We start from the raw sequence: 57,671 nt of genomic DNA on the forward strand, positions 1-57,671 counted from the left end.
CCATTTGAGGCGAACCTTGCATGCCGCGTCTTATCTGAAAACCATCTTGCAAGCCTCCAGCCACCATGCCGCCTTGCAAGCCTCCAGCTTGCTGGGTGAAACCGTCTCCCACCATGGTTCCAAAGATATCCTGTCTTACCTGATTGGCATCAGTACCGGCAAATCCCGGTTGAAAGACGGCTTGTGGACCCATAGCGCCGACACCGTATTGTCCTTGTCTTCCTACTTGTTGAGCTGCTTGATACATTCTCATTCCTCCTTGAATTGTGTTAAGCAACAACTATAGATTTCGTTTTATTTTATTTTTTATACCCTTTTTTTTATTTTTTTCGAATCAGCATTTAGGCGATTTGCGCTTCTCAAAAACATTTACTCTTAATATGGAAGAAACGATTCTGCACTAATATCATTTTGCGGTCAGAATCATATATTTCGTGAAACAATGCGCGACATAATGCTTGTGAAAGAACTTATCTTTAGCTGTATATGTTTATCATCATGACGTCCGGGAGAAATGATTCCAAAAACCGTGCTAAATTTTTTGCATAAGTTTTTTGAACAAGGGTCATGCTATCTTTTGGATGCTTATTACAAAACAGTCATGGAGGAATTAAAAATGCCACACCGAATTCAACAAGCAGCACAACAAGTTCAGGTCCAGCTTCAACAAATTCAACAGATTGCCCGCCAGCTTCAGTTCCAGGAACAGCGTAACGCACAACAACTTCAACAATTGCAGGCACAAACAGGTATGCAAATGCAAGCTTATCCTCAAGATGGTATAGCCAGCCAACTTCAGTATTTGACTATTGCAGAACAAAATGCTACTCAATTATGCCAGCAAATTGAACTGATGGCCCGTCAGCTTCAGCAACAACAATATGGGCAAATGCTGTAAAACAGGACAATCACAAAATAGGACAGAAGTTAAGCCATGAACATTTGTTCCTGGCTTCTTTAGCGTGCTCCAATATTTACAAGGTATGAGTAATTTTTTTTGATGAGAAATTAAGAACAGAGAAGGAGGTGAAGTATATGGCGAGAAGAAGTGGCGGAAATCGAAGCCTTTTGGTTCAAGGGGCTCAACAAGCCATCGATCAATTGAAATACGAAATTGCTACTGAATTCGGGGTCCAACTTGGGGCCGATCAACTCTCACGCGTTAACGGCTCTGTTGGTGGAGAAATCACAAAACGGCTTGTAGCAACAGCTCAGTCACAATTAGCAAGCCAATCCGGAACAACAACAAGATAATTTAGCGATAGATCACCGAACTGGTTTGAAAATTAAATAGCCACGAAATGGCTTTGGCTACCTAAATGATAAGGTAGCCTTCAGCTTGTGCCGCGTGTCCCAACCCGGCTTAATCTTCTATTAATGCCTCGCATAAAAGAACGATGTCTTTATAAATATGCTGTTGGATATTTGGATCACTGCACTTTTTATATTCGTCCAATAAATTTCCAATTTCTTTAATATAAAGTAAATGATCATATTCTGTAACCATAGATAAAAAACTCCTGATCATGAAAAAAGTCCTATTTTAATGATAATAACATGGTTCCGATACGCCCACAATGATTTTCCCTAATCACTATAGATGTTTGCTTCAAAAACTAAATATAACAAAATCAAAAAAAGATCAAATTGAGTTTTAAACCATGTTGAAAAGATAAAATCATGTTTGAAGTTGAAAAAGACTTTAATAGGAAAATAGTCGTATGTTATTAACAAGCCCAATGTTTTAATACCCAGAGCTGCAAAAAAGTAAACCTCCTTTTATGAAATAGCCGAACTCGTCAAGAAAAGAGAGCAAACTGCTCTCTTTTTCAATTAAAAAAACCAGTATTCAAGCAACTGATTTCAAATTATTTCGTAAATTCTAAATATTGATTGAAAATAAATAAAAAAGATGTTTTAATAAATTGTAAGCGGTAACATGTCGGATATGTGATATGTGAAAGGAATGGAGGCGAGGTTGTGAATGTAGAAAAAATACCAACGAAGAAAGTCTCTGAATTAGTTGTCGAAGGAATTGAAAAGCTGATTGACTCAGGTGAGTTTCAAGCGGGCGAAAAACTTCCTTCTGTCCGCGAACTTTGTGATCTGTTCGGTGTGGGACGATCGGCAGTCCGTGATGCGATTACTACTCTTAAAGGAAAAGGAACTGTTTTTGTAAAGCAGGGGGAAGGCACTTATATTTGTGAATTTGACACGTCGAAATTATTCAACCATCGGATGGCAATCCCAAGTAACTATGATATTGGCAAACTGTTTGAAGTAAGAAAATTATTGGAACCGGGCATCGCTGGAATGGCTGCTTCAAATCGTTCCACCGAAAATTTGCGCGAGATGGAAGATGCGATATTCAATCAAACAGCCATTGAATGGGAAGCTGATTACCAATTTCATCTGGCGATTGCCAAATCCTCCGGAAATGAAATATTGATTGAGCTGCTGCACATGATTGCTGCAACGACAAAAAAAGCAATGATAGATTTTCATCATTATATTCAAACAAATCCATCAACTGTAATTAAAATTAAGAAACAGCATAAACAAATTTATGAAGCAATTAAAGTGCAAGATCCTGACGCAGCCAACCGGGTTATGATCCGGCATTTGGACTTTGTCGAAAACGAACTTTTGAAAAGCAAAATTCACCGGCACTCAACAGGATTGTAAATCAGGATAAGATTAGCAGGCGAAAAGATGTCATTTTTAGCGAATGGCAGAAAACGTTGTTTGTTACTACGAAACAAGGAGGTGGCAGATTTGCTTACGGCAGAATTATTAACAGATTTGAAAGCGATTTTACCTGAAGAACGAATAATGATGGATTCGAATCCAGGTCATTATTTTGGAAATGGCGGACAATGTCATGTGTTCCCGGTTTCAGAGGAAGAAATCTCAGCTGTTTTAAAGTATGCGAATGATCATCGAAAAAAAGTGGCGATTGAGGGCGGAGGCACGAAGAGAGGGTTTGGCGGCTTAACGAAAGCTTGTGATATTCTCCTGTCTTTAGCAAATTATAAAGGGATTGTCGAGCATACTGCCGGCGACATGACCTTAACCGTTAAAGCAGGTACTACATTTAAGGAAATACAGGATTATTTAAAGCCCTATAAGCAAAGAATTGCGCTGGATCCAGCATTGCCAGAACTTGCAACAATCGGCGGTATTATTGCTGCGAACGAAAGCGGTCCCAAGCGGCTTGGCTACGGATCTGCACGGGACGCAGTTATCGGACTCCGCATTGTTTATCCCGACGGGTCGGTTATCCGCACAGGGGGGAAAGTTGTGAAAAATGTCGCCGGTTATGATATGAACAAATTGTTTATCGGTGCAATGGGGACGCTTGGCGTTGTTTCAGAAGTGACCGTAAAGCTCCGTCCCATTGCAAAATTCGAAAGTCTGATTCTCATTTCCTTTCCAAATGGAAGTGATGAAGAGATTCGGCAATTTGTGATTCGCCTGCTCGACTCAACGATGGAGCCCGTCTCACTTGAACTACTGAACCCCTCATTATCAGCCAGGCTAATCGGACGCAAGCATAACACGGTGGCAATCAGTCTTGAGGATGTTGAAAGCTCTGTCTATTATCAAGAACATTATATTAAAAGCATTAAGCCGGCAGATACTGATCTTCAAGTTCTTCAACAATCAGCAGCACGGGCGTTTTGGGATCAGTTTTATGCGATCGCCCCGAATGGAACACGCACCCCTGATGGTAACAGCACAGAAGCTGCTGTGAAAATCGGTGTGGTCAACCTTGATGTTCTTAACGTCATCAAAGAAAGCGTGCTTTTGCAAGAGTCTTACAATCTGAAAATCGAAGCGCACGGCGGATTCGGGCATGGATTGTGCCATATAAACTTAAGCGGGGGAAGCGAAGATGTCGTTGCGGCTATTGATCAATTAAGAGACTATGTTTCAAACTTGAGCGGCTATGTGGTTGTGAAACATTTGCCTTTTGCTCTTCGCCAGCAAGTTGATGTTTGGGGTGGTAAGCCTTCATATTTCTTCCTGTTGGAAGGAATAAAGGAAAAGATTGATCCGAACAGAGTTCTCAATCCGAATCGGTTCGTGGGAGGGATATAAAAATGAGTTTAAGAGAGTTTGATTTAACTCAGGACCCGGCTTGTACATCAAAAAGCTTAAGCAATTACCTTTGGAATGATCATCCTGATGAAAATAAATGGGCGGATTGTGTTCACTGTGGAATGTGTTTAGAGTCGTGCCCAACCTATGAACTGACCGGCCAGGAGCAACACTCGCCGCGCGGACGAGTCCACTTGATTAAATCAGTGGCCGAAGGAAAGCTCGAGGTAAATGAACAATTTATGGACCCTGTTTTTGCCTGTCTGGATTGTCGCGCATGTACAACGGCCTGTCCTGCAGATGTTGATGTTGGCGGCCTGATCGAAGAGGCACGCGGACAAATTCGCCAGGCGATGCCGCTTTCGGGCTGGAAAGGAATGGTCAGCAAGTTTTTTCTCCAAGGTTTATTTCCCCACCATAACCGCTTGAACTCTCTCGGAAGCCTGTTGAAATTTTACCAAAAAAGCGGCATTCAAAAGGCTGTCCGCAAAACGAAGCTGATTAATGTGATGCCCCGGCATTTTGCTGAAATGGAAGCGATCATGCCGGAAATCAAAGAGCCGGTCCGTAAAAAATACAAAGATGAACGCATCATTAAAGCGAAGGGTGAAACAAAGAATGAAGTGGCTTTTTTGACGGGCTGCGTCATGGATGTGATGTTCAGCGATATTAATCAAGCAACGATTAATGTTTTAACGCGCAATGGAAACGACGTCATAATCCCAAACGAGCAAACATGCTGCGGGGCGCTCCATGTCCACGCCGGCGACAGGGAAACAGGGAGGAAGCTGGCAAAACAAAACATCGAAGCTTTCAAAGATTCCGATAAAGTAATTGTGAATGCGGCCGGCTGTGGCTGCATGCTGAAGGAGTATCCCGAGCTGTTCAGGGAAGACCCGGAATGGCATGAGAAAGCAAAAGAGTTTTCCGCCAAGGTTGAGGATATTGCAAAATATCATCATGATGCCGGGTATGAGAAACCAAAAGCAGCCATCAACACAAGGATCACCTACCATGATGCATGCCACCTCGCACATGGCCAGGGAGTGCGCACTGAACCGCGCAACATCCTGCTCGATATTCCTGGTGTCGAAATGGTCCATATGCCGAATGCTGACCGCTGCTGCGGGAGTGCCGGCATTTACAATATTACCAATCCGGAAATGGCGGGTGCCGTCCTCGACAGCAAAATGGAGAATGTTCCTGATGACGTTGAGATGATTTCAATGGGGAACCCGGGTTGCATGCTGCAAATGGCAATTGGCGTCCAAAAGTACGGCAGGAATCAAAAAATTGTCCATACTGTCCAGCTGCTCGATTGGGCGTATCAAAAAGAAGCGGAGCTGGAGGGGGAAAAGTAATGGCTGTTAAAGGGTTAAAAACAAACGATCCTCATATTCAAGGTTTGGCAAGCATTGTCGGTGACAGCTGCTCGATCCTTTACCATAAAGAGGACCTGCTTGCCTACGATTGCGATGGCTTTACGATTCATAAGCATTTGCCGAAAGCGGTAGTTTTCCCAAAGAATACAGAGGAAGTGGCAAAGCTCGTTAAATACTGCTCAAAGCACCAATTGCCTTTTCTCGCACGGGGGGCCGGCACGGGTTTAAGTGGCGGGGCAATCCCGATCAATGGCGAGGTCATCATTAGCCTGGCAAGAATGAAACGGCTGTTAAGCGTGGACCTCGAGAACCGGCGTGCGGTAGTTGAACCCGGTTTTGTGAACTTAAAGCTGACGAATTCGATTTCTGATAAAGGTTATTATTATGCGCCGGATCCATCAAGCCAATACTGCTGTACCATTGGCGGAAATGTTGCTGAAAATGCCGGAGGGGCCCACTGTTTAAAATACGGGGTTACGACCAATCATATTCTCGGATTGGAGGTCGTTCTGCCAAACGGGGAAATCATTGAATTAGGACAGAATGGAATTCCTGATGCACCTGGATACGATTTGCTCGGGCTGTTAACGGGATCTGAAGGGACGCTCGGGATCGTCACAAAAATAACCGTGCGGATTTTGAAAAATCCGGAAGCAAAACAAACGGTGCTTGCTTATTTTGATCGTGTATCAGATGGAAGCCAGGCTGTTTCCGATATTATCTCGGCAGGTATCGTTCCGGCTGCCCTTGAAATGATGGATAAAACAGCAATCGAGGCTGTCGAAGCAGCTGCCTTTCCTGTCGGGCACCCGAAAGACATTGCCGCGCTATTGTTGATTGAGGTTGATGGAATTTCTGCCGGGATCGATGAGCAAATCAACCAAATTCTTCAGGTCTGCAAAAACAGAAACGTCCGTGAAGTGAGAGCCGCCCGCGACGAACTCGAAAGAGCGCGCTGGTGGGCAAACCGCAAAACCGGATTTGGTGCAATGGGCGCGATATCGCCAGATTATCTGGTCCAGGACGGAGTGATTCCGCGCAGCAAGCTGCCGGAAGTATTAAGCAGGATCAATCAGATCAGTGAAGAATCAGGTCTGCGTATCGCCAATATTTTTCATGCCGGAGACGGCAATTTGCATCCGCTTGTTCTTTTTGATGCGCGTAAGCCGGGTGAAACAGAAAAGGCGCTTGAGGCTGGCAGTGCATGTCTGCAAGCGTGCGCCGCTGTTGGCGGGACGATCACGGGTGAACACGGCGTTGGCATTGAAAAAAGAGAGGAGATGCGCTTTGTTTTTAGCGATGCTGAAATAAAAGCACAGACAGATATTCGCGAAGTATTCAATCCTGAAAATCTCTTAAATGCCGGAAAGTTGTTTCCATCCCCGGCGCGCTGTGTGGAAATAAAGACAGAAATGAAAGCAGCGGCGAGCTCATAATTCGAATTTAAGAAATTTTAAGAAAAATATTGAAATACAGAAAGGTTCCATGATATTCTTTTTTTAAAGAATGTTTGAAACAGCGTTTCGTAATAACAAACAAAAAGATGGCAGCTTGTTTAATCTTTATCTTAATAAAGTTATCGTTTGTTTGAAAGCGCTGTCTAAAGACATGTTAAGGAGGAAGCAATTGAATGACGGACTATGTAAAAACAGGCAATCTACAGGTAGCTCGCGTTTTCTATGAGTTTATTAATTCAGAGGCCCTGCCGGAAAGCGGCGTCGACCAGCACCAATTTTGGTCCGATCTGGATGATCTGGTTCGCGATTTGACTCCAAAAAACAGAGAATTATTGGCCCGCCGCGATGAGATCCAGGCTAAAATTAATCGCTGGCATCGCGAAAATAGCTTTGATTTTGATCAATATAAAGCCTTTTTGGAGGAAATCGGTTACCTGGAACCTGAAGCGGACGATTTTCAGATTACGACTTCAAAGGTAGATGATGAAGTTGCTGTTCAAGCCGGACCGCAATTGGTTGTCCCGGTCAATAACGGCCGTTATGCCATTAACGCTGCCAATGCCCGCTGGGGAAGCCTGTACGATGCCCTTTATGGCACGGATGCGATTAGCGAAGAAGATGGCGCCACGCTTGGCGGAGCATACAATCCGGTCCGCGGTGAGAAGGTCATTGCATTTGCCAGAAACTTTCTTGACCAGGCCGCACCGCTAAGAGCGGCATCACATCGGGATGTCACCCGCTATGCGATTGTTGAAGGAAAACTATCGGCGTCTCTCAAAGACGGCCAAACAACGGGGCTTAAAGATGAAGAAAAGCTTGCCGGCTATCAGGGAGATCAGGAAAACCCATCAGCCGTTTTGCTGAAAAATAACGGGCTCCACTTTGAAATTCAAATCGACCGCAGTCATCCAATCGGCAAAACAGACCAAGCGGGCGTAAAAGACATTCTTGTCGAAGCGGCGCTGACGACAATTATGGATTGCGAGGACTCGGTGACGGCTGTGGATGCTGAAGATAAGGTGCTCGTATACCGCAATTGGCTTGGCTTGATGAGGGGAGATTTATCAGCCACCTTCACAAAAGGAAATAAAGAGATGACCCGTACTTTGAATCCTGACCGCAATTATGTTTCCCCCACCGGAGAAGAATTTACTTTATCCGGTCGTTCGTTGATGTTTGTCCGCAACGTTGGGCACTTGATGACCAATGATGCGATTCTTGATCAGGATGGAACCGAGATCCAGGAAGGGATTCTTGATACAGTCATTACGAGCCTGCTTGCCAAGCATTCCTTGTTAGGGAACGGACCATATCAAAACTCTTCAAAAGGATCGGTTTATATTGTTAAACCGAAAATGCACGGTTCAGAGGAAGTGGCTTTTGCCAATGAACTGTTTGACCGGGTTGAAGATATGCTCGGCCTGGAACGGAATACGCTTAAAATTGGTGTGATGGACGAGGAACGCCGCACTACATTGAACTTGAAAGCTTGTATTCGTGAGGTAAAAGACAGGATTGTCTTCATCAACACCGGTTTCCTCGATCGGACCGGCGATGAAATCCACACTTCGATGGAAGCAGGCCCAATGATCCGCAAGAATGATATGAAATCTTCCAAGTGGCTGGAAGGTTATGAAAAATCAAATGTCATCACTGGATTGTCAAGCGGCTTCCAGGGACGCGCCCAGGTTGGCAAAGGAATGTGGGCAATGCCGGACATGATGGACGAAATGCTGAAGCAGAAATCCGGACATTTAAAAGCTGGTGCGAATACAGCCTGGGTTCCTTCACCAACTGCAGCGACCTTGCATGCCCTTCACTATCATCAAGTGGATGTAGGAGAAGTGCAAAAGGAGCTTATGAAAGAAAACAGCGACCTGCGGGATGATATTTTGCAAATACCGGTCGAAAAAAATCCTCAGTGGAGCAAAGAAGAAATTCAGCAGGAACTGGATAACAACGCCCAGGGAATTCTCGGTTATGTTGTCCGCTGGGTGGAGCAGGGAATTGGCTGCTCCAAAGTACCGGATATTAACAATGTCGCGCTGATGGAAGACAGGGCCACACTGCGTATATCCAGCCAGCACGTCGCCAACTGGCTTCACCACGGAATTTGTACGAAAGAACAAGTGATGGAAACTTTGCAGCGGATGGCGAAGGTAGTCGATAAGCAAAACAGCGGCGATCCGGAATACCGGCCAATGGCTCCGGACTATGACAGCTCTGTAGCATTTCAGGCAGCCTGTGATTTGGTTTTTAAAGGGTATGAACAGCCAAACGGCTACACCGAACCGATCCTGCACCGCCGCCGTATCGAAGCGAAGGCCAAGTTTGCAGTAAAACAATAGATTTATAAGATATCAGGGCATTCTATTCGCTTAGGATGCCCTATCTTGTAATAACGAAAAGATACAATTGGAAAGGGGCACAATCATGAAGTTTACTAGATTTGCAGTCAATTCTTCCGTTTACACAGGAGTGATCCGGGAAGACGTGATCAGCGAAATTAACGGTGATATATTTGGAGAATGGGAATACACAGGTACAACCTTTTCAAAAAACGACGTTCGGCTTCTCGCCCCATTAATTCCGAATCAAATTATTGGAATCGGTGCGAATTACGTGGAAAAAGTTGATGAGCTTCCAAATGAACTGCCGGAAATACCGGTGTTTTTCTTTAAACCAACCTCATCGGTTATCGGTCCAGATGAGGAAATCGTCATACCAGCAGGGATTGATGAAGTGAAATTCGAATCCGAATTAGCCGTTGTGATCGGGAAAGAAGCAAAGAATATACCCGAATCCGATGTATTGGATTATGTTTTTGGGTACACAGTTGGCAACGATGTAACAGCACCGCAATTTTTTCATCGTGACGGCCATTGGACAATCGGTAAATCGTTTGACACGTTTACTCCGTTGGGCCCGGTGATTGAAACTGAACTTGATCCTTTTTCGGTCAGGGTAGAAGCAAAGTTGAACAATGTTGAAAAACAAAACAGTGCAACAGAGCTAATGATTGTACCGATTCGGAAAATGATTTCCTATCTGACAAATGTCATGACATTAAAACCGGGAGATGTTATTTTAACAGGCAGTCCGGTTGGAGCCGAGTTCGTCAAAGCAGGCGATGTCATCCGCTGTGAGATAAAAGAAATTGGAGCACTGCAAAACACATTTGCCGCTGCAAAAGAAAGAGCAGGAACTTGCCAATAGGCTGCGAAAGCCTTCATGGGTTTGTGCTATAATATTTGCAAGAAAGCGCCGCACTAGAGGTGAGTGATGATGGAACGAGAGAATGTGGTTAAATCCGTGAGCCGGGCGCTGGATATCATTACCCTTATCAGTTCGAAAAAAGGCGGGCTCGGTGTTACGGAGATAGCCAATCAAATCGACATTAATAAAAGCTCTGTCTACCGGATCCTGTCGACGCTTGTCCAATACGGATATGTGGAGCAGGATCAGGAAACGGGCCGCTATAAGCTAGGCTACAAATTTTTGGAAGTGAGTTCAAAACTGCTTGAGTCAATTGACCTTAGAGCCGAAGCAAAACCGTATTTACAGGAATTAGAAAATGAAACAAATGAGGTCATTCATCTCGTTGTCTATGATCAAGGTGAAGTTGTTTATATTGAAAAATTAGAAGGAAATGAAACGCTGCGAATGCATTCGAAGGTTGGCAAAAGAGCCCCAATGCATTGTACCTCAGTAGGAAAAGCGATCCTCGCCCATTTGCCTTCAAATATTGTTCTGGATATTATAGGCCGCAAAGGGATGCCTGCGCATACAAACAAAACGATTACAGATAAGGAAGTGTTTCTCAAGGAACTGGCGCAAGTAAAGCAAAACGGCTATGCTCTTGATCTGGAAGAAAATGAGTATGGCATTACCTGTATCGCGGTGCCAATCTTTGACCATTTAGGGCGGGTCATTGCCGCTGTCAGCATCTCCGGGCCAACGATGCGAATGGCCGACGAACGGCTTGAACAGCTAAAGGTGAGAATGCTGAAAACAGGCCGGCGAATTTCGGCACGGCTTGGATTTGTAAGCAAAATTAGCTGACAGGTTTGCCAAATTCATTGGATCTACAATATAAAAGCTTCCTTCGTGTTCGTAAGGAAGCTGTTTTTACATCTTAAGGAAATCCGCCGGGAAAAGCTACGAGCTACTCTATTTATCAACTTGATAATCTGCTTTGTATTTTTCCTCGGTCGATGAGTTTTGCTTTGTTTTATGATGATCCTTTTCTTCGTGCTGTTCCTGCTTTAGGTCTTCCATTGGGATCGGGTCGACGTTTTTTTCGCTTTCAAAGCGGTCAAACAAACTTTCGTTTTCAGTTGGATATTGTTCTGGATGGTCCATATTTTTCTTTAAATTAGCCAGCTCATTTTTATCCTTCGCCATCTTGTTTCCCTCCGATCTTCGTTTGTCTTCCTTTACCCGCAAAGTTCTATTAAAAACGCAGAATAAAGAAAAGCCTGTCCGAAAACAGGCTGTAAAAAGTCATTTGTTGCTTGCTTTCTCCTGGGTCTTTCCAGGCTCGCGTTGCGGTTCAATATCCTGGTTGTTTTCCTGCTTTTTGTTTTGTTCAACTGAATTATTGTCCTTGTTTTGATCTTTGCCTGTCATCCATATCAGCTCCTATGTTATATGATATATAAAATTTACCCTTTTCATCCAGTGGAAAACGGGTAAAAACAGGAAATCGGGAACAGTTGACCTAAAGCGATGCCGGTCTGTTCCTGATCATATTTTGCAGTTGAATGTATTCTTTATTTGAGCCTATATCAAAGCGCTTGCCTGCAATGACTTTTCCAAGGCATTTTTCGTGTTGGAGAAGAGATTTGATGGCGTCAGTCAGTTGGATTTCACCGCCTGCACCAGGTGTCAGATTCTCAAGATGGCTAAATATCGCAGGAGTTAAAATGTATCTTCCGAGCACGGCCAGATTGGAAGGGGGATTTTGTTTCGGCTTTTCCACAATATCGTCAAGCTTGTATATTCCCGCCTCTATTTCCGCTCCTTTAACGACTCCATAGCTTGAGAGCAAATGTGCTTCCACTTTATTTAAGCCAATGACGCTCGAATGAAACCGGGCATAATCGTCGATAAGCTGCTTCAGCCCGGGAATTCCCTCTTCAAGTATGATATCATCCGGCAGGAGAACGGCAAACGGCTCATCGCCAATAAACTTTTTCCCGATCCTGATTGCATCCCCCAACCCTTTCGCATAAGGTTGTCTCGTGTAGTAAATCTCGCCATCAGGAATTTTATATTGATCAAGGAGATGCTGTTTATTTTCCCTTTCTAAAAAAGCTTCCAGTTCAAGAGAATGATCAAAATAATCGACAATTAAATTCTTTCTTTTCGAGACGACAATTAAAATTTGGTCAATTCCCGAGCGAAAAGCTTCTTCAACAACATAGTGGATTGCGGGCTTGACACCGACGGGAAACATTTCCTTTGGAATCACTTTTGTAATTGGGAGGTTCCGGGTTCCGTATCCTGCTGCAGGTATGATCGCTTTTCTTATCAAGGCCATTTCCCCTTTTAAAAACCGTTTTTAATATAGTATTCATTAATACTCTGTTCGAAAACTTTTTTTGAAATATAAATGTTGATCCATGGAACTTTGGGCTGGATAAGAGGCACACAGCCTTCTTGTCCAGTAATACAATATATCAATGTATTGGCGGGTGGAGGGGATATGAATGAATATATGTGTGCTTGGGGCCGGCTACGTTGGGCTTACAACAACAGCTGTTCTTGCCGAATTAGGCCATAATTTAATATGTGTGGATAAGAGTTTAGAGAAGATCAAGCAGCTTCAAAAGCAGGAGCTTCCCATTTTTGAACCGGGATTGGGAGAATTGCTGATAAAAAATGAAAGAAAAATAAAATTCACGACAGAGAGCGACAAAGCGATTTCCGAATGCGATATAATTTTTATTACTGTTGGAACACCTTCTGCAGAAGGAGGGGCACCGGATTTAAGCTATATTGAGGCGGTTATCGACGATCTCGCAAAAAATATTACATCCTATAAAACAATCATTACTAAAAGCACTGTCCCACCTGGGACCAATGAATATATCATCGAAATGCTGGTCGACAAAGGGGTGAAACGCGACCTTTTTGCCGTCGTTTCGAATCCTGAATTTTTAAGAGAGGGTTCTGCCGTTTATGATATGTTCCATGCTGACAGAACAGTGGCCGGGTTGCAGAAAACCGATACGAAATCGCTGCAAATATTAAAAGCAATCTACAATGGACTTGATGCACCCTTTATCGCAACTACACTTACCGGGGCAGAAATGATCAAATATGCGAACAACGCTTTTTTAGCGATGAAAGTCTCCTTTATAAATGAAATGGCAAGAATTTGTGAAGCTTACGGAGCTGATGTCCGCGATGTAGCGAAAGGGATTGGCATGGACCGCAGAATCGGTGCGGAATTTCTGCAAGCCGGAATCGGCTTCGGCGGATCATGCTTTCCCAAGGATTTGCAGGCGCTGCAATATGCGGCTGTTTCCAAAGAAATTACCGCAAGTATTTTAGAGGCAGTACAAACGGTGAATGATACGCAATTAGAATTGTATATAAAAAAAATGAAAACAGCTTTAAAGGGGCTCACAGGAAAAAAGGCAGCGGTGCTCGGAATATCATTTAAGCCAAATACGGATGACACAAGATATTCGAAGGCAGTCGCCTTCATTGCCAAGCTAATCGAGAATGGTTGCCATGTTCACGCCTATGATCCACAAGCGCTTTTGCCGGCTGAATTATCCGGCAAAGCTGTACAGGTAAAAAGCGTAGCCGATTGTGTAGATAGGGCAGATTGCCTTGTTGTTGCGACGGAATGGCCTGAATTTATGAAGCTTGACTGGAGCCGGGTAAAAGAGCAGATGAAAGGAACGTTGATTGTTGATGGCCGAAACTGCCTTGACTCCAATTCACTTGAAAAGCTTGGATTTCATTGTATGGGAGTTGGCACGGGATGAAGGTTCTTATTACTGGAGCAGCTGGTTTTATTGGATCCCATTTATGCGAATTGCTTCTAAATAAGCAAGAAGTTGAAAAAGTGACCGGTATTGACTGTTTTATCGGTCCGACTCCGGCTGCTTTAAAAGAGGACAATATAAATCTGTTAAATCAACACCGTAAATTTAAACTTGTTAAGGCTAATCTGTTGACGATGCGTTTGGACGATCTGGTTGCGGAAGCGGATGTCGTCTATCACCTTGCAGCGATTCCCGGAGTGCGTTCAAGCTGGGGAGAAAAATTCAGCCAGTATACCGACCATAATATTCTGGCAACACAGCGGTTACTGGAGGCGTGTAAAGGCAAACAGATCGAAAAATTTGTCTATGCGTCGACTTCATCAATCTATGGCGACACGGATGGAAGGGTCGGCGAAGACCAGATGCCGCATCCGCTGTCCCCGTATGGAATAACGAAACTCGGCGGCGAGCATTTGTGCAGGGTTTATCAAAAATTTTATCAGATCCCGACTGTGATTCTCCGTTATTTTACAGTCTATGGACCGCGGCAAAGGCCGGATATGGCTTTTAGCCGGTTTATCCATCAGCTGATGAGGGGCGAGCCGTTGACCGTGTACGGTGACGGCATGCAAACACGGGATTTTACTTATATAAACGACTGTGCAATGGCAACAGCGTCTGTTATCGATAAAGAGAGTATGATTGGTGAGACCATTAATATTGGCGGAAAAGAACGTTCATCAGTTTTAGAAATTATTTCGACTTTAGAAGAAATATCCGGGAAGAAAGCAAAGCTCGTCTTTTTAAACCAGCCCGCCGGGGAACCGAGGCATACTTGGGCAGACATTTCCAAGGCGGAGAAATTGCTGCAATATAATCCGCTAACCGCTTTAAAAGAGGGACTTGAACAGGAATATCGATATTTTTTAACGAGATACAGAGATGGTTCGCTATGAAGATAGGCTATGTTTGTACAGAAAAACTCCCATCTCCGGCAGTGAAGGGCGGGGCCATCCAAATGATGATTGACGGGGTGATCCCGCATTTGCAGGAAAAACATCAGGTGACGATTTTTTCAGTTGCCGATGAGGAGCTGCTGCCTGACTATGAAAAAAATGGACAAATCGAGTATATCCGCTTTCCGCGAAAAAACTATCGCGAAAGTGTTGCCAATGAGCTGAAAAACCATCAATTTGATCTTATCCATGTCTTCAACCGGCCTCGAAATGTAAAGCTATATCAATTAGCATCGCCAAAAAGCAAAATCGTTTTAAGCCTTCATAATGATATGTTTTCCGAGAAAAAGCTATCCTGTGCCGAAGGAAAGGATGCAATCAAGTATGCTGCGAGACTCACAGCTGTAAGCCACTATATTAAGGAGAAAATTTTAGCCCGCTTTCCGGAAGCTGAAGGAAAAATCGATGTTGTTTATTCCGGAGTCGACCTTTCAAGTTACCCGCCTGTTTGGACAGAGGAGGGGGCGGCAATAAGGGCACGAATGAGGGAAACATACAATATCGGTGGGAAAAAAGTCATTTTATTTGCAGGCAGGCTGAGCAAAAACAAAGGGCCCCATCTATTAATCCATGCATTGGAAAAGCTTGTTATTGAAAACGATGATGTTGTTCTTGTCATTGCAGGTGGAAAATGGTTCAGCGATAACCGGGTAAACTCTTATGTAAAAATGCTGCACGAACTCGCTGAGCCATTAGAGGAGCATATTATTTTCACTAAATTTATCCCCCCCGAAAAAATACCCGGGATTTTCTTAATGGCTGATGTTTTTGTTTGCAGCTCGCAATGGAATGAGCCGCTGGCGAGGGTCCATTACGAAGCGATGGCAGCTGGCATACCGGTTATCACCACGAATCGCGGCGGCAATTCCGAAATCATTATCAATGGTTTTAACGGAATTGTTATTGATGATTATCAAAACCCTGACCGATTTGCCGAGGCGATTGACTATCTGCTTACCAATCGAACTGAAGCAAATCATTATGTAAAAGCAGGCCGAAAGCTCGTTGAATTGAATTTCACTTATGAGCATGTCTTTGAACGGCTTGAAAAGGTGTATATGGATGCGCTGCTTATATAAGGACAGCCCAGGAGCATCATCATTCTCCTGGGCTGTCCCTATTTACGATATAAAAATGTTTACGTCTTGCTTTATATGAACAATTGATCAGGCTTCTGTTTCATCATCATTGGATTCTTCTTCGGCATCCTCACTTGATTCATCGCCGGATTCTTCATTTTCATCAACGTTTTCTGCTTCTGCTTGCTGCTCATTGCCTGAATCTTCGCTGCTGGATTCCTCATTATCGCTTTCTTCGTCCGAATTGTCGCTGGACTCTTCATCTCCGCCTTCTTCATTTGAATCGTCGCTGGATTCTTCATTTGAATTACTGCTGGATTCTTCATCCTCAGTTTCTTCGTCTTCTGCTTCCCAGCTTAACTCATTACTTGTAGCCTCAATGCTGCCTTCTTCCTGGGCTTCTTCACCCTCTGTTTCCTCACTTGATTCGTAACTTTCCTCTTCAAGCTCCACTTCATAGTCGTTGTTGATTTCTTCATTATATCCCATTTGTATGCCTCCTAAATGTGAATGACTTTCTGTCAGAATATGCTGATACTGTTGCCTTTGTTCGTCGCCGCATGGCACATTTGCTGTTATCTCCTCAGTTCAGGCGGAATCCAGGCAGCAGTTTTTGCTTCGTTAATGATGAATCTTATTTTTATCTTTGGCCGGACTTCCTCGATCTCTTCGATAGGTTCCTCATCTGTAATTAGTTCGGTAAAGTCGATGATTGAACTTTCATCAGGCAGGTCAACATCGTCAGGTTCAGGCTCTGTATGATATTCAAGCTCCGGCTCCGCTTTGAAGTCCAGGCTTTTTACGCGGGCAGCTGGTTGCTGTGCCGGATTGGACGGATATTCAATAATTTGCTGCCCTTCCCATGTTTCAAGGCCCACTGAACTGTTCAGGTTGCTTTTTGCAATGTCAGCAGGATTTTCAAGAATATTCTGGTATTGAGAAAAACTCCATCCCATTGGTCCGGGGGGCGAGAAAGAAAATTTGGATAGTTCAAGCTTTGGAAAGCTGGAGTTTCTTCGTTTATCAGCCATTTTTCAATCCCCCACTCATGCTTTTTATTTGGCTGAAGGCTTCCGCAAAGTTATGAAGGAATGAACTTTTAGACGCTTCAACGGTTGTAATGTTTTGAAGTGCCCACATATATTTCTCGTCTGACCAGGATCGCTTTTGGCCGAGATAGTATTTATGAATGATCGAACAAAAAAGATGCGGGAAGGATAAATCTGTCCATAACACCCGGTATTGATCTTCTGTTAATGGATTGGCCGCGTCATACGCACTTAGCATATGAATAGCTAAATCATCGTCCCAGATCGACATTTTTTTCATAACTTTATTAAGGAGCACCCGTATATCCCTTGTTGGAAGGTCCTGTGTAATAGAATGCAGCTCCTTCATAAAGGCTTCACCGCCGACTTGAATTAAACGGGCAAAAGTAAAGTCTTGCTGGCAGAAGCCCCCTTCCATTAAGGCTTTTTCGGTGCTGTTAACAAATGGGGCTTCATCCAACTCCCGCAATGCATTCCAACCGCGTTCAAGCATTTGGTCAACGTGTTCAAGGAACAAGATTGAGAAGGGGTCTGCCGGCAATGATTGGGCAATCTTTTTATGACCTTCGAGCTCCTGGAGCTTCCATCTGTACAGTTTTTGCCACTTATTGACCCTGGCCCGTTTTTTGCTTTCTTCCACAGGGATATAACCCTTCGACGCCTGATAAAACAAAGCAGCGAACCTCATTGCCTGGGCAAGATGCTCTTTACTGTAGTACGTCATTTCGCTTCCTTCGGCTTTATCGTAAACAACAAAGGCATGGTTTCCAATTCCAAGGCATGAAGCGCCATTTGTCGTTTTTTGAATTGGAACGATCGGCAAGCCATTTTCATAAAGATGATTGTGGGCATCCGCTATATAGAGCATTCTTCTTGGATTCATCTCGGCTTGCTTTAAGATTTTCACTCCCTCGGCAGTGCTGATTTCCCAGGTCATCCGGCCGCTCTTATTCGAGAGAAGGACAATTTCTTCAGCATCAAAAGGGTAGTGGTCCAGTACACCTTTGAGATAACTGTCGTTTGAATGGCTCGATTCTTCCATATAACTCACCCTTTTTATCAGAATTTGATGGCTTGCCGGTAAACTTGCATGAGGTTATTTGCGACCGTTTGCCATCCGAAACCCGCTTCTACTTTTGCACGCCCGTTTTTGCCAAGCTGAAGGCGCTTTTTTGAATCGGCTAATAATTGATTTAGTCGTATAGCATACGCTTCCGGATTTTCGAAGTCATCAATGATGTATCCGTTTTTCCCTTCATCAATTACTTCGGGGTTTCCGCCTCTGTTGCTTGTTAAGATCGGCAGCCCCGCAGCCATTGCTTCATAATGGACGCGTGCAAGCGGTTCCTGCCACTGCGAAGGACAGACGAACACATCGGACATGGCGTACAGTCCCGGCATGTCCCGCGGTTTCACAAATTGGATAAAGGTCACGTTGTCTGGATATAGGGCACCCAATGTATAAAGATGCTTGACATAATTGTTTATGTCATCATCTCCAAACCATTTTGAACCGACAAAAACAAGCGTGGCATCGCGATGATTCTCCATTATTTGCGGGAGGGCTTGCAGCAAAATATGCGGCCCTTTTACTTTGCTGAGACGGCCAACAAATAGGATCACTTTTTTTTCGGCTAACCCTAACTCACCTCTGACCAGTTTGCGGGTTTTAGCGCCTTCAGACGTCCATCCCGGCTGGTATTCCCTGAGATCTACGCCCGAATAGACCGTCTTCGTTTTTACACGTGCTTCCTTAAATCTTGATGTAATTGTTTTGCCGATGTAATCGCTAACGGTGATAATTTTAGCTGCAGCTGAAATACACTGTTTACCTTCTTGATCGGATAATTTATCCGCTGCAAACATTTCGTTGTGAACGCTTAAAACGAATTGTGTCTTCGGTGCAGCTTCGGCCAGCTGATTCAGCCAGGCAGGCCGGTTGCATAAGTGGACAACATCATATTGTGCCTCGCTGATGTGGCGGGTGAGTTCTTCCAAATAACGATCTTGGTCGAAGCGAATATACTGAACGTTTGAACGTTTCTCCGTCTCGGGAAGCTCGGGGTCTTTAATTGAGATCACAGTAACATTCTCGGTTTTACCAATATAGGATGCGACCGAGTCCAGATAAATTTGAATTGCTCCACCCCTGATAGCTGGAACAGGAAGTTTTTCTGTAGCAACGAGAGCAATTTTCATTTGTTACCTCCATTCTCGCTGATATGGACGATAGGATTTCTGTTTCTACTATGATACGGGGTTTGTCAGTGCAAGGTGAGTTAATCCTTTTTAAGAAAATAAAAAAGGGCAAAAACCACAAAACAAACGTAAATTTCTAAAAAATAGTTGTACGGCCGGGGCAAGAATAGGGATTTGCCATACTTTATGTAATAAGAAGGGAAGAGGATGGTGAACACTTTTGGAGAATGAACATGATTTTGAAGGGAACAATGAACAAACTGGTGAAGCCATTTTAACTGTCGAAGAACAAGAAAAACTCACCAAACTTGCTGAATCAATGATGCAATTCTGGGATATCCCCATTACTTCGATAGAATTGATTCAAGGCGGGCAAATGGCACTGGTCTGGAAAATCCATACTCCCGGTGGTGCTGTTTGTTTAAAAAGAATCCACAGACCTGAAAAAAAAGCTCTCTTTTCAATAAATGCGCAAAATTATCTTGCTAAAAAAGGATTTCGGGTACCGGGAATTATTCCGGCAAAGGATGGCGGGCTCTTTACAAAATACGGACCGTTTTTGTTTGTTGTCTATGATTGGATTGAAGGAAGGCCGTTTGAGCTGACGGTCAAGGAAGATCTGAAATTTATTATGAAAGGGCTGGCTGAATTTCATACAGCATCCGTAGGATATAAGCCTCCCGCAGGAGTACCTGTTTTTACAAAACTTGGACGCTGGCCCAATCATTATGTAAAAAGATGCCAGCATATGGAAACTTGGAAGCTTCATGCCAAAAATTTTCCGGACGATCCTTTTTCACAGCTTTACTTAGAAGCAATCGACGAGTTTATTGCCGAAGGAAACGAAACATATAAGAAACTAATGGCATCGGATTACCCGTCCTGGACAGCAAATGTAAAAAAGGCGCCTAATCTTTGCCATCAAGACTATGGAACCGGCAACACGCTGCTCGGCAATGACGGGCAGATTTGGGTGATTGACCTTGACACCGTGTCGTTTGACTTGCCGATTCGCGACCTTAGAAAAATGATTATCCCGCTTCTGGATACAACGGGTGCATGGGATCAAGAAACATTTGATATTATGATCGATGCGTATGAGACAGTATCCCCGTTAACCGGGGAACAAAAAAGAATTATGTTTATTGATATGCTGTTCCCTTATGAACTGTATGATATTGTCCGCGAGAGATATGTCAGAAAGACCGTGATGCTTCCGGAAGAGCTGAGCGGCGCGATGGAATATGAGCGCATTAAAGCCAAAGCTTTACAATCACTTATCGGCGGATAGCATCCAATTAATTATTTTCAGGTCTGCAAATGCTGAACCTTCTGAAAAATGGAAGGTTCTTTCGTTTTTTTAGGAAACTTTCCAACTATATTTGTGAAAAAACCTTGTTTACAATGTATTTCATTTTACATTTTTGCAAATGATATTTAAAGCAATTGGTGTTAAACAATCCAAATAACTCCCAATTATTTGGGGAGTTTTTTTGTTTAAACAATCTCTGTGGCCTGGACGTGCGTGCAGAGTGCTTTTACTTAATTTAGGTTAGGTGGTCAATGATGTTTCCAGGAGAATTATTGATTATCGGCGGACATGAAGAAAAATTTAATGGAGTAGAGATTTTAAGAAAATTTGCAGAGCTCGCCGGAAAACGCAGAGGGGCAATCGGCATTTTACCGACAGCGTCGGAAATCCCGGAAGAGGTAAGTGCCGACTATATAAAAGCATTTAACAATTTGGGCATTCATGATATTAAGGTTCTTGATGTTGATTCACGCCAAAAGGCTGATAGCGATGAAATGGCCGCAATCGTGTCCGGGCTTTCTGCACTGTTTATAACGGGAGGAAACCAAAACCGGTTAACACAATTTATTGCAGGCACAAAGCTTTTCGATGCGCTTAAAGAAGCCCGGCAGCGCGGAATGGTGCTGGCAGGCACAAGTGCAGGAGCATCGATTATGGGCAGCGATATGATTGCCTCGGCTAAAACAAAAGAAAATGATAAAGGATTAAAAATAGAAATGGGCAAGGGCTTTGGCTTTCTTGAAAACTTCATCATCGACCAACATTTTTCGCAGCGGGCAAGATTCGGCCGGCTTCTTGGAGCAATTGCAGAAAACCCGGATTTGGTCGGTATCGGGATTGATGAAAATACGGCCATTTTAATAAAGGGCAGTGTGTTTAAAGTGTTTGGTGAACATCAGGTGTTTGTGATTGACGGGAAGGAAGGCCATTTAATTGATGTCGTAAAATCCGACAACGGCGGAGAAGAGCTGACAATAACAGATTTTAAGCTCCATACGTTAACAGATGGTTTCAGCTTCGATCTTTCATCCCGAAAATTAATCAACAGAAAAGAGGATAGTCAAGAATGAAAATTAACCGAGTGAGATACCTTAAAGGGCCAAATTACTTCAGCACCCGGCCTACTATGTGGATCGAACTGGACCTTGAAGAACTGGAATCACAGCCTTCACATCTGATTCCCGGTTTTAATGCTTCTCTTCTTGCCATTATGCCAACTTTAAGAAACCATACTTGCTCACTAGGTTATAAAGGCGGGTTTGTTGAACGCCTGGAAGAAGGAACATGGATGGGACATGTTCTCGAACATATGGCAATAGAACTGCAGTCAATGGCGGGTATCGCCGTAAAACGGGGTAAAACGATTACGAGTGATAAAAAAGGGATTTATTTCGTCACCTATGATTATAAAGAGCCCAAGTCAGGAGAATTCGCGTTTAGAGCTGCTGTCGAGATTATCGAACATATTCTGGCGGGATATGGGGAGATCAGCATAGAACCTTATGTTTCCGAAATTTCGCGGCTTTATTATCAAAATAAACTCGGACCAAGTACGGAAGCGATCTTTCTTGCTGCTGAAGAGGCCGGAATTCCGGTTGAACGAGTCGGTACTGAAAGTTTGCTGCGCTTGGGAACCGGTTCAAAGCAGAAATTTGTCCAGGCAACGATTACAAGCCAAACGTCGTTATTGGCTGTCGAAAATGCATGTGATAAACAAATGACAAAGTTGATTCTTTCCAGCTGCGGGATACCAGTTCCGGAGGGCGAGGTTGTTTCAACTTTTACGGAAATTTTTCAAGCTGCAGACCGGCTTGGATTTCCGCTTGTCATTAAGCCGTTAAAAGGAAGACAGGGACAAGGCGTGATCACCAATATCAAAAATAAGGATGAACTTTTTAATGTTGTAAACTGCCTGGATAAGCATGAGAAGGAGTTCATTATCGAACGTTACTATGATGGAAATGATTACAGGTTGCTGGTTATAAACGATAAATTAGTGGCAGCGAGCCTGCGCACCCCTCCGTTCGTTATTGGAAACGGAAAGGATTCAATCAGAACGTTAATTGAGCTCGAAAATCGCAACCCAAACCGCGGTGATGACCATGAGAAGCCTATGTCAAAAATACCGCTGAACTATACCGTAACCTGCTATTTGGAAAAATTTGATTTAACCCTTAACTCTGTCCCTGAAAAAGGGCAGGTGGTTCAGGTTGTCGGCAATGCCAATCTTTCGACGGGCGGACAAGCAATCGATGTAACGGACGAAGTCGATCCGGCGATAAAAGAATTGGCGCTGACATCTGCGAAAGCGTTGGGACTGGATATCGCCGGTATTGACCTGATTTGCAAAAATATCGCTAAACCGTTTAAACCAGGCGAACTCGCTGTCGTTGAAGTCAATGCGGCACCGGGCATCAGAATGCACCATTTTCCAAGCAAGGGCAAGAAACGCGATGTCGGCAAAGAAATCGTCCGCTATTTGTTTAAAACAAGGGAAGAGGCCGCGATTCCAGTCATTGCGATTACCGGAACAAATGGAAAAACGACTGCGGCAAGACTCGTAAAGCACTTTCTGGAGAGCAGCACTGTAACAGTTGGCATGTCCAATTCAGATGGTGTTTTTATTGGCAGCCAATGTGTGGAGGAAGGGGATTGCAGCGGCCCGATCAGCGCAAGAAAGATATTGCACCATCCGCAAGTCGATGCGGCTGTCCTTGAAACAGCACGAGGCGGAATCCTCCGGGAAGGGCTTGCTTTTCGGCATTGTGATGTCGGGATCGTCACGAACGTCAGTGAAGACCATCTCGGCCATGATGGCATCGAAACCTTTGACCAGCTTGTAAAATTAAAAAGGCTGATTCCGGAAGTGGTCATCAAGGGCGGGGCTTGCATTTTAAATGCAGATGACCCCCATGTAGCTTCAATGGCAAAATACACGTCAGGCACAGTCATTTATACATCTGTAACGGCATTAAATAAACATGTTCAAGCCAGAATGAGGAACGGACGCCCCGTTTGGTATGTTGATAGCGGAGGAATGATTATATATGCTGCTGAAGGGAGAAAAACAAAATTTCTTCCTGTCTCAGATATTCCGATTACGATCAATGGAACAGCGAAGCATAATATCGCCAATCTCCTTCAGGCACTGGCAGCCGCGTTTTCACAAGGAATTCCCATGGAGGAGCTAAAAGAAAAATCTTTAACGTTTCTCCCTGATTTTGATCAATCGAAAGGCCGTTTTAATAAAATCAGCAAGCGGGACAGATTGATCATTGTTGACTATGCGCATAATGTGGCAGGTTTACGTGCGATATACGATACTATTCATTCCTTTAAAAGAAACAGGCTGATAACAGTCCTCTCGGCACCAGGTGACCGGATTGATGCTGAGATCGTTGGCCTTGCAAAAGCCGCTGCCCGGCATTCCGACATTTTAGTGATCAAGGAGGATGGCGATTTACGGGGCAGAACTCCATATGAGGCAGCCAATATCATTCAAGCAACAGCGCTTCGTGAAGGAATGTCTTTGGACCAAACCTCTATTATCAGAGATGAGCTTGAAGCATTTTATGGAGCTTGGGACATATCAAAACGCGGCGACATCCTGCTCTTTTTGTATGAAGATTTCTCAAGCATCAAAAAGTTTTTTCAAAACTTTCCTGAAAAAGCAAAAACTAAAGTTAAGAAGCAATAAGCAGATTGTACGCTGAGACTTAGAAAAAAATCTAAGTCTTTTTCTTCTGGCCAATTCATCGTTTTCCAAATGAAGTCCGCTTCGTTTTCAATAAATTGTATGCCATTGATTTTGCGGGTGCATATAGTATTGAAAAAGGAGGGAACGACGAAAATTGATTAGAATTCGCTCACTGGCGTATCCCGGTCCAGATGGTTACGGTCTTAAAGATTTACAACGAGATATTTATGATGAAATGAAGAACAGCGAGGATCTCTATGTATATGATACAATCGATCAACTTCTCTTTGAAATAAAGGCCAGGGAACAGATTGTCCGTGCTTCGTATAGCCTGAACAGAAGCGGCGTTGTGTTTTCCTCTTTTAAAAAATCCCGATTCAATCCGGATTTTTGGTTATGGACGAGTAGAGGCTACCGGTTGCGGCCGGGTGTTTTGCCTTCCGACGCCATTAACGATATTTTTAACAATGGCCGCATTTATGGATTTGAATGTTCAACCGCGATCGTGATTATTTTTTACAAAGCCTTGATCGAATCGATTAATTTAAGGGCTTTTAATTATTTGTTTGCCAACTTGCTTGTGTGGGACTGGAATTATGACTGGGACCTTGGAATTACTACCCGTCCCGGCAAAAATTTTATCCCCGGAGATATCGTGTACTTTTATAATCCAGATTACCGGGAGCCGATCTGGATGGGGGAGAATGCAGTTTATTTAGGAAAAGGCAGGTATTACGGGCATGGAATTGGAGTTGCGACGGAAGCTGGGATGATTAATGCCTTAAACACGCGCCGCAGGGACGGAGCAGAGCGGTCCGCTTATTTGCTGGAGCAGCACAGCCGTTTAAACTTTAAATATTTACAGCAATTTGCCGTTTGACAGCGAACATGAAAAATGGAAGAGCATGATAAATTGGAAAGGATTTCCGATTTATCATGCTCTTCTTCTGTTTAGACATGATAATTTCCAAAAAAGTTTTATTAGATGGTGAAACACCGGGCCCTGGATTATGACAATCATCCTTAACTCCAGGTATGCAAGCATTAGACGCATTTTTAATCAGAACGTTCCGTGATACGAATTACATAGGGCTCTTAGTAAAAAAGTATTGAAGTACAAATTTCGGCATAGTTTTCAGCAGACAGGGAATAAAAAAGAAGAACAACTCTGCACATATAGACAAAATTCAACATAATTAGGGCAAGCAAGGGAGTTAAAATTATGAGATTGTCACAGCTGCTTCAGCATCTTTATGGCCGGGCCTGCGTCTCCGACATGAATTTTCGCGACGCCGAGGTATTCGGTATTGAAATGGATTCCAGACAAGTAAGACCAGGGGATGTTTTTATAGCGATAGCAGGATACGCTTCCGATGGCCATAGCTTTATCGATGAAGCGGTAAACAGGGGAGCCGTAGCGGTCATCGGGGAGAAGGATTTGAAAACAGCGGTACCTTATTTTCAAGTGATTGACAGCCGAAAGGCTTTAGGAAAGTTATCCAGTTTTTTCTACGGTATGCCTTCCCATAAACACAAAGTTATCGGCATTACCGGTACGAATGGAAAAACAACCGTAGCTTATATGCTGAGGCATATTCTTGAGACGGCAGGCCGGACTTGTTCCATGCTTGGAACCGTTTCATATATCATCAATAATGAACAGTATAAGCCGACCAATACAACTCCTGATTCACTTCAGCTTCAAAGGCTTTTGTCGTTAAGCAATGATGAGTTTGTCGTTCTTGAAATATCGTCACACGCCCTTTCCCAACACAGGGTAGAAGGGTTGGAGATAGACTATGGTGTGTTTACAAATTTAGGACATGATCATCTCGACTACCATCAAAATATGAATGATTACTTTTTGAGTAAATGTTCGATGTTTAGTCACTTAAAGGAAGACGGCAAAGCTGTTATTAACCGTCTCAATGAATGGGGAGACAAGCTTGCGGGCCTGTTAAAAACGGATGATATCCCGGTTATCACGCTCGGCAACAGCCATCGCGATTATTTGCGGATTGAAAATATCCGCCTTAATGGACAAACGCGGTTTACCCTGGATTATCAAGGAGAAAAATACGGAGTCTCACTGCAGTTTCCAGGGCTCCACAACGTCCATAATGCAGCGATCGCTTTTTTGGCGGCCTCTGATATCGGCATTGATCCCGAGACCATTTTTGCAGCGTTGGAATCGTTTAAAGGAGTACCAGGAAGATTTGAAGTGGTTGAACATCCGGAAGGGGCGAAGTTCATCATTGATTATGCCCATACGGATGATGCCATTGAGTATTGCCTGCAGGCAGCAAGGCAGCATGGTGCAACAAAAATTACCCACATTTATGGGTTCAGGGGAGCAAGGGACCGGACAAAAAGGGAAAGCATGATTGCCGCCTCCGTTAAGCTGAGCGACCGCTTTATTATGACCTTTGACGACTTAAACGGAGTAGAAGAAGACAAAATGGAACAGGAGCTGATCCATTTAAACATGCTGTACGGAAACGGCAAGGGTGAAGTCCTTCCAGACAGGACGCTTGCGATCCAAAAGGCCTGGAGCACCGCAGAGAAAGGCGAATGGGTATTCATAACCGGCAAAGGACCGGAAGAATACGAACGTCCCTTTACCCTGCCGGTTAAATCGGATAAGGACGCCTGCGAATATTTGCTTGACAGCTTTAAAGAAAAAGCCGGAATTTGTTGATTTGCATAGAAGTGGGACCGCACATTTGAATGCGGTCCTTTTCTATATGCCTTTAGTCACGAGGGTATAATTACTTTTCACCCCACAATTCAACATTCACAAATAGAAAATTGGCAAAATTTTGAGTTTTATAACCTTTTTCTTTTATATGGAAAAAATTAAACTGAGTACGATATAAAGACTATGTTTGCATAAATATCAGGTTTTTTCATCAGGAGGAAAATAAATGAAAGTCTTTTTCAGAATTTTGCTTGTAATAAGTTTATTCGTCATCACCGCTTGTACGCCATCAGCTAATACCGAGGAGAATAAAAGCGGTAAGGAGCTGAAAATCGGAATTATGCTTTCCGATGTTGGCCTTGGTGACCAATCATTCAGTGATGCCGGGTTTATGGGATTGGAAAAAGCGAGAGATGAGCTCGGTATTGTTTTTGACTATAGAGAAATTTCCGAGACCGGCGATTATGAAACGGGTTTGAGAGAGCTGGCCGATGAAGGCAATGAAATTGTCATTGGACTGGGCTTTATGGTTCAGGAAGCATTGGAAACGGTAGCAAAGGAATATCCGGATACCGACTTTTTGATCGTCGATTCTGCATCAGAGGTGGATAATGTTTATTCTGTTATCTTTAAGGAACAAGAGGGCAGCTATTTAATCGGCTATCTTGCCGGAATGAAAACAAATTCAAATGTTGTCGGCTTTATCGGAGGGGTGGATGTCCCGCTGATCCGGAAATTCGCCGCCGGTTTTGCCCAGGGTGCAAAAGACGCTAATCCTGATGTGCAAATCGTCAATGAGTATGCCGGAGACTTCGGTAAACCCGGGCTTGGTGCAACAATCGCACAAGGAATGATTGCAAAAGGGGCGGATTTCATTTATCCGGCGGCCGGCCTAACCGGCATGGGTGCTCTGAAAGAGGCAGAAAGCAATGGGATTTATTCATTTGGTGTCGACTCTGACCAATACTTTCTCGCGGAAAAATCGGTTGTCACTTCGATGGTGAAAAAAATTGACAATGCGATTTTCTCCGTTATTAAAACGTATAAAGAAACCGGAAAAATCCCTGAAAAACACATTGAGCTTGGCTTAAAAGAGGATGGTGTCGGTCTCGCTGATATCCGCGTCCTGGAGTTAACGGAGGATGAGCAAAACAGGCTCGCTGAAAAGATCGAGGAAATCCAATCCGGAGCGATAAAAGTCAACACTGACTACTAGAGAGAAAGGAAGGGTACCCGCTATGAATCTTAGAACGAAACTTTTGTCAAATTCGTTAATTCCGCTGGCAATTGCGGTCATCATGATCGGATTTATTATCTATCAAATGACACAAATCCAATCATCCAATCAAAACGACGTTCAAAACCTGGTAGATGCTCAAAAACTTAATGCTTCGATTTTATCTGCCGAGCAAGCTTTGGCCACCTATTCCGGTTCTCCAACAGCAGGAAATGCTCATAATGTGAAGGCTGCTTTTGCAGCTGTGAAAGAGATAAAGGAGCAGCTTGGGAAAAATATTAGTGACAAAACAGAATTAAAACAGCTGGCAAAGGTGGATGAAAAGTTCTCGAAATTGGAAGATGCATCTGTTTTGGCACTCGAAAAAGGGGATGTTACGGAAGCGAAAAGGCAGTCCTTTCGCACAAAGGGAGTTGCCAACGATGTTTATTTATTTAATAAACAGATCAATGAGGGCTATGATGCCAACCAGAAGTTAATTAAGGATCAAATTTCGTTTATTATTACGAGTTCACTGATTGGCAGCATATTTTTGCTGGTTTTAACCGGGTTATTGACGTTCGTGTTTACGAAGAAAATAGCGTCGCCATTGAAAAGTCTCGCCGATAGCGCAAGAAGGATTGCGGGTGGCGATTTAACAGTTGAAATTGAAAACAGCAGGTCCAATGATGAAATCGGTCAACTGAACACAGCCTTTAAGCAAATGGCTGATAATTTGAAAAATCTCATCAACCATCTTTCCGACAGTTCAAGTCAGGTGGCAGCATCCTCCCAGCAGCTTTCGGCAACCGCAGAGGAATCGTTCCAGCTTACATCGAATCTTGCTGCCAGAATGAAAGAAGTGGCGGCAGGGGCAGAGCACCAGATGAGCATGTCGCAGGAAAGTGCTGTTTCTGTAGAAGAAACAAGTATCGGAATTACGAAAATTGCAGAAAACGCATCGCTGCTTTCAGAGCTTACAAATGAAACTGTAGCGAAAGCAGAAGAAGGATCGGCCTTTGTTGAAAAAACGGTACAACAAATGGATGAAATTCATATATCTGTGGATACGACTGATTCAAAGGTACAAAATTTAAGCATGCGTTCCCTTGAAATTGGTGAAATTGTCGGAATGATTTCGGCGATTGCCGAACAGACGAACCTCCTTGCTCTGAATGCTGCGATTGAAGCGGCGCGTGCAGGCGAGTCAGGAAAAGGCTTTGCTGTCGTGGCAGGAGAAGTTAAAAAGCTTGCCGAACAAACCAATTCCTCGGCAAAGCAAATCAGTGATATCGTTGTTGAAGTACAGAAGGAAACGGAAAGTTCTGTAGCAGCCATGAACGAGGTAAGAAGTCAGGTTCAAGAAGGAATTCAGATTACCGGCGAGACAAAAGCGAAATTTACAGAAATATTGGCGGCGATGGCGGAGATGATTTATCAAATTGAGGATATCTCGGCGACAAGTGAAGAGATTTCTGCCGGATCGGAAGAAGTGGCAGCTTCCGTCCAGGAGATGGCAGCAGTTGCCAAGCAATCTTCAGCCGGTACAGTTGAAGCAGCGGCATCCGCCGAGAAGCAGTTGGAGGCAATTAACGACATTAACCAGGCTGTGGGCAAGCTTACCGAAATGGCAGGCAGTATGGAGTCGATATTGGCCAAGTTTAAAATGAAATAAGCAGGATTCAGCCTGTTCCAGATGCATGGAACAGGCTTGTTTGTTTTCATGGTTACCTGCCTATTTTTACAATGACAGCTGCCTTGAAACCTGCGTTCTGTCTGCTGTTAAGGAGTATATCCCCAAAATTTATCGGAAGCCTATAAACACTTATACCATAAGTTGAATAAGATATAATGAAATTCGAAAAAGGAGGTTATTGATATGTCAGGTGACTATGGATATGGCGGCGGTTTTGCGCTGCTGGTTGTTTTGTTTATCCTGTTAATTATCATTGGAGCATCGTGGGGTTACGGAGGATTTTAATAAATTTCCTATTATAAAGGAGGTTTTATGATGTACGGCTACGGCTATGGTTATGGCTGCGGCTACGGTTATCCCGGAGGATATTACGGCGGTTTTGCATTAATCGTCGTGCTGTTTATCCTGCTGATCATTGTAGGGGCGGCTTGTTTTAAATTTTAATCGCTGTTAGGGTGATTGCGCGCCAGCAATCATCCTTTTTTATGAAGGAATTGAAAAACAAAAAGAAACGAAAGTCAAATTTTGATAAGCGCGCTTGATCATGAGTACAAACAGCTTCTTGCCTTAAAAAAGAATCGTTTTGATGGCAGCTGAATTCGAGCTTTATTCCCCCAAAAATTTACATTTTTCGCAAAAAACTTCACCTTATGAAGTTTAAGAGAAGAACAAGCGGGTATCTATTGTATGTGCAATTTAAAAATCTACACCTGGGGGGATAAGAATGAGGAAGCGAATGCTGTTAATTCTAGCTGTGTTTTTAATACTGGGGTCCCTTGCCGGCTGCTCCGGGGGAAACAGCGCTGAAGCCGAAAAAACGGAAGACGGCAAAGTGGTTGTCGATTTTTGGACTTTTTGGGGATCTGAAACAAGAAGGCCGATAATCGAAAAGATTATTGAGGACTTCAACAACTCTCAAGATAAAATTGTGGTTAAACATACTTATCTTCCATGGGGAGATATTTGGACAAAAAACCTCGCTTCCGTTGCAGCGGGAAATCCTGCAGATGTCATTATTAATGATATTAACAATGTCAGCCAGCGAGCTAAAAACGGACAGGTTGAAGATATAAGCAAATACTTGGATGATTCGTTTAAGAATCAATTTTACCCGCATTTATGGGAAACTGTCGTTTATGAAAATAAAACTTACGCAGTTCCGTTTAATACAGATACCAGGATGTTGTTTTATAATAAAAAAGCTTTTCAGGAAGCAGGGCTGGATCCTAATAAGCCACCGCAAACTTGGGCCGAGCTTGAAGAATATGCAATCAAGCTTGACAAGAAGAACGGAGAAACTTATGAAAGAATCGGCTTTTACCCTCTCTGGGATAACCCGAATGCTTCAGCCTGGATGATGAACGCCGATAATGGCACAGGTTATATCGAAGATGGTGAACTAAAGATTAATACACCGAAAAAAGTTGAAGCATTAGAATGGCTGCTTAAATGGCAGGACCGCATCGGTGCGAAAAATGTGCAAGCTTTCAAGGCTGAATTTGGCAGTGAACAGTCAAATCCGTTCATTGCAGAAAAGGTAGCGATGTGGACCGACGTCGGCACGTTCTATACCCAGATCCGCGATTATGGCCAGCACCTCGACTTTGGTGTGGCCCCGATTCCGTCGTTTACTGAAGGATCGGGTCATTGGTCTGAAGGCGGCGGATTCGTCGCGGAAGTTCCAAAAGGTTCTGACAGTCCGGAAGAAGCAGTTGAATTTATTAAATATTTGACTGGACCAGAAGCGCAAAAATATTGGGCAATGGAAAACTTTGATAATGCTGCCAATATTGAAGCGGCAGAAGCAACAATGAACGAATTGCAGGGCAAGGACAAAGAGGTATATGAAGCGACAGTAAGAAATCTCGAGGAAACAAAAATGGGTCCTGTCCCAGTTGAATATCCTGAATATCATGACCGCATCAATCCGGTGATTGATAATATCATGAGAGGAAAAATCTCTCCTGAAAAAGGATTGGAAAAGGCTGAAAAAGATGTTGAAAGTATAAAAAAATAATAAGTGCGTGAAAGAGAGAAGGATAAATCGCCTTCTCTCTTTCCTTAAAAAAATAGAGGGGTGAGGAGTTTGAAATCATATGATTCTTCTGCTTATACGGAAACTGGAACAAGCATTGTCCAAAAACGAACAAAACAACGTGAAGAAACAGCCATTCAAACGCAAGCTCCGAGGCGTTTATCGAAAAGGATGAGAGAGAATCTGTTCGGCTATTTATTTATAAGCCCCTGGATGGTCGGCTTTATTGGATTACTGTTGGGACCGCTTCTCTTTTCTTTATATACGAGCTTTACAGACTATAATATCACTTCGAAGATGAATTTTATCGGCCTTGAGAATTATAAACGCATGTTTACAATCGATGATCTATTTATGACTTCTTTATGGAACACGCTTTATTACGTGTTATTCTCGGTACCTTTAACGACGATCGGGGCGATCCTGCTTGCTGTCCTTTTAAATCAGAAGGTAAAAGGAATGAAAGTTTTCCGCACAATTTATTACTTGCCTGCGATTCTTTCAGGCGTCGCTGTTTATTTTTTATGGATGCAGCTGCTCAGCCCGTCAACAGGATTGGTCAATACTTTTCTCGGCTGGTTTGGTATTGAAGGACCGGCCTGGCTGTTTGACCCTGAATGGACAAAGCCCGCCCTGTTGTTAATGAAGATGTGGAGTGTCGGCGGCGGAATGCTGCTTTATTTAGCGAGCCTTCAAGGTGTATCGGGAAGCTTGTATGAAGCGGCTGAACTCGATGGGGCGAGTTCCTTCCAAAAGTTTTTCTACATTACTTTGCCAATGATATCACCGATTATTTTCTTTGACGTCATTACAAGCACGATTGGGTCATTCCAGGTGTTCCAGGAAGCCTATGTCATGTCGAAAAACGGCGATGGCGGGCCGGCAAATTCACTGCTCTTTTATAATCTTCATATGTGGAATAATGCTTTTGAAATTTTCGATATGGGATACGCTTCGGCAATGGCCTGGCTTCTGTTTATCATTGTCATGGTGTTAACGTTTGTTAATTTGAAGCTTGGAAAACGATGGGTTCATTATGAAGGGGGAGATAACAAATGAAGACTGCCCCGGTTTCTGCGCCAAAATTTTATGAGTCGAAAAAGTTTAAAACAAAGCTTAAAAACTATATCGTCATGTTATTATTAATAGCCGGAAGTGTTGTGATTCTTTCACCTTTATGGTGGATGATTTCGACTTCATTGAAGTCGCCGCAAGAGATCGCCCAATACCCGCCGTCCTTTTTCCCGAGCGAGTTCCGCTTCTCAAATTACATTGAGGCATGGAAAACAGCTCCTTTTACGCGCTGGGCTTTAAATACACTGTTTATTGCTGTATGTGTGACGTTGGGAAGCGTGTTGGTCAATTCGCTGGTCGCTTATTCTTTTGCAAAAATTCGTTTTAAGGGAAGAAATGTCCTTTTCGTCATCGTTCTCTCAACGATGCTGATCCCCGGATTCGTCACGATGGTTCCTCAGTATATTTTGTTTTCAAACTTGGGCTGGTTAAATACGTACTTGCCTTTAATCGTTCCTGCCTTTTTAGGCAGTGCCTTTTTTATCTTTTTGCTGCGCCAGTTTATGATGTCAATTCCAAATGAGCTGATAGAAGCCGCCGTGCTTGACGGGGCTAACCATTTCCACATTTGGTGGAATATCGCTTTGCCGCTGACCAAACCAGCTCTGGTGGCCGTAGCGATTCTGGCATTCAATGGCGCATGGAACGATTTGCTCGGACCGCTGCTTTATATAAATGACGAAAGCTTATACACATTGCAAATTGGACTGCAAACCTTTAAAGGAACCGTGCAAATCCAATGGCATTACTTAATGTCGATGTCAGTCATGGTCTTGCTGCCGGTCGTTCTCTTATTCTTCTTCTTTCAGCGATATTTTATTGAAGGATCTAATATCAGTTCCGGCTCGAAGGGGTAACTGATAAACTTTTATACCGCATAAAATAAATCTCATGTAACACATGGGGTTTTGGCGGTTTCTTTAGGAGAAATCAATACCGATAAGCTTTATTGAGTAGCCCTCCCATCAAAATTCAACAGTAATAATAAAGGCCCTGACGGATTTTGTCATGGCCTTTATTTATTGGTTATTGCTTTATGCTGCCGGGCTTGTTTGGATCGACAAAGACATGGGTTTGTGCAGCTTTCCATGCTTTAAATTTTTCTAAATCAGCGGATATTTGTTTGAAAGCATAAGCGATGACCGCTGCATCATCGACAAGGCCAAGGCCAATAATAAAGTCCGGAATAATATCGATCGGCGAAACAAAGTAAATAATTACCGCCAAAATAGTAATAAGCGAGCGGGTTGGGAGACGATATTCCCCCTTTATCCACATTCGGATCATGTCAAAAAACAGCTGCAGCTTGTCCCATGTTTCAGCAAGCGCCCCTTTACTCCGATTGGCTTTATTCATTGCCTCTTTGAGCAAATTTCGAGCTTTAGCGGGATCCTTGGCATACCCGCCAGCCTTTGATTCATATTTTTGAAGTTCTTTTTCCACCTTTTCGTCTGTTGGCATACCGATTCCTCACTTTATCATTTTTTTTACTATCTATTTTCCTGCAATTGCTCGAACATAAACCTATTGATTTTTAGGTCGCAGTGACTGCTTCTTTATAAAATTGTACCACAAAGCGGCCAATGCCCGGGTGTCGCAGCTTCGTCCAGGTTCTTGCTGAAATAGAGTTGTTTCTTTTTAATTGCTTAAAGTTTCAAAATTAAAAGATATAAGACTTATTTATTGACCCGCCTGATAGATAGATGTAAAATGAAAGCGTCAACAGACATGTATATACAAGTTTGGATTTGTTCCAAATTACTGCTTACCTAGTGACAGGATATAACTGGACCTTTTAACAAATAATACAGTAAGGAAAAAGCAGTTTTCTATTTCACCTTTGTAAAATCATCACAGGAGGAAAGATAAATGAGCGATAACAGGAAATCTGCCGAACAGATCGTCGAGGCCGTTGGCGGAAAAGACAATATTGCCGCCGCCACACATTGTGTAACCCGGCTCCGGTTTGCTTTAAAGGATGAGGATAAAGTAGATAAAGAAAAACTTGAAGATATTGATCTGGTTAAAGGTTCTTTTTCGGCAAATGGGCAATTCCAGGTTGTCATTGGCCAGGGAACAGTTGATAAAGTATACAACGAAATGGTAGACATCACTGGAATCGGCCGCGCTTCGAAGGAAGAAATAAAAACAGCCGCTGCAGAAAAGCTTAATCCTTTGCAAAAAGCAATCAAAACACTTGCGGATATCTTTATTCCGATTCTGCCAGCGATTGTGACTGCCGGTTTATTGATGGGGATCAACAATATTATGACAGCCCCGGATATATTTTTTGATGACCAGTCTTTCGTTGATGTTTATGAAAACTGGGCTGACCTGGCTGGCATGATTAACCTGATCGCCAATACCGCATTCGTATTTTTGCCGGGTTTAATTGGCTGGAGTGCTGTCAACCGCTTTGGTGGAAGCCCGTTACTCGGGATTGTTCTCGGTTTAATGCTCGTACACCCTGATTTATTAAATGCCTGGGGGTATGGCGCAGCCGATGAGGTTCCAACCTGGAACTTGTTTGGTCTCGAAGTGCAACAAGTCGGCTACCAGGGCCAGGTTTTGCCGGTTTTAGTCGCTTCTTACGTGCTGGCCAGAATTGAAATATTTTTACGAAAGCGCATCCCTGATGGATTTCAACTGTTAACAGTTGCGCCGATTGCATTACTGGTAACTGGCTTTCTTTCCTTTATCGCGATTGGCCCGATCACTTTTTATATTGGAAACCTGATAACTGATGGAGTCGTCGCCATTTTTGATGTGGCACCTGCGCTTGGCGGCTTGATTTACGGCGGGCTGTATGCGCCGCTTGTTATCACAGGCATGCACCATACATTCCTGGCGGTTGACCTTCAGTTGATTGGTACGATCGGCGGAACATTCCTGTGGCCGATGGTAGCCTTGTCAAACATTGCCCAGGGGGCAGCAGCTTTTGCGATGATGGTCATTCACCGGAAAAACGACAAGCTGAAAGGATTGGCGTTAACCTCATCTATTTCAGCATGGCTCGGGATTACCGAACCCGCCATGTTCGGGGTAAACCTTCGCTTTCGATATCCGTTTTTTGCTGCGATAATCGGCTCAGCGATCGCAGGGGTCCTGCTTGCGATAAATGCTGTCCAGGCTGCATCAATCGGTGTTGGTGGTTTGCCGGGGATCTTTTCAATCATGGCAGAGTATTGGAGTGTGTTCTTTATCGGAATGCTTATCGTATTAATTGTCCCGTTTGTTCTGACAATTGTATTTTCAAGATTAAAAAAAGCTTAATCAGGCCATATTATGCCATGGAATCTAAACATTCCATGGTATCCATATTTCCTGATGATCAGGGAAAGCAATGAGAAGTTTCAAAATCCAACAGCAAAAACATTAAAGAATAGCAGGTGTGATCATGCAAAACCAACCTTGGTGGAAAAAAGCAGTCGTTTATCAAATTTATCCGAAAAGCTTCTATGATACAACCGGAAACGGCGTCGGTGATGTGCCGGGTATCACAGCGAAGCTCGATTATTTAAAAGAATTGGGTGTTGATGTCATTTGGCTTACGCCAATCTATCAATCACCGCAAAAAGATAACGGCTATGATATAAGCGATTATTATAAAATCCATGAAGAATATGGCACAATGGAAGACTTTGACCGCTTGCTCGCAGAAGCGCACAAACGCGGCATTAAAATGATTATGGATATTGTCGTTAACCATACTTCAACAGAACATCGCTGGTTCCAGGAGGCTTCGAAATCAAAGGACAACCGCTACCGTGATTTTTATATTTGGAAAGACGGAAAACCGGATGGAAGTGCGCCGACAAATTGGGAATCAAAGTTTGGCGGAAGTGCATGGGAGTTTGATGAAAAAACAGGCCAGTATTATCTGCACCTATTTGATGTGACCCAGGCGGATTTAAATTGGGAAAATGAAACGCTCCGTAAAGAACTTTATGAGATGATGAAATTCTGGTTTGAAAAGGGAGTCGATGGCTTCCGCCTCGACGTGATCAACTTGATCTCGAAGAATCAGCATTTCCCTGATGATGACGGATCAATTCCTCCCGGGGATGGCCGGAAATTTTACACAGACGGTCCAAGAGTCCACGAGTTTATCCATGAAATGAACCGTGAGGTCTTCTCGAAATATGACAGCATGACTGTCGGTGAGATGTCTTCGACAACGATTGAGAATTGTATAAAGTATTCGAACCCGGACCGGAACGAGCTGAGCATGACCTTTAATTTCCACCATTTAAAAGTGGATTATCCAAACGGAGAAAAATGGGCACTTGCCGATTTTGACTTTCTTTCGTTAAAAAGAATTTTATCGACCTGGCAGTTGGAAATGCACAAAGGCGGAGGCTGGAACGCGTTATTTTGGTGCAACCATGATCAGCCACGCATTGTATCCCGCTATGGAGACGATGGAGAATTTCGCCGTGAATCGGCAAAAATGCTCGCAACAACCATCCATATGATGCAGGGAACTCCATATATTTATCAGGGAGAAGAAATCGGCATGACCAATCCTAAATTTGACTCCATCGATGAGTATCGCGATGTCGAATCGCTTAATATTTACGATATGAAGCGAAAGGAAGGTATGCCGGCTGAAGAGATTATTGAAATTTTGAAAAGCAAATCGAGAGATAACTCAAGAACGCCTGTCCAGTGGAATGACGAAAAACATGCAGGCTTTACGAGCAGCACACCTTGGATCAATGTCGCTGCCAACTATAAAGAAATAAATGTTGAGAATGCTTTAAAAGATGAAGATTCGGTGTTCTACCATTATAAAGAGTTGGTCAAGCTCCGCAAAGAGTATGATATTATCACGTATGGTGATTATCAATTGCTTCTTGAAGAGCATCCCGATATTTTTGCTTATGTCAGAAATGGTGACAACGAAAAGCTTCTTGTTGTCAATAATTTTTACGGCAAAGAAACGGAATTTATTCTGCCCGATAATGTGGATACAGAGGGATATAACGCGCAGGTATTGCTTTCAAACTATCCTGACTCACCAAGTTCATTCGCCAAGGTGCGATTGCGCCCTTACGAATCGATCGTGTACTACTTGCATAAATAAATGAAAACGACGGCGAGCCGTCGTTTTCATTTTGCATTCATATTCGACTAGTAAAAAAGCATCCCGGCAATTGCTGCACTTAACAACGAAGCCAGCGTCCCGGCTATGACAGACTTTATCCCAAGCCTGGCAATATCTGGTCTGCGATTGGGGGCCATGTTACCGAGTCCGCCGAGGAGGATCGCCATTGACGAAATATTCGCGAAGCCGCAAAGCGCGAAACTGATGATTGCGACAGCTTTTTCGGACAAGTTTGGGATTTCCGGTGCAAACGATGAGTAAGCAACGAATTCATTCAAAATTATTTTTTGGCCGATATAGTTGCCTGCTTGTATCGCTTCCTCCCATGGGACGCCTATTGCAAATGCAAGCGGCGAAAAAACATAGCCAAGAATTAATTCCAGCGTGAGCTCATCAAAGCCAAACAATCCGCCGATAAAGCCAAGCAACCCATTTAGCGTCGCTACGAGCGCAATGAACGCCAACAGCATCGCGCCAATATTTAAAGCAAGCTGTAATCCAACGCTCGCACCTCGGGCAGCGGCATCAATAACATTTGTTGATTCCACATCTGTCTCCATATCAAGCTCGTTTGGTTCTTCCGAAGTCTCTGTTTCCGGAACGATCATTTTTGCCATAATTAGTCCGGCCGGGGCTGACATAAAGCTTGCCGCAAGCAAGTATTCTAGAGGAACACCGAGCAGCGAGTAACCGATTAAAACGGAGCCGGCTACAGACGCAAGTCCACCGGTCATGACAGCGAAAAGTTCCGATTTTGTCATTTGTGGTATAAATGGCCGGATCACGAGCGGTGCTTCCGTCTGGCCGAGAAATATGTTTGCCGCCGCCGACATTGACTCGGCTTTTCTTGTTCCGAGCAACCATGAAAGGCCTCCGCCAATTATTCTGATAAAAACTTGCATGATTTTTAAATAATACAGGACAGAAATAAGAGAAGAGAAGAAGATCACAACCGGCAGGACTTGGAACGCGAAAACAAACCCTATACCGGTTTCTTCGCCAAACAATCCGCCAAATAAAAAGTTGATCCCTTCATTGGCATAGCTGATGATAGCATTAACTGCCATCGTTAAATTCTGTAGAGCCCTCCTTCCGAGATCCCATTTCAACACGATGAAAGCAAACCCGATTTGAATGGCCAGCCCTCCGAGGATGGTTCGCAGATTAATCTTTCGCCTATTATTAGAAAGCAATAATGCTAATCCCAGCACAACAAATATCCCGAATACTCCCCAAATAAAATTCATCATACACCTCATAATTTGAATGATTGCCTGTTGCAAGATTTTCTTTTAAACACGAAAATACTATGTAGACATGCACGAATAAATTCGGATTTTACTGAAAAAAGCTATCATTATTTACACTGGTAGCATCCCCTGAAAACCGATATTTAATAATTCTTTAGTGAGGTGTTTGAAGTGAAGATCAGAAAAACAATAATGCATTATTGCAAACTGGGATGGCGAGCGATAAGATTGAATGTATGAGTAAAATTTTTGATTGTCAAAAGAGAGAGGAATTTTTATGTCTAATACACTACAAGATGAAGTGCTTTCAAGGCGCACTTTTGCAATTATATCCCACCCTGATGCAGGGAAAACGACTTTAACGGAAAAACTGCTCCTGTTTGGCGGCGCAATCCGCGATGCCGGGACTGTCAAAGCAAAAAAAACCGGGAAATTTGCGACGAGCGACTGGATGGAAATCGAGAAGCAGCGCGGAATTTCCGTTACATCGAGTGTGATGCAATTTGATTACAAAGGGAACCGCGTGAATATCCTCGATACCCCCGGCCACCAGGACTTTAGTGAGGATACGTACAGGACGCTGACAGCAGTAGACAGCGCCGTCATGATCATTGATTCCGCCAAAGGGATCGAGGCGCAAACTTTAAAGCTTTTTAAAGTTTGCCGGATGCGCGGCATTCCGATTTTTACGTTTATTAATAAATTGGACCGCCAGGGAAAAACGCCGCTTGAGCTGCTTGCGGAACTTGAAGAGGTTTTGGGGATTGAATCGTATCCGATGAATTGGCCGATTGGCATGGGTAAAGAGTTCTTTGGCATTTACGACCGGTTTTATAAGCGGATCGAACAATTCAGGGCAAACGAAGACGACCGGTTTATCAGCCTGAATGAAGAAGGAGAAATTGAAGGCGATCATCCTTTAAAGGCTTCAGCTTTATATGACCAAACACTTGAGGAAGTGCTGTTGTTGAATGAAGCGGGAAATGAATTTTCCAAAGAAAAGATTGCAGACGGCACATTGACTCCTGTCTTCTTTGGAAGTGCGTTAACGAATTTTGGTGTCCAAACATTTTTGGAAACGTATTTGCAGTTTGCACCGCCACCACAACCGCGCCATTCAACGGCAGGCGAGATCGACCCGCTTGCGAATGAGTTTTCAGGGTTTATTTTTAAAATCCAGGCAAATATGAACCCGGCCCACCGCGACAGGATTGCCTTTCTGCGGATTTGTTCAGGGAAATTTGAACGGGGAATGGCCGTTAATCTGGCCCGGACCGGCAAACAAATAAAGCTTGCCCAATCGACTCAATTCATGGCAGACGACAGAAGTACAGTCGAGGAAGCGGTCAGCGGCGATATTATCGGGTTGTATGATCCGGGCCTGTACCAGATCGGTGATACGCTTACTTCTGGCAAAGAATTGTTCCAATATGACAGGCTGCCGCAGTTTACCCCCGAATTATTTGTCAGGGTTACAGCGAAAAATGTGATGAAGCAGAAGCATTTCCATAAAGGGATCCAGCAGCTTGTCCAGGAAGGCGCGATCCAGCTTTTTAAAACCGTCAAGAGCGAGGAGTATTTGCTTGGAGCGGTCGGACAGCTCCAATTCGAAGTATTTGAGCACCGCATGAAGAACGAATACAATGTGGAGGTGTTAATGGAGCGTCTTGGCAATAAAATTGCCCGCTGGGTCGAAAATGAGCAGATTGATGAAAATCTCTCCAATTCGCGCAGTTTGCTTGTGCATGACCGTTACGAGAAAAAAGTTTTCTTGTTTGAAAATGACTTTGCACTGCGCTGGTTCGAGGAAAAAAATCCGAATGTCAAGCTGTACAATCCAATGGATGCGGCTGATGAATAAAGTGAGGGGCATACGTTGTATGCCTCTCATTTTTATATAAACTCAAGCAGGAAGTGTTTTCCATATAATGGGTTTCGCTTAATTAATTCTCGTTTTCGCTTAATTATTCATATTTTCACTTAAATCAAGTGGATTTTCGCTTAATTCCTTTGATTTTTCGCTTAATTATTAAGACTGGGAACTTCTATGGGTGAAATAATGGAATTTATAAGAAATATTTGGATTTATTTAGGGTATATATTTAAGTGATTCGTGGGAACATGATCGTTTTCCCCCAAAAAGAGTACAAAAATGGCTTATTTTAAGTTAGATTTAGTTCAAATTCGAGTTATTCTATTTCATCACAGAGGTTTTAACTCCAGCGTACCAAAATTATTTTGGTCATTAAGCTTAACGACATACTGGCAAGAATCTGCAACTTGCATACCACTATCCCCTCTTATATAGTAAATTCTAGATATGAGCAACTATCGGACCAGAAAAAGAGCCCTGAGAGGAGTACATAATGAGATTAAGCAATTTTTCGATTAAAAGGCCGGTCTTCACGATCGTGACGATGTTTTTAGTGCTAATTTTGGGGGCGGTTTCGCTTTTAAATATCCCGATTAAATTGATTCCGGATATTAATCCGCCGGTCGCGGTTGTTGTCGCAAATTATCCCGGGGCAAGCCCGGAGGAAGTACTTGAAAAAGTAACCAAGCCGCTTGAAGAAAATCTCGCAACGCTCCCGGGAATAAAGACGATCACCTCCACTTCGCAAGAGGGCGCCAATTTTGTTCTAATGGAATTTTCCTGGACAACGTCAATGGATGAAATTCAGGATGATGTCATTCAAAGAATTGACCAAACGAGATTGCCAGAGGATGCCGAAAAGCCGCGTTTTCTAAAGTTCGATCCTTCACTGTTTCCCATTATCCAGCTATCTTTAAGTGCAGATGGAAATGAGGAATCGTTAAGAGAGCTTGCCGACGATTTAAAGCTTGAGTTGACGAAGGTAGATGGAGTGGCAAGTGTCAATCTTTCCGGAACATCCGTAAAAAATGTCCGGGTTGAATTGAATCAGGATCAGTTGAGAGCGTACAGGCTAACACAATCGGATATCGTTGACACGATTCAGGCGAATAATATTTCGCTCCCTGGCGATACGATTTTAACAGACGGAAAAGAGTTAACAACGAGAATCATTAGTACGATTAATTCTGTCGACACTTTAAAAAACCTGACTGTCGCTGTTAACCCGGCGACTGGCCAAAATATTCGCTTGCAGGATGTGAGCACTGTTGAAATCGCCAATCAGGATGACCACACAATCACAAGGGCAAATCAAGCGCCGTCCGTACTGATAAGTGTTCTACAGCAGTCAGATGCCAATACGGCTGCCGTATCGGAAGCGTTTCAAAATGAATTAAATGAGCAACTGCAATTGGACAAGTATGAGGGGATAGAGGCAGAAGTTCTTTTTGATCAGGGCGATTATATCCAGCAGGCCATCGGGAATATCTCCGATTCACTTATTCTGGGTGGAGCCCTGGCGATGGTTGTATTGTTCTTTTTTCTAAGAAGCATCAAAAGTCCGCTTATCATTGGAATTGCGATTCCTTATTCTGTGATTTTCACGTTTGTATTGATGTATTTCTCTGATTTTACGCTCAACATCATGACACTTGGCGGCTTGGCGCTCGGAATCGGAATGCTTGTCGATAATTCAATCGTGGTGATTGAAAATATATACCGCCACCTGTCAATGGGGAAAGGTCCAAAAGAAGCTGCCCGTGCCGGTGCCCGGGAAGTTGGCGGTGCAATCACGGCATCGACCCTCACAACAGTTGTCGTATTTTTGCCGGTTGCCTTCATCTCCGGAATTATTGGCGAGTTATTCACAGAGTTTGCCCTGACCATCTCGTTCAGTCTGTTTGCCTCGCTGATTGTGGCTTTAACGGTTGTGCCGATGCTGGCCAGCCGCCTGTTGAAGACGCCTAAAAAGAATATCGAACGAAGAAGGCAGCGATCCGGTTTCTTGAAAATGCTTGAACGATCGGTCAGGTGGTCTTTACGGCACCGCTTTATCGTTTTGTTGATTTCATTGCTTCTCCTTGCCGGGGGAGCGTATGGATTAACAACGGTCGGAACACAATTTTTGCCGGCGACGGATGAAGGGTTTTTCAGCGTCCGCGTCAATCTGGAACATGGGGCTGCTTTAACGGAAACAGAGAAAGTAATGGCTTCCCTTGAGAACAAGTTAAAGAACCAGGAAGATGTTGAAGTATATGTAAGCTTGATCGGTACGACCCAGGAAGCCGCGTTCAGAGGGGGGACTTCCGCCAATGTCGGTGAGCTTTATATTAAAATGAAGGATTTAGAAAAAAGAGAAAGATCAACCTTTGAATTTGTCGATGATGTAAAACAAGATTTTAAGGATGCGGCGAAACAAGCAAATGCAACGGCCAAGTTAACATTTAATCTCCAATCCTCTGCCGGTACAGGGCCGAATACATTAACATTTAGCGTTCGTGATACGGATAAAGCAAGATTGCATGAGTCGGTTGAAAAAATATATGCGTCATTGAGTGAGATGGATGATGTTAATGAAGTATCGACAGACTTAATGGAGACGATTGAAGAGATTCAAATTACGGTGAACCGTGAGAGGACTCTTCAGGAGGGGCTCGCTCCGGTCCAGATTGCGATGATTGTAAATGATGTCACAAGGGGAACGAGGGCAACACAAATCACCACCGATGATTCAGCGATTTATGGTGTTGACGTCGAATATGATAACGAAATTACCCGGAATCTCGATCAATTACGAAATCTGTTAATCAGGAAACCCGACGGAAGCTATGTAGCCTTGGGACAGGTTACAACGATTGAAAATGGCAATGGTCCGGTGAATATTCAGCGCATTAACCAACAGGACGCTGTCCAGTTTACGTTGAAATACAAAACATCAACCAATCTTGGGGCGATCTCGAGTAAAGTAGATGAGAGAATAGCAGATCTTGATTTGCCGGAAGGAACAGACATTGTTTACAGCGGCGACAAAGAGCTTCTTGATTCATCAATCAACGATCTGATTTTGGCTTTTGCATTGGCGATTGTTTTTATTTATCTTGTCATGGCTGCCCAGTTTGAATCGCTAAAATATCCGTTCGTCATTATGTTTACGGTTCCGCTCATGGTCATCGGTGTATCAATCGCGTTAGTCATCACGGATACTCCAGTAAGCTTGACCGCGATTATCGGGATTATCGTCCTTGCAGGCATTGTCGTTAATAATGCCATTGTGATCGTTGACTATATTAACCAGAAGAAGGAAAGCGGCATGAAAAGCCGTGAAGCCATTGTGGTAGCTGTCAAGGACAGGGCCAGACCGATCTTTATGACGGCGTTAACGACAATTCTTGGTTTGGTCCCGCTGGCACTCGGGATTGGTGAAGGAAGCGAGATCAACCAGCCAATGGGGATTACTGTAATCGGCGGTTTAATCAGCAGTACCTTATTAACTTTATTTGTCATCCCTGTTGTTTACAGCCTCTTTGATAAAGAGACACGCAGGATGAACAAAATGTATGCTACTCCAGATGGACATCTTGTTCCTGGCTATCTCCTTGATGAACAATCAGAGACGGACCAATCAGAGACGGACCAATCAGAGACGGATGAGAGAGCCGGCAAGTATAACAAAGAAGAAATGGCTGACATGCTGGAGGAGCTTTTAAAAATCGTCAAGGAAGATGAACCGCTGTCAAGGGTAAGATCAAGAAAGAAAAAAAATCTATAATATGTGAACACGTCCTCTTCAATTTTGGAAGAGGGCTTTTTTTGCTAACCTAATTGCGAACTTGAGCGGAAACAGATCAAACTTATGACACGAACTGTCTGGTCATAATTGTCATTTGTAAAAAAAAGGATTTTTCATTCTTCCTAAATAAATGCGTTTGCCGTTGTGCATCCTAGAACTACCGACTAGTGCTGGAGGAACGTGCATGAGTGAAATTGTTTATATGACCGCAGCGACAACAAATATATTTAAGCCTGCTATTATCGTCCGGCCCTTTTGGAATGTGTATTTCTACCGGATGAATCTTATAGGAAACGAACCGTGAAGATGAATGAAGAAAATATCGAAGCTTGAAGCGGTCTTATGGAGTGTTGCGTTGCCGGGTTTTAGCCAATTGCTTATTGGCCAATTTTTTAAAGGTACCCTTTTTGTTGTTTTGGAAATCATCATCAATGTATTCAGCCATTTTAATGCTGCGATCATGTTTAGCTTTTTGGGTGAGATCGACAGGGCGATCGAAGTGACAAACTTTGAATGGCTGATGTTTTACCCTTGTTTATACATGTTTGCAATGTGGGACGCGTACCGTACGGCGATGCCCGAAGACGAACAGCTCTCATATCTGCCGTTTGTTTTCGCAGCCTATACAATTACTGTTGGACTGATGCTGTCGACCAGGTTAAAGCTGTTCGGGATCTTGTTCGGACCGGTTTTTTTGCCGATGATTTTTCTGTTGTTCGGATTGCTGATTGGATTTATGTTGAGGTTTATATTGTTAAAAATCCGCAGGAACCAGGCCGGCATTAAACGATAAATCTTTATTCAATAAATACCGGCCGTTTTAGCGGCCGGTAATCCATGATATTAAATTATGTTTACCGGTTTTGGTTGGTTAAATCGGACTGGGCTTGCGCCACCAGTCTTTTGGTGATTTCACCGCCGACAGACCCGTTTGAACGGGATACGGTTTGCGCACCTAAATTCACTCCAAATTCCCGGGCAATCTCATATTTGACACTCTCTAAATATTGTTCAACTCCTGGTACAAGTAATTTGCGTCTGCTTCCTGGCATTTTGTAAGACCTCCTCATCTTTAATCAGTGGACCTTTTATATCCTCTGTAAACTTAGTTTGAGTCAGAATCTCCCAAACATGCGTGGTAATCTTTTTCGAAAATGGTTAGAACCCGTAAATGGTGGCAGAACATAAAAAAAGACGGGCCAAAATCCGGCCCGCCGATATTTATAAATCACTGTAATGAAGATGTCTCCCCGGCTGCTTCAAGCAACAGATCGACTATATGGACGGCACGAACTTGTCCTGCCAGGTTTTCCCGTTCAATCCCGAGCTTCATTTGCAGCAGGCAGCCGGGATTAGCTGTCACAATCGTTGCCGCATGCGTCTCTTTTGCTTGTTTCATTTTATAATCGAGTATTTGCATCGACATATCCGATTCGACAATATTATAGATGCCAGCCGATCCACAGCAGCGGTCCGCATCTTTCATTTCCCGGTATTCTGTCCCTTTAATTGCCTGAATCAGCTTGCGCGGGGCGGACGCAGTTTTCATGACGTTGCGCAAATGACAGGAGTCTTGATACGTAATCACTTGATGTGGCAATTCGAGCTTCACTTTTTTGTGAAACTCCAATTCAGCAAGTATTTCAGTTACATCCTTTAGCTTCATTGAGAAATCGCGGGCCCGTTCCTCCCAGTCGGGGTCGTCTTTTAACAAATGGCCGTAATCGACGAGGAACGCTCCGCATCCGCCAGCATTTGTGATGATATAATCAACGTTTAAGTCTTCAAAGGCTTTAATATTTCTTTTTGCAAGCTCCCTGGCAGACGCCTTTTCACCACTGTGGCCGTGAAGGGCCCCGCAGCAGGCTTGTTCCTTTGGAATGACGATTTCACAGCCGGCAATCTGCAAAAGCTTCATTGTCGCATTATTTGTTTTCAAAAACATCGTGTCCATTAAGCATCCGGAAAAGAAGGCAACACGGCTTTTCGTATCGCCTTTAGCCGGCAGATGCTCAGGCCTGTTTTTCATTTCCGCTAAGCGCGGAACGTGCGGCAGTACTTTTTCCATCGTTGAGAGATTTTCTGGGAGCAGTTTTAATACACCCGTTCTTCGAGCGGCCTTCTGCAATCCTGATCTTTGATAAAATCCAAGCAGGCCCGTTAACGTTCTCATCCGGTTTTGATGCGGAAAAAGCCCGTCAAAGACTGCCTTTCGGACCGCCCGAACCGGTAATGAATGTTTTTTATTTTGGTTGATGATATCCCGGGCTTCTTCAAGCAAATGGCCGTATTTGACACCCGATGGGCAAACCGGCTCACATGCCCGGCAGCCAAGGCACATATCCAAAGATCTTTCGACATCCTCATCAGGTTCGATCAATCCATCGACAACCGCCTTCATCAAGGCAATTCTGCCGCGCGGCGAATGGGATTCCTTATAACCGGATTCAATGTAGGTGGGGCACGATGGCAGGCAGAACCCGCATCGCATACAGTTTAATAGTTCATCTTCATCCATTCGTTGCCGGAATTGCTGCTGAATCGCTTCCTGTTCAGTTCTTGTTGTCATTTTGTTACCACCACACGCTTCCTGCTGTCTTTAGCAAATACTTTTCCGGGATTTAATATGTTATTTGGGTCAAGTGCGGATTTGACCGCTTTCATCGCAGAAATCCCTTCTTTGCCAAGCTTCAACTCCAAATATGGGGCTTTCATCATCCCGACGCCGTGCTCCCCGGTAATCGTTCCGCCCAGTTCGATTGCTTTCATAAAAATTTCTTCAAATGCTTTTTCGACTCTTTCCATTTCCTCATGGTTTCTTGCGTCTGTCGGGCAGGTTGGATGGAGGTTGCCGTCTCCGGCATGGCCAAATGTACAAATTTTAACGTTATATTTTAACGCAATTTCGTTAATGGCCTTAACCATATTGGCGATTTCGGAACGCGGAACAGTCGCATCTTCGAGGATCGTTGTCGGCTTCAGGCGGGCTAAAGCGGACAGAGCGGCGCGCCGGGCAGTGCGAAGCGCCTCAGCCTCAAACTCTGTTTCTGCCACTTCAACTGAGACGGCATGCTCCTGCTTGCAAATTTCGGTCATCCGCAAAATATCGCGGTCGACGACTTCTGCGGGGCCATCCTGTTCAATGAGAAGCACGGCTTTCACGTCAGTCGGCAAGCCGACTTGGGCGTGGGCTTCAACTACCTCCAGTGTAGGCTGGTCAAGAAATTCAAGCGTCGTTGGAATAATTTTGTTGGCGATAATCTTTGACACTGTTTTGGCAGCCGCTTCAATATCCTGGTACAGTGCCAGCATCGTCTTTTTCGTTTCCGGCATTGGGACAAGCTTGAGTGTCGCTTGCGTAATGATGCCAAGCGTCCCTTCAGAACCAACAAAAAGACGGGTGAAATCATAGCCGGCAACATCCTTTGCCAATTTTCCTCCGGTCCGGATAATTTCCCCATTTGCAAGCACGATTTCCAGGGCAATCACGTAGTCTCTTGTGACACCGTATTTTAACCCGCGCAGCCCGCCTGAGTTTTCGTTTATATTTCCGCCGATCGTCGAGATTTTCATTGAACTCGGATCAGGCGGGTAAAATAAACCTTTTGCCTCAACAGCATTGATTAAATCCAGGGTGATAACTCCCGGTTCAACCGTAACGGTCAAGTTTTCTTCATCAATCTCGATAATTTTGTTTAAATGTTTAAAAAGAAGAACAATTCCTCCTTCTGTCGGGCAGGTTCCGGCGCACAGGTTTGTGCCCGATCCCCGCGGTACGATAGGAATCCGGGCTGAATTGCATATTTTTACGATCTCGGCAACTTCGCTTGTGTTCCGCGGGCTTATGACAGCATCCGGCATCGACTGAAAATTGGGCGTTGCATCGTAAGAATAAACTAAGCGGCCTGCTTTGGAATCATCGTAATTTTCTGATCCGACAATGTCGAGCAGCTGGTTTTTTGTTTCAGTTGTAATCACTGATCTCTCTCCCCCCAAAAAAAAATTAAAACGCTTTCAATTTTACTTAGCTGTTTAACCAATATTCTCAATTTTAAGTATAAAAAAAGCGGGAAAGTCCCGCTATGGATTTATATCTGAATATTATGGTGAATTTTTTTATATTTTTGTATGTTCGTCCAAAATCACGATCGCCAAAAACAGCGACAATAAATCCTCAATCGATGAAGGATCAAGCCCGGTTAAATCATTGATTTTTTTAAGCCGGTAGTGCAGCGTATTGATATGAATATGCAGGGCCGCAGCAGTATTTTTCAAGGAGTGGTTTTGTCGAAACAACTCTTTCAGGGTTAACAAAAGTTCTTCCTCATCCAGGAGCGGATTGATTGTTCGCTGCAAAAACGCTGACTTTGTCTCGCTTTTTATGTCGTCCAGGATCATTTCAAAGGTTAAATCCTCATCAAAAACGACCGTTTCCTTCACCAGTGCCGATTTTAACGCTCTAAGCGCCTGCCGGTACGAGTGATGAATCTGGCCGGGAGCTGCCCGCTGGCCGACACCAATTAAAATAGAAGCACCATATTGTTTTTTCCAAAAATGCTCCGCCTTAGAAATCTTTTGTTTTATGGAGTGGTTTGAGCTTTCCGCCGACAGCCACAAAATCCGTTCATTGCCCCATCTGATGATGATGTCGTCTGCGATATCTTCGTTGAGGCTTTTAAGTGACTGCCCGAGCTCCCGCTGGCTGATCGATTCCGGCAGGCGGATTTCTCCGAGCAGCACTCTCCTTGGAATCGTGACGTCTATATGTAAAAGCTTCGCCCGGTCCAAAAAGGATGAATCCCATTCGTGAATCTGCATCCAGTCAAATACGAATGCTTCCATCGCCCTTGATTGAATTTCCAGTTGTTCTGCATAGTAGTTTTCACTGATTAGCAGCTCGGTCATCTTGCGGATGATTTCTCCAAATGGGGAAACTTTGTCGGGATTACCGGTAATGCCAATGATGCCGATGACTTCTTTTTTGAAAAATATCGGCAGGTTGATTCCGGCTTTAACCCCCGTTAACCTTGTTTCATCTTCTTTTGTAATGATCCGCTTTGCTTTCCGTTTAAAAACCAAAAACGCTCCTTCGTGAAACGTTCCGACCCTTACAGGATCGGTGCTTGCAATAATCGTTCCATCTGGATTGGCCACAATGATATCCTCATTTAATAGCTTTCTTACTTCGATGATAATTTTTTCGGCAAGCCCCGGCATTAACATAGCGCGTCCTCCCAGTTTTGTTAAAACCATTATAAAGAATATAAGAAAATCATGCTATTTTCCTGATATTGCTTTTAAAATTCGGGTATATTCTTTATGATAAGGGTTGGGAAAATGTCGAAAGGACAAACGTCAAATGTGGAATAAGATACAAAAAAGACTCGACAAAATTACACCTGCCCGGGCCATTGTCAGCTATTATTTTCTGGCGGTCAGTGTCTCTGTCCTGTTGTTAAGCATACCGGCTGTCCATCAGCCGGGTGTTTCCGTCAGCTTTATTGACACCCTGTTTACAGCCGTGAGCGCGGTAAGTGTAACAGGGCTTGCCGTTTTTGATATTTCGGAAACATATAGCGTTTTCGGTATTTTTATGTTGATGTTTGTCCTCCAATTCGGGGGCATTGGCGTGATGACTCTCGGAACTTTCTTCTGGCTGCTGCTCGGGAAGAAAATAGGCTTGCGGGAACGCAGATTGATTATGACCGACCATAACCAAGTCAACCTCGCAGGTGTTGTGAACTTAATAAAGGAAATTATAAAGATTATTCTTTTAATTGAATTAATCGGCAGTTTAATTTTAGGTTTTTATTTTTTAAGATATTATCCGACATGGGGGGAGGCTTTTCTCCACGGCCTTTTTGCAGCAGTGAGTGCGACGACAAATGGCGGTTTCGATATTACCGGCGCTTCGCTTCAGCCGTTTGCGGACGATTATTTTGTTCAAATCATCAACATCATTTTGATTACACTCGGGGCAATTGGTTTTCCCGTGTTAATCGAAGTGAAGGCATACTTATTTCCGAAAAACAATCAGGGCAACTTCCGTTTTTCTTTGTTCACGAAGCTGACAACAGTCACTTTTGCAGTGCTGCTCGCCGGCGGAACATTGCTGATCTTAATCATTGAAAGCCAAAATTATTTTAAGGGTATCTCTTGGCATAAATCGTTCTTTTATGCTTTCTTCCAGTCGGCATCGACGCGGAGCGGGGGACTCGCCACAATGGATGTCAGTGAGTTTGCTGTCCCGACTTTACTGATCATGTCTGTTTTAATGTTTATCGGTGCTTCGCCAAGCTCGGTTGGCGGAGGAATAAGAACGACGACCTTTGCCTTGAATATTTTGTTTGTTTACCACTTTGCCAAAGGCAATCGCAACATTAAAATTTTTAAGCGCGAGATTTTCGAGGAAGACATTATCAAATCATTGGCCGTTACGATGCTGGCGACGATTCTTTGTTTATTGTCACTGATTATTTTATCGATTACGGAAGAGCACCACAGCCTGCTTGAAATTTTGTTCGAAATTTGCTCGGCGTTTGGAACCACAGGGTTATCAATGGGGATTACCCCGGATTTATCGACACCGGGAAAATGCATCATCATGGCGCTGATGTTCATTGGCAGAATCGGCTTAATTTCATCTTTATTTTTGCTTGGCGGTTCAGAGAAAAAAGCGAACTACCATTTTCCAAAGGAAAAAGTGATTATTGGTTGATAAAGAAATTCCGGGCAAGTGCCGGGATTTTTTTAATTTTTCCCATAGTAAAGATGATACATATCTTTCCCACGGAAGCTAAAAATAGGACTACAGTGCATTAATGAAAGTTGAGTGGATATAGTCAGCAGGGTATAGTGCAAACTGCAGGATGTTCAGGAATCGAATTTCCGGCTGAATAAACGCGCAAACAGAGAGGGGCTGGAGTAAATGAAAAAACGCAGTGATGAAAACGGGCAACAAGCCAATGTTGAATTTGGCAACGAATTCGGCGATATAAATGCAAGCAAAATATACGAAATTCCTTTTATAAACGAGAAGAAAAGCACGAAGGAAAGCAAAAAGAGGAACAAATAATGAAAAGGTCTTGAAGCAAAACCAGCTCACAAGACCTTCACATCTTTTTATTTGGACAATTGCTTTGTTTTACAAGTGAACACAGACGCTTTCTCTTCGCTTGCTGCAAAGTAGACGAGCATTATGGAAGGCTCAAGCTCAATCTCCCCGCTGATTAAATATTTTTCAAGGTTAAATGGGATTTCTTCGAGCATCGTATGCTTATAAAGCTCTTTTTCCTGGAGACCCAATTCCAGATAGCTCTTGCCAAGCAAGCCGGGATTTTGCAGGAAATCCTTATAAATGGCCGCGCGCTCCGCCTTTTCAAATGAAGCCTGCCACCACGGTTTCCTTGGCTTATATTTGTGTTTTGATAAATAGTCATATTTCATTAAGCCTTCAATAATGTCAAGATGACCCAAGTTTTTATACTGCAAAAACTGCCTGAGCCGGTTAAAAAGATCCTCGAGCTGATGCCCGATCCGCTCCCAGCCTTGTTCTTCCCAGTACGTACCGAATTGCTGGAAAAAGTCAAAAGGGGACGAAAATACCTTTGAAACGAGATACTCAACCGTCTCGTCCATTCGGTGGTCATTCCAATACTTTTCAAGCACATCTTCGACCTGCTTGATCCGGATAATATCGTGAAAGGACAGGACATTGTTCCCCAAAATTTCGTATGGGGAGTGGTCCATATATACATATTGATGCTCGTCGGCCCGCAGCCGCAGACCGGTTCCGTGCAGCATTTTTAAAAAGCCAAGCTGAAGCTCTTCCGGCCTGAGAGCGAACACATCATTAAAGGTTGTTTTGAAAGTAGCGTAATCTTCTTCCGGAAGCCCGGCAATTAAATCAAGATGCTGGTCGATTTTCCGGCCCTCTTTTACCATCGTCACGGTTCGCGACAGCTTTTCGAAGTTTTGCTTTCTCATGACAAGCTCGTTCGTATAGTCATTTGTCGACTGCACGCCTATTTCGAAGCGGAATAATCCTGGTGGTGCTTCGCGGTTCAGAAACTCAATCACTTCAGGGCGCATGATGTCCGCGGTAATTTCAAATTGAAAGACAGTCCCAGGCAAATGCTCATCAATTAAGAATTGAAACATGTCCATTGCATAGCTGCGGCTGATATTAAAAGTGCGGTCAACAAATTTAATTGTTTTCGCACCATGTTTCATTAAATAACGGATATCGTCTTTGACTTTTTCACGGTCAAAATAACGGACACCGACTTCAATCGACGAAAGGCAAAATTGGCAGCTAAACGGGCAGCCCCGGCTCGTTTCGATATAAGTAACCCTCTTTGACAAATGGGGAATATCCTCTTCAAACCGGAAAGGGGACGGCAGCTCGCGCAGGTCTAATTTGTTTCGCTGCGGGTTGATGATCGTTTTGCCATCGTTCCTGAATGCAAGACCGGGAACCTTTGAAAAATCCCTTGAGCCATCGAGCTCGCTTAACAATTGTTTGAATGTTTCTTCCCCTTCGCCAATGACAATAAAGTCAAATTCAGCGTTTTCGTCCATCCATTCACGAGCATCGTAGGTTACTTCAGGGCCGCCGACCACGATCCGGATCGCTGGATTGATCTTCTTGATCATTTTGATCACTTTGATCGTTTCTTCTATATTCCAAATGTAACAGCTAAACCCGATAAGATCAGGCTCTTTGCGAATCAGGTCCGTTACAATATTCATAATCGGGTCTTTGATCGTGTATTCAGTCAGCTGAACATCAAACTCGGGGCGGGCATAAGCTTTTAAATAGCGAATCGCAATATTTGTGTGAATGTATTTAGCGTTTAAAGTTGTGCAGATAATATTCATGATCTGTTTTGACTCCTTTTCAGAGTTAAAGCTGTTCATAACTGTTTATTATATATGATTGTTCGCAAAAAAGGTATAGTGAAAACGCGGCAGCTGCATACAAAAAGCTCCCCGGGCACGGGAAGCTTTTTGTACAGTTTTCTTTTCATTAAGGGATCATCCACGAAAGGATGCCATTTTGCAGGAAAGTCAATATTCCAATTAAGATGACAAGGAAAAGGCTGTGCTTGATTGTGAAGCGGAATAAATCCGATTCCTTGCCGGCCAGACCAACTGCCGCGCATGCAACTGCGATCGACTGCGGGGAAATCATCTTCCCGGTAACACCACCCGACGAGTTCGCGGCAACGGCGAGAATAGGATCCATGCCAACTGAAGTTGCGGTCACCTTTTGGAGATTTCCAAACAACAGGTTCGCCGACGTATCGGAGCCGGTTATGAATACCCCGAGCCAACCAAGGAATGGCGAGAAGAACGGGAACAAAAAGCCTGTTTTTGCCAGCGTCATCCCTAAAGTGGTGCTCATTCCTGAGGCATTCGTGACATAAGCAAATCCAACAACCGAACCAATTGTAATCACTGGATACTTGAGCTCATTTAACGTTTCACCGAATGTTCCGATCCAATCCTTCCAGGCAATCCCGACAATATATTTCGTAACAATGGTTGCGATGAGAATCGCTGTACCGGCAGCACCCAAAAATTCCAGTTTGTAGAGAGCGGCAATTTCTGTTCCTGCTCCACTTATAATTCGGTTATGGAGCAACGGAACTTCAGGCATCATCGTCAAAGCGCTTCCAATTGAATTTATCGCTTTTAACACCGCGTTTGTACCCTCATAATGACCCGTTAACGCCAGTTTCAGCGTTGGAATTCCCCACAATGAAATAACTGCTGTTAGTACAAGGAAAGGAGACCATGCTTTGAAAATTTGTCCTCCCGTATAGGAAATCTGCTTGTCAGCAGGCTTCTTCACAGCAGAGGCAGCTGCCATTTCCTGTTCAGCAGAAAATCGGAAAATTGTTTTTGGTTTCCAAAACTTTAAGAAAATCGCTAATGCAAATAAAGACACCAATGCAGATAAAATATCCGGAAGTTCAGGCCCTAAAAAGTTGGAGGACAAATACTGGGTAACAGCAAAAGAAACGCCGGATACGAGAATGGCAGGCATGATTTCCCACGTCTTTTTAAACCCTGCCATGATAACGACTAAATAGAACGGGATAAAAACCGATAAAAACGGCAATTGCCGGCCAACCATCTTTGAAATTTCCATCGCCGGGATTCCTGTTGGGCCTTCTACGGCAATAATCGGAATTCCAATCGCACCAAACGCAACTGGTGCTGTATTGGCAATTAAACACAGCCCGGCGGCATAAAGCGGGTTAAATCCCAGTCCGACAAGCAAAGCCGCCGATATCGCAACCGGGGCACCAAACCCTGCAGCACCTTCCAGAAATGCTCCAAATGAGAACGCTACCAAAAGTGCCTGCAAACGCCTGTCTTCCGTAATCGACAGGACGGAATTACGGATAATCTCAAACTGGCCAGTCTTTACGGTTAATTTATAAAGAAATACCGATGTAATGATGATCCAGCCAATTGGCAGAATCCCGTATACTGCACCCTGTGTCGCTGACATAAAAGCCATTCCGGCCGGCATTTTAAATGCCAGAACCGCCACTGCCAGTGCAATCAGCAATGTCGTCAGCCCGGCCATATACCCCTTCATTCTTTTAATGGCAAGCGCCCAGAAAAAATAGACAATTGGAATTAAAGCGATTAAGGCAGACAGAGCGAGACTGTCCCCTACCGGTGTGAAATTTTGTACAAATGTCATAGCATTACCCCCATTGTTCATCATTATAAAATTTTTACAACCCATCCTCCCATAAAAATTACCCTTGAAGAAGAAATCGCTTTCAAAAATGCGATTAACAAGTGATTAGGTCATCTGATGACCAGAATGTGAAACCCATTGAGACAAATTATAGAGTTGAATCTATAAAAAAACAATAGATTTTTTCATTTTTTTGAATTTTCATTTGTTGATAGATTTGTATTTCCTTTTTTGTTTGGGAATGCCACAATAACAACATACATGTATAATAAACCTAAAAGGATACGTTGAAACGGGGATAAGGGAAAATGAGCAATATTCATTACAAGAAAATAAAGCCGAAGAAAATTTATGAAGAAGTCGCTGAAGCAATCCATGAAATGATTCGACAGGGACAATTAAAGCCGGGCGACCGGCTCGATTCTGTCCAACAGCTGTCAGAAAACTTCCAGGTTGGACGTTCGGCGATCCGTGAAGCCTTATCGGCCTTAAGGGCAATGGGGCTTGTTGAAATGAGGCAGGGGGAAGGAACGTATGTAAAAGAATTTGAGGCGGATCAAATAAACTTTCCGTTATCCACTGCGATTTTGATGAACAAAGAAGATGTTGCCCACTTGCTGGGAGTACGAAAGATATTGGAGGCCGGAGCTGTAGCCGCAGCGGCTGTTAAAAGAACAAATGAAGATCTGGCTGCGTTATCGCAGGCACTGGACGAAATGAAAAAAGCCCACGGCAACGAAGAGTTGGGTGAAAAAGCCGATCTCGAATTTCACCTTGCACTGGCGGCAGCTTCACAAAACCCGTTATTGGCAAGCCTGATGAGTCATGTTTCCGGATTGATGGTGGAAACGATGAAAGAAACGCGCAGGCTCTGGCTGTTTTCCAGGCAAACGACCACTGAACAACTGTACAATGAGCACCTTGCCATCTTCGAAGCAGTTAAAAACCGTCAGGAAGATGAAGCGAGGAATGCGCTTCTGGCCCATTTAAACAACGTCGAGACGATTCTCGGCAAGTACTGGCAAGAAACAGCTACAATGGAAAGAGATAACGCGATCTAATCCACGAAGTTGTCCTGGCTAAAACAATTTTCATACGAGAAAAAATAACTGCCCAATAGATTTATAAAGCGGTTCGTTTTTTCTGATCATTTGCAGTTTTTTAGAATGAATTTCATAAGCAATTCTTTAATTGAAAAACGAACAGTTGTTTAAAATTAAGATAGTATTATTCGTTTCCTACGGCATACTCCTGTTTATTTAGACAATTTCATTCGTTTTTCGGTCTGGCTTATTACATTGTGAAATTTACTCTTTTAAAATTCATACAAGAAAACCCTTTCATAATCATTTCGTTTTATAGTACTATACGATTAATAGTTTATCTGTAAGCCAGTCATCAGATGACCGGCTGATTGGATTAATTAAGAGATTGATAGAAAAGTGGAAGTTTACAAGGAGATGGGTGAAATGAAGGTTACTTTATTTGCTACTTGCCTGGTTGATATGTTCCAGGGCGATGTCGGGAAAGCGACAGTAGAAGTACTGGAACGGCTCGGCTGCGAGATTGATTTTCCCGACTCTCAGGTGTGCTGCGGCCAGCCGGCGTATAATAGCGGCTATGTAAAGGAATCAAAGGAAGCGATGAAACGAATGATTGCAACGTTTCAGGATGCGGAATATGTTGTTTCGCCTTCTGGATCATGTGCTGCGATGTTTAAGGAATATCCGCATATCTTTAAGGAAGATCCGGTTTGGGGGCCAAAAGCACAGGCACTTGCTGATAAAACGTTTGAGTTGACGGAATTTATTGTGGACGTATTAAAGGTGGAGAATGTCGGGGCAAAGCTGAGCGGGAGGGCAACCTATCATACCTCCTGTCATATGACAAGACTGCTCGGCGTCAAAGAGGCCCCTGTC

The 57,671-nt window shown here is 43.6% G+C and carries 49 protein-coding genes and 1 pseudogene (1 of these 50 running past the window's edge); 33 read left to right on the plus strand and 17 right to left on the minus strand.

What is annotated here, in order from left to right; genetic code table 11:
- Nucleotides 1-247 (minus strand): annotated as a pseudogene (locus CU633_RS17415) (hypothetical protein); the annotation flags it as partial.
- A 267-nt stretch (nt 248-514) separates the two neighbouring features.
- Between CU633_RS17415 and CU633_RS17420 the strand changes: the two are divergent.
- Together CU633_RS17420 and CU633_RS17425 are read left to right on the plus strand one after the other, a co-directional pair.
- Complete coding sequence (locus tag CU633_RS17420; protein ID WP_257958971.1) at nt 515-898, plus strand: hypothetical protein; 384 nt, start codon at nt 515-517, stop codon at nt 896-898.
- A gap of 137 nt (nt 899-1,035) precedes the next feature.
- Complete coding sequence (locus tag CU633_RS17425; RefSeq protein ID WP_101661855.1) at nt 1,036-1,254, plus strand: alpha/beta-type small acid-soluble spore protein; 219 nt, start codon at nt 1,036-1,038, stop codon at nt 1,252-1,254.
- Between the two features lie 109 nt (nt 1,255-1,363).
- On the opposite strand, the gene CU633_RS22960 is transcribed toward CU633_RS17425, so the two are convergent.
- The gene (locus CU633_RS22960) at nt 1,364-1,507 is read right to left on the minus strand and encodes a hypothetical protein (protein ID WP_180955017.1); all 144 of its coding nucleotides are present in this window, start codon (nt 1,505-1,507) and stop codon (nt 1,364-1,366) included.
- Between the two features lie 473 nt (nt 1,508-1,980).
- Here CU633_RS22960 and CU633_RS17430 point away from each other — a divergent pair, with 473 nt between their 5' ends.
- The 7 genes from CU633_RS17430 (at nt 1,981) to CU633_RS17460 (ending at nt 11,002) form a co-directional block, all read left to right on the plus strand.
- Complete coding sequence (locus tag CU633_RS17430; protein WP_101661856.1) at nt 1,981-2,685, plus strand: FadR/GntR family transcriptional regulator; 705 nt, start codon at nt 1,981-1,983, stop codon at nt 2,683-2,685.
- A gap of 90 nt (nt 2,686-2,775) precedes the next feature.
- Nucleotides 2,776-4,101, plus strand: coding sequence for an FAD-binding oxidoreductase (locus CU633_RS17435; protein ID WP_101661857.1), 1,326 nt, complete (start codon nt 2,776-2,778; stop codon nt 4,099-4,101).
- A 2-nt stretch (nt 4,102-4,103) separates the two neighbouring features.
- On the plus strand, nt 4,104-5,462 hold the full coding sequence (locus CU633_RS17440) for a (Fe-S)-binding protein (RefSeq protein WP_101661858.1): 1,359 nt from the start codon (nt 4,104-4,106) through the stop codon (nt 5,460-5,462).
- Nucleotides 5,462-6,919, plus strand: a complete 1,458-nt coding sequence (locus tag CU633_RS17445) for an FAD-linked oxidase C-terminal domain-containing protein (RefSeq protein ID WP_101661859.1) — start codon at nt 5,462-5,464, stop codon at nt 6,917-6,919. Before CU633_RS17440 ends, CU633_RS17445 begins: the two co-directional genes overlap by 1 nt.
- A 194-nt stretch (nt 6,920-7,113) precedes the next feature.
- Nucleotides 7,114-9,288 carry a malate synthase G gene (locus CU633_RS17450; protein WP_101661860.1) on the plus strand — a complete coding sequence of 725 codons (2,175 nt, stop codon included), beginning with the start codon at nt 7,114-7,116 and terminating at the stop codon, nt 9,286-9,288.
- An 85-nt stretch (nt 9,289-9,373) separates the two neighbouring features.
- Entirely contained in the window at nt 9,374-10,156 is a 783-nt protein-coding gene (locus tag CU633_RS17455; RefSeq protein ID WP_101661861.1) for a fumarylacetoacetate hydrolase family protein, read from the plus strand.
- A 69-nt stretch (nt 10,157-10,225) separates the two neighbouring features.
- Nucleotides 10,226-11,002, plus strand: coding sequence for an IclR family transcriptional regulator (locus CU633_RS17460; protein ID WP_101661862.1), 777 nt, complete (start codon nt 10,226-10,228; stop codon nt 11,000-11,002).
- Nucleotides 11,003-11,110: 108 nt separating this feature from the next.
- On the opposite strand, the gene CU633_RS17465 is transcribed toward CU633_RS17460, so the two are convergent.
- From CU633_RS17465 to CU633_RS17475, 3 genes are all read right to left on the minus strand, one after another.
- A complete protein-coding gene (locus tag CU633_RS17465; RefSeq protein WP_101661863.1) occupies nt 11,111-11,344 on the minus strand; it encodes a hypothetical protein in 234 nt (77 codons plus the stop codon).
- 99 nt (nt 11,345-11,443) lie between these two features.
- Nucleotides 11,444-11,569, minus strand: coding sequence for a 3-methyladenine DNA glycosylase (locus CU633_RS17470; RefSeq protein WP_101661864.1), 126 nt, complete (start codon nt 11,567-11,569; stop codon nt 11,444-11,446).
- Nucleotides 11,570-11,660: 91 nt separating this feature from the next.
- Nucleotides 11,661-12,476, minus strand: coding sequence for a UTP--glucose-1-phosphate uridylyltransferase (locus tag CU633_RS17475; RefSeq protein ID WP_101661865.1), 816 nt, complete (start codon nt 12,474-12,476; stop codon nt 11,661-11,663).
- 175 nt (nt 12,477-12,651) lie between these two features.
- On the opposite strand from CU633_RS17475, the gene CU633_RS17480 reads away from it, so the two are divergent.
- From CU633_RS17480 to CU633_RS17490, 3 genes are read left to right on the plus strand one after another with little or no spacing between them, the layout of a single operon-like run.
- Nucleotides 12,652-13,941, plus strand: a complete 1,290-nt coding sequence (locus CU633_RS17480; RefSeq protein ID WP_101661866.1) for a UDP-glucose dehydrogenase family protein — start codon at nt 12,652-12,654, stop codon at nt 13,939-13,941.
- The gene (locus tag CU633_RS17485; protein WP_101661867.1) at nt 13,938-14,897 is read left to right on the plus strand and encodes an NAD-dependent epimerase/dehydratase family protein; all 960 of its coding nucleotides are present in this window, start codon (nt 13,938-13,940) and stop codon (nt 14,895-14,897) included. The genes CU633_RS17480 and CU633_RS17485 overlap by 4 nt, the downstream gene beginning before the upstream one ends.
- The gene (locus tag CU633_RS17490) at nt 14,894-16,036 is read left to right on the plus strand and encodes a glycosyltransferase family 4 protein (protein ID WP_101661868.1); all 1,143 of its coding nucleotides are present in this window, start codon (nt 14,894-14,896) and stop codon (nt 16,034-16,036) included. Before CU633_RS17485 ends, CU633_RS17490 begins: the two co-directional genes overlap by 4 nt.
- Nucleotides 16,037-16,123: 87 nt before the next feature.
- Here the strand turns inward: CU633_RS17490 and CU633_RS17495 are convergent, their stop codons facing one another.
- The 4 genes from CU633_RS17495 to CU633_RS17510 all read right to left on the minus strand — a co-directional run bounded on the left by CU633_RS17495 (nt 16,124) and on the right by CU633_RS17510 (nt 19,284).
- A complete protein-coding gene (locus CU633_RS17495) occupies nt 16,124-16,525 on the minus strand; it encodes a hypothetical protein (protein ID WP_101661869.1) in 402 nt (133 codons plus the stop codon).
- An 86-nt stretch (nt 16,526-16,611) separates the two neighbouring features.
- Complete coding sequence (locus CU633_RS17500) at nt 16,612-17,067, minus strand: hypothetical protein (RefSeq protein WP_101661870.1); 456 nt, start codon at nt 17,065-17,067, stop codon at nt 16,612-16,614.
- Entirely contained in the window at nt 17,060-18,127 is a 1,068-nt protein-coding gene (locus CU633_RS17505) for a CotS family spore coat protein (protein ID WP_101661871.1), read from the minus strand. Before CU633_RS17505 ends, CU633_RS17500 begins: the two co-directional genes overlap by 8 nt.
- Nucleotides 18,128-18,144: 17 nt before the next feature.
- Entirely contained in the window at nt 18,145-19,284 is a 1,140-nt protein-coding gene (locus tag CU633_RS17510; RefSeq protein WP_101661872.1) for a glycosyltransferase family 4 protein, read from the minus strand.
- A 220-nt stretch (nt 19,285-19,504) separates the two neighbouring features.
- Here CU633_RS17510 and CU633_RS17515 point away from each other — a divergent pair, with 220 nt between their 5' ends.
- The 12 genes from CU633_RS17515 to CU633_RS17570 all read left to right on the plus strand — a co-directional run bounded on the left by CU633_RS17515 (nt 19,505) and on the right by CU633_RS17570 (nt 33,869).
- The gene (locus CU633_RS17515; protein WP_257958976.1) at nt 19,505-20,575 is read left to right on the plus strand and encodes a CotS family spore coat protein; all 1,071 of its coding nucleotides are present in this window, start codon (nt 19,505-19,507) and stop codon (nt 20,573-20,575) included.
- Between the two features lie 275 nt (nt 20,576-20,850).
- The gene (locus CU633_RS17520; RefSeq protein WP_101661873.1) at nt 20,851-21,666 is read left to right on the plus strand and encodes a cyanophycinase; all 816 of its coding nucleotides are present in this window, start codon (nt 20,851-20,853) and stop codon (nt 21,664-21,666) included.
- The gene (gene cphA, locus CU633_RS17525; protein ID WP_101661874.1) at nt 21,663-24,293 is read left to right on the plus strand and encodes a cyanophycin synthetase; all 2,631 of its coding nucleotides are present in this window, start codon (nt 21,663-21,665) and stop codon (nt 24,291-24,293) included. The genes CU633_RS17520 and cphA overlap by 4 nt, the downstream gene beginning before the upstream one ends.
- Before the next feature lie 154 nt (nt 24,294-24,447).
- The gene (locus tag CU633_RS17530) at nt 24,448-25,173 is read left to right on the plus strand and encodes a protein-glutamine gamma-glutamyltransferase (protein ID WP_257958978.1); all 726 of its coding nucleotides are present in this window, start codon (nt 24,448-24,450) and stop codon (nt 25,171-25,173) included.
- A 342-nt stretch (nt 25,174-25,515) separates the two neighbouring features.
- Complete coding sequence (locus CU633_RS17535) at nt 25,516-26,991, plus strand: UDP-N-acetylmuramoyl-L-alanyl-D-glutamate--2,6-diaminopimelate ligase (RefSeq protein ID WP_101661875.1); 1,476 nt, start codon at nt 25,516-25,518, stop codon at nt 26,989-26,991.
- Nucleotides 26,992-27,217: 226 nt separating this feature from the next.
- A complete protein-coding gene (locus tag CU633_RS17540; protein ID WP_101661876.1) occupies nt 27,218-28,207 on the plus strand; it encodes a BMP family lipoprotein in 990 nt (329 codons plus the stop codon).
- 22 nt (nt 28,208-28,229) lie between these two features.
- Nucleotides 28,230-29,882, plus strand: coding sequence for a methyl-accepting chemotaxis protein (locus tag CU633_RS17545; RefSeq protein WP_101661877.1), 1,653 nt, complete (start codon nt 28,230-28,232; stop codon nt 29,880-29,882).
- Nucleotides 29,883-30,086: 204 nt separating this feature from the next.
- Nucleotides 30,087-30,188 (plus strand): YjcZ family sporulation protein, encoded by a 102-nt coding sequence (locus CU633_RS17550; RefSeq protein ID WP_101577837.1) that lies wholly within the window; start codon nt 30,087-30,089, stop codon nt 30,186-30,188.
- A gap of 30 nt (nt 30,189-30,218) precedes the next feature.
- Nucleotides 30,219-30,347: a YjcZ family sporulation protein gene (locus CU633_RS17555; RefSeq protein ID WP_101661878.1), complete on the plus strand. Its 129-nt coding sequence runs from the start codon at nt 30,219-30,221 to the stop codon at nt 30,345-30,347.
- Nucleotides 30,348-30,627: 280 nt separating this feature from the next.
- Nucleotides 30,628-31,920 (plus strand): ABC transporter substrate-binding protein, encoded by a 1,293-nt coding sequence (locus CU633_RS17560; RefSeq protein ID WP_101661879.1) that lies wholly within the window; start codon nt 30,628-30,630, stop codon nt 31,918-31,920.
- A 189-nt stretch (nt 31,921-32,109) separates the two neighbouring features.
- Nucleotides 32,110-32,997, plus strand: coding sequence for a carbohydrate ABC transporter permease (locus CU633_RS17565; RefSeq protein WP_101661910.1), 888 nt, complete (start codon nt 32,110-32,112; stop codon nt 32,995-32,997).
- Nucleotides 32,994-33,869 carry a carbohydrate ABC transporter permease gene (locus CU633_RS17570; RefSeq protein WP_101661880.1) on the plus strand — a complete coding sequence of 292 codons (876 nt, stop codon included), beginning with the start codon at nt 32,994-32,996 and terminating at the stop codon, nt 33,867-33,869. Before CU633_RS17565 ends, CU633_RS17570 begins: the two co-directional genes overlap by 4 nt.
- A 169-nt stretch (nt 33,870-34,038) precedes the next feature.
- Here CU633_RS17570 and CU633_RS17575 read toward each other — a convergent pair whose 3' ends face one another.
- Nucleotides 34,039-34,473: a YkvA family protein gene (locus tag CU633_RS17575; protein WP_101661881.1), complete on the minus strand. Its 435-nt coding sequence runs from the start codon at nt 34,471-34,473 to the stop codon at nt 34,039-34,041.
- 408 nt (nt 34,474-34,881) lie between these two features.
- Here CU633_RS17575 and treP point away from each other — a divergent pair, with 408 nt between their 5' ends.
- Both treP and treC read left to right on the plus strand, forming a co-directional pair.
- Nucleotides 34,882-36,285 carry a PTS system trehalose-specific EIIBC component gene (treP, locus tag CU633_RS17580; protein WP_101661882.1) on the plus strand — a complete coding sequence of 468 codons (1,404 nt, stop codon included), beginning with the start codon at nt 34,882-34,884 and terminating at the stop codon, nt 36,283-36,285.
- 124 nt (nt 36,286-36,409) lie between these two features.
- The gene (gene treC, locus CU633_RS17585; protein ID WP_101661883.1) at nt 36,410-38,098 is read left to right on the plus strand and encodes an alpha,alpha-phosphotrehalase; all 1,689 of its coding nucleotides are present in this window, start codon (nt 36,410-36,412) and stop codon (nt 38,096-38,098) included.
- A 47-nt stretch (nt 38,099-38,145) separates the two neighbouring features.
- On the opposite strand, the gene CU633_RS17590 is transcribed toward treC, so the two are convergent.
- Nucleotides 38,146-39,366: a NupC/NupG family nucleoside CNT transporter gene (locus CU633_RS17590; protein WP_101661884.1), complete on the minus strand. Its 1,221-nt coding sequence runs from the start codon at nt 39,364-39,366 to the stop codon at nt 38,146-38,148.
- Nucleotides 39,367-39,646: 280 nt separating this feature from the next.
- Between CU633_RS17590 and CU633_RS17595 the strand changes: the two genes are divergently transcribed.
- The 3 genes from CU633_RS17595 to CU633_RS17605 all read left to right on the plus strand — a co-directional run bounded on the left by CU633_RS17595 (nt 39,647) and on the right by CU633_RS17605 (nt 45,825).
- Entirely contained in the window at nt 39,647-41,230 is a 1,584-nt protein-coding gene (locus CU633_RS17595; RefSeq protein ID WP_101661885.1) for a peptide chain release factor 3, read from the plus strand.
- Between the two features lie 505 nt (nt 41,231-41,735).
- Nucleotides 41,736-45,011 (plus strand): efflux RND transporter permease subunit, encoded by a 3,276-nt coding sequence (locus CU633_RS17600; RefSeq protein ID WP_101661886.1) that lies wholly within the window; start codon nt 41,736-41,738, stop codon nt 45,009-45,011.
- A 331-nt stretch (nt 45,012-45,342) separates the two neighbouring features.
- On the plus strand, nt 45,343-45,825 hold the full coding sequence (locus CU633_RS17605) for a hypothetical protein (RefSeq protein ID WP_101661887.1): 483 nt from the start codon (nt 45,343-45,345) through the stop codon (nt 45,823-45,825).
- 61 nt (nt 45,826-45,886) lie between these two features.
- On the opposite strand, the gene CU633_RS17610 is transcribed toward CU633_RS17605, so the two are convergent.
- The 4 genes from CU633_RS17610 to CU633_RS17625 all read right to left on the minus strand — a co-directional run bounded on the left by CU633_RS17610 (nt 45,887) and on the right by CU633_RS17625 (nt 50,255).
- Nucleotides 45,887-46,084: an alpha/beta-type small acid-soluble spore protein gene (locus CU633_RS17610; protein ID WP_101661888.1), complete on the minus strand. Its 198-nt coding sequence runs from the start codon at nt 46,082-46,084 to the stop codon at nt 45,887-45,889.
- 176 nt (nt 46,085-46,260) lie between these two features.
- Nucleotides 46,261-47,601, minus strand: coding sequence for a (Fe-S)-binding protein (locus CU633_RS17615; RefSeq protein WP_101661889.1), 1,341 nt, complete (start codon nt 47,599-47,601; stop codon nt 46,261-46,263).
- A complete protein-coding gene (gene glcD, locus CU633_RS17620) occupies nt 47,598-49,010 on the minus strand; it encodes a glycolate oxidase subunit GlcD (protein ID WP_101661890.1) in 1,413 nt (470 codons plus the stop codon). The genes CU633_RS17615 and glcD overlap by 4 nt, the downstream gene beginning before the upstream one ends.
- A 138-nt stretch (nt 49,011-49,148) precedes the next feature.
- Nucleotides 49,149-50,255: a CdaR family transcriptional regulator gene (locus CU633_RS17625; protein WP_101661891.1), complete on the minus strand. Its 1,107-nt coding sequence runs from the start codon at nt 50,253-50,255 to the stop codon at nt 49,149-49,151.
- A 136-nt stretch (nt 50,256-50,391) separates the two neighbouring features.
- Between CU633_RS17625 and CU633_RS17630 the strand changes: the two genes are divergently transcribed.
- On the plus strand, nt 50,392-51,750 hold the full coding sequence (locus tag CU633_RS17630; RefSeq protein WP_101661892.1) for a TrkH family potassium uptake protein: 1,359 nt from the start codon (nt 50,392-50,394) through the stop codon (nt 51,748-51,750).
- A gap of 210 nt (nt 51,751-51,960) precedes the next feature.
- Nucleotides 51,961-52,107, plus strand: a complete 147-nt coding sequence (locus CU633_RS22965) for a hypothetical protein (protein ID WP_180955018.1) — start codon at nt 51,961-51,963, stop codon at nt 52,105-52,107.
- A 47-nt stretch (nt 52,108-52,154) separates the two neighbouring features.
- Here the strand turns inward: CU633_RS22965 and CU633_RS17635 are convergent, their stop codons facing one another.
- Both CU633_RS17635 and CU633_RS17640 read right to left on the minus strand, forming a co-directional pair.
- Complete coding sequence (locus CU633_RS17635) at nt 52,155-53,912, minus strand: B12-binding domain-containing radical SAM protein (protein WP_101661893.1); 1,758 nt, start codon at nt 53,910-53,912, stop codon at nt 52,155-52,157.
- A gap of 148 nt (nt 53,913-54,060) precedes the next feature.
- Nucleotides 54,061-55,752, minus strand: coding sequence for an L-lactate permease (locus tag CU633_RS17640; protein ID WP_101661894.1), 1,692 nt, complete (start codon nt 55,750-55,752; stop codon nt 54,061-54,063).
- Nucleotides 55,753-56,069: 317 nt separating this feature from the next.
- Between CU633_RS17640 and CU633_RS17645 the strand changes: the two genes are divergently transcribed.
- Both CU633_RS17645 and CU633_RS17650 read left to right on the plus strand, forming a co-directional pair.
- Nucleotides 56,070-56,813 carry a FadR/GntR family transcriptional regulator gene (locus CU633_RS17645; protein WP_257958994.1) on the plus strand — a complete coding sequence of 248 codons (744 nt, stop codon included), beginning with the start codon at nt 56,070-56,072 and terminating at the stop codon, nt 56,811-56,813.
- Nucleotides 56,814-57,221: 408 nt separating this feature from the next.
- On the plus strand, nt 57,222-57,671 hold the 5' portion of the coding sequence (locus tag CU633_RS17650) for a (Fe-S)-binding protein (protein WP_101661896.1). Its footprint extends 267 nt past the window's final position; the window shows 450 of its 717 coding nt (coding positions 1-450); it begins with the start codon at nt 57,222-57,224; the stop codon falls past the right edge of the window.

The organism is Bacillus sp. V3-13, from assembly GCF_002860165.1.
Lineage (GTDB): Bacteria > Bacillota > Bacilli > Bacillales > Cytobacillaceae > Bacillus_BJ.

Coding starts and splice junctions, on each gene's coding strand:
- CU633_RS17500 (WP_101661870.1), bottom strand. CDS start 17,067: ATGGCTGATAAACGAAGAAACTCCAGCTTTCCAAAGCTTGAACTATCC.
- CU633_RS22965 (WP_180955018.1), top strand. CDS start 51,961: ATGAAAAAACGCAGTGATGAAAACGGGCAACAAGCCAATGTTGAATTT.
- CU633_RS17470 (WP_101661864.1), bottom strand. CDS start 11,569: ATGACAGGCAAAGATCAAAACAAGGACAATAATTCAGTTGAACAAAAC.
- CU633_RS17575 (WP_101661881.1), bottom strand. CDS start 34,473: ATGCCAACAGACGAAAAGGTGGAAAAAGAACTTCAAAAATATGAATCA.
- CU633_RS17635 (WP_101661893.1), bottom strand. CDS start 53,912: ATGAATATTATCTGCACAACTTTAAACGCTAAATACATTCACACAAAT.
- CU633_RS17460 (WP_101661862.1), top strand. CDS start 10,226: ATGGAACGAGAGAATGTGGTTAAATCCGTGAGCCGGGCGCTGGATATC.
- CU633_RS17555 (WP_101661878.1), top strand. CDS start 30,219: ATGTACGGCTACGGCTATGGTTATGGCTGCGGCTACGGTTATCCCGGA.
- CU633_RS17570 (WP_101661880.1), top strand. CDS start 32,994: ATGAAGACTGCCCCGGTTTCTGCGCCAAAATTTTATGAGTCGAAAAAG.
- CU633_RS17445 (WP_101661859.1), top strand. CDS start 5,462: ATGGCTGTTAAAGGGTTAAAAACAAACGATCCTCATATTCAAGGTTTG.
- CU633_RS17605 (WP_101661887.1), top strand. CDS start 45,343: ATGAAGAAAATATCGAAGCTTGAAGCGGTCTTATGGAGTGTTGCGTTG.
- CU633_RS17565 (WP_101661910.1), top strand. CDS start 32,110: ATGAGAGAGAATCTGTTCGGCTATTTATTTATAAGCCCCTGGATGGTC.
- CU633_RS17455 (WP_101661861.1), top strand. CDS start 9,374: ATGAAGTTTACTAGATTTGCAGTCAATTCTTCCGTTTACACAGGAGTG.
- CU633_RS17625 (WP_101661891.1), bottom strand. CDS start 50,255: ATGTTAATGCCGGGGCTTGCCGAAAAAATTATCATCGAAGTAAGAAAG.
- CU633_RS17495 (WP_101661869.1), bottom strand. CDS start 16,525: ATGGGATATAATGAAGAAATCAACAACGACTATGAAGTGGAGCTTGAA.
- CU633_RS17510 (WP_101661872.1), bottom strand. CDS start 19,284: ATGAAAATTGCTCTCGTTGCTACAGAAAAACTTCCTGTTCCAGCTATC.
- CU633_RS17535 (WP_101661875.1), top strand. CDS start 25,516: ATGAGATTGTCACAGCTGCTTCAGCATCTTTATGGCCGGGCCTGCGTC.
- CU633_RS22960 (WP_180955017.1), bottom strand. CDS start 1,507: ATGGTTACAGAATATGATCATTTACTTTATATTAAAGAAATTGGAAAT.
- cphA (WP_101661874.1), top strand. CDS start 21,663: ATGAAAATTAACCGAGTGAGATACCTTAAAGGGCCAAATTACTTCAGC.
- treP (WP_101661882.1), top strand. CDS start 34,882: ATGAGCGATAACAGGAAATCTGCCGAACAGATCGTCGAGGCCGTTGGC.
- CU633_RS17610 (WP_101661888.1), bottom strand. CDS start 46,084: ATGCCAGGAAGCAGACGCAAATTACTTGTACCAGGAGTTGAACAATAT.
- CU633_RS17595 (WP_101661885.1), top strand. CDS start 39,647: ATGTCTAATACACTACAAGATGAAGTGCTTTCAAGGCGCACTTTTGCA.
- CU633_RS17560 (WP_101661879.1), top strand. CDS start 30,628: ATGAGGAAGCGAATGCTGTTAATTCTAGCTGTGTTTTTAATACTGGGG.
- CU633_RS17590 (WP_101661884.1), bottom strand. CDS start 39,366: ATGAATTTTATTTGGGGAGTATTCGGGATATTTGTTGTGCTGGGATTA.
- CU633_RS17600 (WP_101661886.1), top strand. CDS start 41,736: ATGAGATTAAGCAATTTTTCGATTAAAAGGCCGGTCTTCACGATCGTG.
- CU633_RS17545 (WP_101661877.1), top strand. CDS start 28,230: ATGAATCTTAGAACGAAACTTTTGTCAAATTCGTTAATTCCGCTGGCA.
- CU633_RS17505 (WP_101661871.1), bottom strand. CDS start 18,127: ATGGAAGAATCGAGCCATTCAAACGACAGTTATCTCAAAGGTGTACTG.
- CU633_RS17465 (WP_101661863.1), bottom strand. CDS start 11,344: ATGGCGAAGGATAAAAATGAGCTGGCTAATTTAAAGAAAAATATGGAC.
- CU633_RS17490 (WP_101661868.1), top strand. CDS start 14,894: ATGAAGATAGGCTATGTTTGTACAGAAAAACTCCCATCTCCGGCAGTG.
- CU633_RS17520 (WP_101661873.1), top strand. CDS start 20,851: ATGTTTCCAGGAGAATTATTGATTATCGGCGGACATGAAGAAAAATTT.
- CU633_RS17480 (WP_101661866.1), top strand. CDS start 12,652: ATGAATATATGTGTGCTTGGGGCCGGCTACGTTGGGCTTACAACAACA.
- CU633_RS17420 (WP_257958971.1), top strand. CDS start 515: ATGATTCCAAAAACCGTGCTAAATTTTTTGCATAAGTTTTTTGAACAA.
- CU633_RS17550 (WP_101577837.1), top strand. CDS start 30,087: ATGTCAGGTGACTATGGATATGGCGGCGGTTTTGCGCTGCTGGTTGTT.
- CU633_RS17440 (WP_101661858.1), top strand. CDS start 4,104: ATGAGTTTAAGAGAGTTTGATTTAACTCAGGACCCGGCTTGTACATCA.
- treC (WP_101661883.1), top strand. CDS start 36,410: ATGCAAAACCAACCTTGGTGGAAAAAAGCAGTCGTTTATCAAATTTAT.
- CU633_RS17640 (WP_101661894.1), bottom strand. CDS start 55,752: ATGACATTTGTACAAAATTTCACACCGGTAGGGGACAGTCTCGCTCTG.
- CU633_RS17485 (WP_101661867.1), top strand. CDS start 13,938: ATGAAGGTTCTTATTACTGGAGCAGCTGGTTTTATTGGATCCCATTTA.
- CU633_RS17615 (WP_101661889.1), bottom strand. CDS start 47,601: ATGACAACAAGAACTGAACAGGAAGCGATTCAGCAGCAATTCCGGCAA.
- CU633_RS17630 (WP_101661892.1), top strand. CDS start 50,392: ATGTGGAATAAGATACAAAAAAGACTCGACAAAATTACACCTGCCCGG.
- CU633_RS17450 (WP_101661860.1), top strand. CDS start 7,114: ATGACGGACTATGTAAAAACAGGCAATCTACAGGTAGCTCGCGTTTTC.
- CU633_RS17425 (WP_101661855.1), top strand. CDS start 1,036: ATGGCGAGAAGAAGTGGCGGAAATCGAAGCCTTTTGGTTCAAGGGGCT.
- CU633_RS17540 (WP_101661876.1), top strand. CDS start 27,218: ATGAAAGTCTTTTTCAGAATTTTGCTTGTAATAAGTTTATTCGTCATC.